At 44.4% G+C, this 56,982-nt stretch carries 60 protein-coding genes (2 of these 60 only partly in view); 31 read left to right on the top strand and 29 right to left on the bottom strand.

All coding sequences use genetic code 11. The features are described 5' to 3' along the window. A protein-coding gene (locus OQJ75_RS10645) for an OmpA family protein (RefSeq protein WP_265972972.1) crosses the window boundary here: on the top strand, positions 1-227 show its final stretch. The gene continues 394 nt to the left of window position 1, outside the view; the window shows 227 of its 621 coding nt (coding positions 395-621); its start codon lies beyond the left edge, outside the window; its stop codon occupies positions 225-227. Between the two features lie 233 nt (positions 228-460). Here OQJ75_RS10645 and OQJ75_RS10640 read toward each other — a convergent pair whose 3' ends face one another. The 3 genes from OQJ75_RS10640 to OQJ75_RS10630 all read right to left on the bottom strand — a co-directional run bounded on the left by OQJ75_RS10640 (position 461) and on the right by OQJ75_RS10630 (position 2,128). Next, on the bottom strand, positions 461-751 hold the full coding sequence (locus OQJ75_RS10640; RefSeq protein WP_029224858.1) for a putative quinol monooxygenase: 291 nt from the start codon (positions 749-751) through the stop codon (positions 461-463). 206 nt (positions 752-957) lie between these two features. Next, positions 958-1,455, bottom strand: coding sequence for a hypothetical protein (locus OQJ75_RS10635; protein WP_265972974.1), 498 nt, complete (start codon positions 1,453-1,455; stop codon positions 958-960). Positions 1,456-1,594: 139 nt separating this feature from the next. Further along, positions 1,595-2,128: a dihydrofolate reductase family protein gene (locus OQJ75_RS10630; RefSeq protein WP_265972975.1), complete on the bottom strand. Its 534-nt coding sequence runs from the start codon at positions 2,126-2,128 to the stop codon at positions 1,595-1,597. Between the two features lie 93 nt (positions 2,129-2,221). On the opposite strand from OQJ75_RS10630, the gene OQJ75_RS10625 reads away from it, so the two are divergent. Both OQJ75_RS10625 and OQJ75_RS10620 read left to right on the top strand, forming a co-directional pair. Then, a complete protein-coding gene (locus tag OQJ75_RS10625) occupies positions 2,222-2,791 on the top strand; it encodes a TetR/AcrR family transcriptional regulator (RefSeq protein ID WP_265972977.1) in 570 nt (189 codons plus the stop codon). 195 nt (positions 2,792-2,986) lie between these two features. Next, the gene (locus OQJ75_RS10620) at positions 2,987-4,519 is read left to right on the top strand and encodes a phospholipase D family protein (protein ID WP_265972979.1); all 1,533 of its coding nucleotides are present in this window, start codon (positions 2,987-2,989) and stop codon (positions 4,517-4,519) included. Positions 4,520-4,636: 117 nt separating this feature from the next. Here OQJ75_RS10620 and nfsA read toward each other — a convergent pair whose 3' ends face one another. From nfsA to OQJ75_RS10605, 3 genes are all read right to left on the bottom strand, one after another. Then, positions 4,637-5,359 carry an oxygen-insensitive NADPH nitroreductase gene (nfsA, locus tag OQJ75_RS10615; protein ID WP_265972981.1) on the bottom strand — a complete coding sequence of 241 codons (723 nt, stop codon included), beginning with the start codon at positions 5,357-5,359 and terminating at the stop codon, positions 4,637-4,639. Positions 5,360-5,686: 327 nt separating this feature from the next. Next, complete coding sequence (locus OQJ75_RS10610) at positions 5,687-6,673, bottom strand: OmpP1/FadL family transporter (RefSeq protein ID WP_265972983.1); 987 nt, start codon at positions 6,671-6,673, stop codon at positions 5,687-5,689. Positions 6,674-6,814: 141 nt separating this feature from the next. After that, positions 6,815-8,215, bottom strand: a complete 1,401-nt coding sequence (locus OQJ75_RS10605) for a DUF1254 domain-containing protein (RefSeq protein WP_265972985.1) — start codon at positions 8,213-8,215, stop codon at positions 6,815-6,817. A gap of 230 nt (positions 8,216-8,445) precedes the next feature. On the opposite strand from OQJ75_RS10605, the gene OQJ75_RS10600 reads away from it, so the two are divergent. From OQJ75_RS10600 to OQJ75_RS10550, 11 genes are all read left to right on the top strand, one after another. After that, entirely contained in the window at positions 8,446-9,609 is a 1,164-nt protein-coding gene (locus tag OQJ75_RS10600; RefSeq protein ID WP_323054606.1) for an anaerobic sulfatase maturase, read from the top strand. 17 nt (positions 9,610-9,626) lie between these two features. Continuing rightward, the gene (locus OQJ75_RS10595; RefSeq protein ID WP_065206649.1) at positions 9,627-10,523 is read left to right on the top strand and encodes a LysR family transcriptional regulator; all 897 of its coding nucleotides are present in this window, start codon (positions 9,627-9,629) and stop codon (positions 10,521-10,523) included. 184 nt (positions 10,524-10,707) lie between these two features. Then, positions 10,708-12,246 carry a sulfatase-like hydrolase/transferase gene (locus OQJ75_RS10590; RefSeq protein ID WP_265972989.1) on the top strand — a complete coding sequence of 513 codons (1,539 nt, stop codon included), beginning with the start codon at positions 10,708-10,710 and terminating at the stop codon, positions 12,244-12,246. A gap of 60 nt (positions 12,247-12,306) precedes the next feature. Then, a complete protein-coding gene (locus OQJ75_RS10585) occupies positions 12,307-12,984 on the top strand; it encodes a hypothetical protein (protein ID WP_265972991.1) in 678 nt (225 codons plus the stop codon). Between the two features lie 14 nt (positions 12,985-12,998). Beyond that, positions 12,999-14,411, top strand: a complete 1,413-nt coding sequence (locus OQJ75_RS10580) for a DUF1254 domain-containing protein (RefSeq protein WP_265972993.1) — start codon at positions 12,999-13,001, stop codon at positions 14,409-14,411. A 176-nt stretch (positions 14,412-14,587) separates the two neighbouring features. Then, positions 14,588-15,832 (top strand): NADH:flavin oxidoreductase/NADH oxidase family protein, encoded by a 1,245-nt coding sequence (locus tag OQJ75_RS10575; protein WP_265972994.1) that lies wholly within the window; start codon positions 14,588-14,590, stop codon positions 15,830-15,832. A 244-nt stretch (positions 15,833-16,076) separates the two neighbouring features. Then, entirely contained in the window at positions 16,077-17,060 is a 984-nt protein-coding gene (locus OQJ75_RS10570; protein WP_265972996.1) for an HAD family hydrolase, read from the top strand. Between the two features lie 157 nt (positions 17,061-17,217). Next, a complete protein-coding gene (locus OQJ75_RS10565; RefSeq protein ID WP_265972997.1) occupies positions 17,218-17,913 on the top strand; it encodes an aspartate/glutamate racemase family protein in 696 nt (231 codons plus the stop codon). A 217-nt stretch (positions 17,914-18,130) separates the two neighbouring features. Beyond that, positions 18,131-18,253, top strand: coding sequence for a hypothetical protein (locus OQJ75_RS10560; protein ID WP_265972999.1), 123 nt, complete (start codon positions 18,131-18,133; stop codon positions 18,251-18,253). Positions 18,254-18,469: 216 nt separating this feature from the next. Then, on the top strand, positions 18,470-18,706 hold the full coding sequence (locus OQJ75_RS10555) for a YdcH family protein (RefSeq protein ID WP_017067743.1): 237 nt from the start codon (positions 18,470-18,472) through the stop codon (positions 18,704-18,706). 192 nt (positions 18,707-18,898) lie between these two features. Next, complete coding sequence (locus OQJ75_RS10550) at positions 18,899-19,789, top strand: LysR family transcriptional regulator (protein ID WP_265973004.1); 891 nt, start codon at positions 18,899-18,901, stop codon at positions 19,787-19,789. A 106-nt stretch (positions 19,790-19,895) separates the two neighbouring features. On the opposite strand, the gene OQJ75_RS10545 is transcribed toward OQJ75_RS10550, so the two are convergent. The 6 genes from OQJ75_RS10545 to OQJ75_RS10520 form a co-directional block, all read right to left on the bottom strand. Continuing rightward, the gene (locus OQJ75_RS10545) at positions 19,896-20,705 is read right to left on the bottom strand and encodes an SDR family NAD(P)-dependent oxidoreductase (protein WP_265973006.1); all 810 of its coding nucleotides are present in this window, start codon (positions 20,703-20,705) and stop codon (positions 19,896-19,898) included. Positions 20,706-20,960: 255 nt separating this feature from the next. Continuing rightward, positions 20,961-22,520: a glycerol-3-phosphate dehydrogenase gene (glpD, locus tag OQJ75_RS10540; protein WP_265973007.1), complete on the bottom strand. Its 1,560-nt coding sequence runs from the start codon at positions 22,518-22,520 to the stop codon at positions 20,961-20,963. Positions 22,521-22,848: 328 nt separating this feature from the next. Then, positions 22,849-23,640: a DeoR/GlpR family transcriptional regulator gene (locus OQJ75_RS10535; RefSeq protein WP_265973009.1), complete on the bottom strand. Its 792-nt coding sequence runs from the start codon at positions 23,638-23,640 to the stop codon at positions 22,849-22,851. A gap of 292 nt (positions 23,641-23,932) precedes the next feature. Beyond that, positions 23,933-25,456 (bottom strand): glycerol kinase GlpK, encoded by a 1,524-nt coding sequence (gene glpK / locus OQJ75_RS10530; RefSeq protein WP_171331211.1) that lies wholly within the window; start codon positions 25,454-25,456, stop codon positions 23,933-23,935. A 59-nt stretch (positions 25,457-25,515) separates the two neighbouring features. Then, a complete protein-coding gene (locus OQJ75_RS10525) occupies positions 25,516-26,370 on the bottom strand; it encodes an MIP/aquaporin family protein (RefSeq protein WP_019827050.1) in 855 nt (284 codons plus the stop codon). A 448-nt stretch (positions 26,371-26,818) separates the two neighbouring features. Continuing rightward, positions 26,819-27,250: a PACE efflux transporter gene (locus tag OQJ75_RS10520; RefSeq protein WP_265973014.1), complete on the bottom strand. Its 432-nt coding sequence runs from the start codon at positions 27,248-27,250 to the stop codon at positions 26,819-26,821. A 130-nt stretch (positions 27,251-27,380) separates the two neighbouring features. On the opposite strand from OQJ75_RS10520, the gene OQJ75_RS10515 reads away from it, so the two are divergent. After that, the gene (locus tag OQJ75_RS10515; protein WP_265973016.1) at positions 27,381-28,271 is read left to right on the top strand and encodes a LysR family transcriptional regulator; all 891 of its coding nucleotides are present in this window, start codon (positions 27,381-27,383) and stop codon (positions 28,269-28,271) included. A 91-nt stretch (positions 28,272-28,362) separates the two neighbouring features. Here OQJ75_RS10515 and arsB read toward each other — a convergent pair whose 3' ends face one another. From arsB to OQJ75_RS10490, 5 genes are all read right to left on the bottom strand, one after another. Further along, positions 28,363-29,418 (bottom strand): ACR3 family arsenite efflux transporter, encoded by a 1,056-nt coding sequence (arsB, locus tag OQJ75_RS10510; RefSeq protein WP_265973018.1) that lies wholly within the window; start codon positions 29,416-29,418, stop codon positions 28,363-28,365. Positions 29,419-29,525: 107 nt separating this feature from the next. Then, entirely contained in the window at positions 29,526-29,867 is a 342-nt protein-coding gene (locus tag OQJ75_RS10505) for an ArsR/SmtB family transcription factor (RefSeq protein WP_265973019.1), read from the bottom strand. Between the two features lie 130 nt (positions 29,868-29,997). Further along, on the bottom strand, positions 29,998-30,405 hold the full coding sequence (locus OQJ75_RS10500; RefSeq protein ID WP_248392074.1) for a glycine zipper family protein: 408 nt from the start codon (positions 30,403-30,405) through the stop codon (positions 29,998-30,000). Between the two features lie 31 nt (positions 30,406-30,436). Then, positions 30,437-31,099: an START domain-containing protein gene (locus tag OQJ75_RS10495; protein ID WP_265973023.1), complete on the bottom strand. Its 663-nt coding sequence runs from the start codon at positions 31,097-31,099 to the stop codon at positions 30,437-30,439. Then, a complete protein-coding gene (locus tag OQJ75_RS10490) occupies positions 31,096-32,259 on the bottom strand; it encodes a glycosyltransferase (protein WP_323054477.1) in 1,164 nt (387 codons plus the stop codon). Before OQJ75_RS10490 ends, OQJ75_RS10495 begins: the two co-directional genes overlap by 4 nt. A 277-nt stretch (positions 32,260-32,536) precedes the next feature. Here OQJ75_RS10490 and OQJ75_RS10485 point away from each other — a divergent pair, with 277 nt between their 5' ends. The 3 genes from OQJ75_RS10485 (at position 32,537) to OQJ75_RS10475 (ending at position 35,391) form a co-directional block, all read left to right on the top strand. Continuing rightward, positions 32,537-33,334, top strand: coding sequence for a Cof-type HAD-IIB family hydrolase (locus tag OQJ75_RS10485; RefSeq protein WP_248392066.1), 798 nt, complete (start codon positions 32,537-32,539; stop codon positions 33,332-33,334). A gap of 181 nt (positions 33,335-33,515) precedes the next feature. Continuing rightward, the gene (locus OQJ75_RS10480) at positions 33,516-34,163 is read left to right on the top strand and encodes a DsbA family oxidoreductase (RefSeq protein WP_265973026.1); all 648 of its coding nucleotides are present in this window, start codon (positions 33,516-33,518) and stop codon (positions 34,161-34,163) included. A gap of 34 nt (positions 34,164-34,197) precedes the next feature. Next, positions 34,198-35,391, top strand: coding sequence for a winged helix-turn-helix domain-containing protein (locus OQJ75_RS10475; protein WP_265973028.1), 1,194 nt, complete (start codon positions 34,198-34,200; stop codon positions 35,389-35,391). Between the two features lie 28 nt (positions 35,392-35,419). On the opposite strand, the gene OQJ75_RS10470 is transcribed toward OQJ75_RS10475, so the two are convergent. Beyond that, positions 35,420-36,277, bottom strand: coding sequence for a LysR substrate-binding domain-containing protein (locus OQJ75_RS10470; RefSeq protein WP_265973029.1), 858 nt, complete (start codon positions 36,275-36,277; stop codon positions 35,420-35,422). Between the two features lie 106 nt (positions 36,278-36,383). Between OQJ75_RS10470 and OQJ75_RS10465 the strand changes: the two genes are divergently transcribed. The 4 genes from OQJ75_RS10465 to OQJ75_RS10450 all read left to right on the top strand — a co-directional run bounded on the left by OQJ75_RS10465 (position 36,384) and on the right by OQJ75_RS10450 (position 40,895). Continuing rightward, on the top strand, positions 36,384-36,707 hold the full coding sequence (locus tag OQJ75_RS10465; protein ID WP_265973031.1) for a putative quinol monooxygenase: 324 nt from the start codon (positions 36,384-36,386) through the stop codon (positions 36,705-36,707). A gap of 3 nt (positions 36,708-36,710) precedes the next feature. Further along, positions 36,711-37,685, top strand: a complete 975-nt coding sequence (locus OQJ75_RS10460) for a Gfo/Idh/MocA family protein (RefSeq protein WP_265973033.1) — start codon at positions 36,711-36,713, stop codon at positions 37,683-37,685. Positions 37,686-37,883: 198 nt separating this feature from the next. Continuing rightward, complete coding sequence (locus OQJ75_RS10455) at positions 37,884-38,222, top strand: Fis family transcriptional regulator (protein ID WP_265973035.1); 339 nt, start codon at positions 37,884-37,886, stop codon at positions 38,220-38,222. A gap of 441 nt (positions 38,223-38,663) precedes the next feature. Then, entirely contained in the window at positions 38,664-40,895 is a 2,232-nt protein-coding gene (locus tag OQJ75_RS10450) for a hypothetical protein (protein ID WP_265973036.1), read from the top strand. 43 nt (positions 40,896-40,938) lie between these two features. On the opposite strand, the gene OQJ75_RS10445 is transcribed toward OQJ75_RS10450, so the two are convergent. The 4 genes from OQJ75_RS10445 to ulaR all read right to left on the bottom strand — a co-directional run bounded on the left by OQJ75_RS10445 (position 40,939) and on the right by ulaR (position 43,859). Continuing rightward, entirely contained in the window at positions 40,939-41,400 is a 462-nt protein-coding gene (locus tag OQJ75_RS10445; RefSeq protein ID WP_265973037.1) for a hypothetical protein, read from the bottom strand. Between the two features lie 204 nt (positions 41,401-41,604). Next, positions 41,605-41,847: a hypothetical protein gene (locus OQJ75_RS10440; protein WP_017064006.1), complete on the bottom strand. Its 243-nt coding sequence runs from the start codon at positions 41,845-41,847 to the stop codon at positions 41,605-41,607. A gap of 68 nt (positions 41,848-41,915) precedes the next feature. Continuing rightward, a complete protein-coding gene (ulaG, locus tag OQJ75_RS10435) occupies positions 41,916-42,983 on the bottom strand; it encodes an L-ascorbate 6-phosphate lactonase (protein WP_048609867.1) in 1,068 nt (355 codons plus the stop codon). A 120-nt stretch (positions 42,984-43,103) separates the two neighbouring features. Further along, positions 43,104-43,859 (bottom strand): HTH-type transcriptional regulator UlaR, encoded by a 756-nt coding sequence (gene ulaR / locus OQJ75_RS10430; protein ID WP_017064005.1) that lies wholly within the window; start codon positions 43,857-43,859, stop codon positions 43,104-43,106. 339 nt (positions 43,860-44,198) lie between these two features. Between ulaR and OQJ75_RS10425 the strand changes: the two genes are divergently transcribed. The 6 genes from OQJ75_RS10425 (at position 44,199) to OQJ75_RS10400 (ending at position 49,755) form a co-directional block, all read left to right on the top strand. Beyond that, on the top strand, positions 44,199-46,037 hold the full coding sequence (locus OQJ75_RS10425) for a PTS ascorbate-specific subunit IIBC (RefSeq protein WP_265973043.1): 1,839 nt from the start codon (positions 44,199-44,201) through the stop codon (positions 46,035-46,037). Positions 46,038-46,103: 66 nt separating this feature from the next. Beyond that, on the top strand, positions 46,104-46,571 hold the full coding sequence (locus tag OQJ75_RS10420) for a PTS sugar transporter subunit IIA (RefSeq protein ID WP_017092749.1): 468 nt from the start codon (positions 46,104-46,106) through the stop codon (positions 46,569-46,571). A 10-nt stretch (positions 46,572-46,581) separates the two neighbouring features. Next, positions 46,582-47,280: an L-ribulose-5-phosphate 4-epimerase gene (locus OQJ75_RS10415; RefSeq protein ID WP_265973047.1), complete on the top strand. Its 699-nt coding sequence runs from the start codon at positions 46,582-46,584 to the stop codon at positions 47,278-47,280. Between the two features lie 111 nt (positions 47,281-47,391). Further along, positions 47,392-48,213: a pyridoxal phosphatase gene (locus OQJ75_RS10410; protein ID WP_265973049.1), complete on the top strand. Its 822-nt coding sequence runs from the start codon at positions 47,392-47,394 to the stop codon at positions 48,211-48,213. A 4-nt stretch (positions 48,214-48,217) separates the two neighbouring features. Continuing rightward, a complete protein-coding gene (locus OQJ75_RS10405; RefSeq protein WP_265973050.1) occupies positions 48,218-48,865 on the top strand; it encodes a 3-keto-L-gulonate-6-phosphate decarboxylase UlaD in 648 nt (215 codons plus the stop codon). A gap of 8 nt (positions 48,866-48,873) precedes the next feature. Then, a complete protein-coding gene (locus tag OQJ75_RS10400; protein WP_265973052.1) occupies positions 48,874-49,755 on the top strand; it encodes an L-ribulose-5-phosphate 3-epimerase in 882 nt (293 codons plus the stop codon). Positions 49,756-49,917: 162 nt separating this feature from the next. On the opposite strand, the gene OQJ75_RS10395 is transcribed toward OQJ75_RS10400, so the two are convergent. Beyond that, entirely contained in the window at positions 49,918-50,127 is a 210-nt protein-coding gene (locus OQJ75_RS10395; protein WP_009845895.1) for a hypothetical protein, read from the bottom strand. A 245-nt stretch (positions 50,128-50,372) separates the two neighbouring features. Here OQJ75_RS10395 and OQJ75_RS10390 point away from each other — a divergent pair, with 245 nt between their 5' ends. The 3 genes from OQJ75_RS10390 (at position 50,373) to OQJ75_RS10380 (ending at position 52,068) form a co-directional block, all read left to right on the top strand. Beyond that, positions 50,373-50,972 (top strand): HAD family hydrolase, encoded by a 600-nt coding sequence (locus OQJ75_RS10390; protein WP_265973058.1) that lies wholly within the window; start codon positions 50,373-50,375, stop codon positions 50,970-50,972. Positions 50,973-51,008: 36 nt separating this feature from the next. After that, positions 51,009-51,680 carry a ribulose-phosphate 3-epimerase gene (gene rpe / locus OQJ75_RS10385; RefSeq protein WP_017630164.1) on the top strand — a complete coding sequence of 224 codons (672 nt, stop codon included), beginning with the start codon at positions 51,009-51,011 and terminating at the stop codon, positions 51,678-51,680. 250 nt (positions 51,681-51,930) lie between these two features. Further along, positions 51,931-52,068: a hypothetical protein gene (locus tag OQJ75_RS10380; protein WP_009845892.1), complete on the top strand. Its 138-nt coding sequence runs from the start codon at positions 51,931-51,933 to the stop codon at positions 52,066-52,068. Positions 52,069-52,264: 196 nt separating this feature from the next. On the opposite strand, the gene OQJ75_RS10375 is transcribed toward OQJ75_RS10380, so the two are convergent. From OQJ75_RS10375 to OQJ75_RS10350, 6 genes are all read right to left on the bottom strand, one after another. Then, positions 52,265-53,464, bottom strand: a complete 1,200-nt coding sequence (locus OQJ75_RS10375; protein WP_265973060.1) for an MFS transporter — start codon at positions 53,462-53,464, stop codon at positions 52,265-52,267. A gap of 89 nt (positions 53,465-53,553) precedes the next feature. After that, the gene (locus tag OQJ75_RS10370) at positions 53,554-53,877 is read right to left on the bottom strand and encodes a hypothetical protein (RefSeq protein ID WP_265973061.1); all 324 of its coding nucleotides are present in this window, start codon (positions 53,875-53,877) and stop codon (positions 53,554-53,556) included. 10 nt (positions 53,878-53,887) lie between these two features. Next, positions 53,888-54,757 (bottom strand): L-ribulose-5-phosphate 3-epimerase, encoded by an 870-nt coding sequence (locus OQJ75_RS10365; protein ID WP_265973063.1) that lies wholly within the window; start codon positions 54,755-54,757, stop codon positions 53,888-53,890. Positions 54,758-54,766: 9 nt separating this feature from the next. After that, entirely contained in the window at positions 54,767-55,525 is a 759-nt protein-coding gene (locus OQJ75_RS10360; RefSeq protein ID WP_017058872.1) for an IclR family transcriptional regulator, read from the bottom strand. 7 nt (positions 55,526-55,532) lie between these two features. Continuing rightward, positions 55,533-56,177 (bottom strand): 3-keto-L-gulonate-6-phosphate decarboxylase UlaD, encoded by a 645-nt coding sequence (locus OQJ75_RS10355; protein WP_017630168.1) that lies wholly within the window; start codon positions 56,175-56,177, stop codon positions 55,533-55,535. Then, a protein-coding gene (locus tag OQJ75_RS10350; RefSeq protein ID WP_265973064.1) for an FGGY-family carbohydrate kinase crosses the window boundary here: on the bottom strand, positions 56,170-56,982 show its 3' portion. 681 nt of this gene lie beyond the right edge of the window; 813 of the gene's 1,494 nt are visible here — the last part of the coding sequence; its start codon lies beyond the right edge, outside the window; its stop codon occupies positions 56,170-56,172. The genes OQJ75_RS10355 and OQJ75_RS10350 overlap by 8 nt, the downstream gene beginning before the upstream one ends.

The raw sequence follows: 56,982 nt of genomic DNA, 5'->3' as shown, positions 1-56,982 counted from the left end.
AGCAGAAGTTGGTAGTTGAAGGCCATACCGATGCTATTGGTACTGAAGAATATAACCAAGGCCTAGGGTTCAGAAGAGCTGACCAAACCGCGAAAGTACTCAAAGAAGAAGGCGTACCAAGCCAGAACCTGACAATAAAAAGCTTGGGAGAAACCCAACCTATCGCTTCAAATCATAACAAACAAGGTCGTGCATTGAATCGCCGAGCAGATGTGGTTATTGAGTGATGTTAGGTGAGCTATACGAACTAGAGTTGTGTTTTTCGGTAACTCCATTCGAACCAATATGACAAAGGCTGCGTTTGCAGCCTTTGTGTATATGGGGTATTTCGTTTATCGATTTCATTCAGACTCGTTTAAAACTGTAATTGAGATAAGTAAGCCTAGGCGGAAAATGTTGAAACGAAAAAGCCCCGCTGACATTCAGCAGGGCTTTCAAATTAATATCTTGGAATAAAGACTTAAGCGATTTTAGTCATCTCATTTAGGGTAAATGACGCAACACTACCTTCCGTTGCAGCCATGTACTCAGCAAGATGAGTATTACCCATGTGTGTTTGCCAAAGTTCGCGAGATGTCCAGTTTTCGTAGAAAGTGAAATGTGCTGGGTTTTCATTGTCTTGGTGAAGGTCGTAGTTGATGCAGCCTTCTTCAGCGCGAGTAATATCAATCAGTTTTAGCAGCTCTGCTTTAACTAATTCAATTTTGTCTTCGTTAGCGACGATGTTTGCGATGATAGTCAGTTGAGTCATGTTCGTACCTATATTATTTTTCACCGAAATGGTGATTTGTCTGTGTTTACAGCGCTACTCTTGTTCATTGAACTGTAGTCTGTGTCGATGGATAAATAATAGTAGGAATATTTGAAACGATAAACAGTGTCATATTAGAATCATTTTCAAAAATTAATTGATAATAACTTAGATATTATGTGCTACTAGGAGTAGGTGAAGAGTGTTTAAAAACCGCCTGCCCACGAATCAAAATCGTCAATGTTGTCGAGCTCTTTTTTAGTTCTAGGGGCTGGGTAATAAGGCAGAGCCAATCTTTGAGTGGAAGGTTGCAGTTCCCAATCGGGCGTAATCTTCAGGCGTTTCAATTCGTCGTTAAGGCGCACAAACATATAGTAACCATCGGTATGGGTATTCGCATAACTCGCGATAGTTGCGATATCACCAGAAGGTAATTTTACGTCTCGACCCAGTGGATAGAGCTGATGCAATGCGAAACTCACTTTGGGATCTTCAAGCTTGCCTTGCTTAAAGCGTCCTAACCCGATGGCGGTTGAAGTGGTGCGCGGTTTCCACCCTGTGAGGAACAATCCACTCAAGTTATCTTGGAACGGCTTACCCTTTCGATTGCCTTCATTGGTAATGAATTGAACCGTCAGTGTGTCTCCCGATTCTTGCAGAATTTCCAAAAATTGTTCACCCGTGCGATCGACTAAAAGCTTCATAATATCCAGATACCTTTAAGAATGAGATACGACAAATGCTACTACTTCAGGGGAGGTTTGTGTAGGGACGATGAAGGTTATCCAGCGTGAACAATGTTTTCGGTGTTGATCGCTACATAACCGTTATATGAACAGTAGCTTAACGCTTACGTAAGTAGTGAGTCTGTACAATTTCATCTAGGTAAGTCGTGACGCCTTTCAGTGTAAAGTCGAGAGGAGAGACTAAATCACCAAACAAAGGAGAACCGCCACCAAGAACGACAGGAATCGTCGAGATGATCAGTTCGTCAATCAGGTCTTCTTTCATGAAGTTTTGAATGGTGACGCCGCCATCAATGTAAAGGTTGTTCATGCCTTTGTCGTTCAGCTCCTCGATGATCTGGGTGAGCTCACCCTTCATCAAGAACACTTTACCTTCGAGTTCTTTAGGCACTTCCGTCAAGGTGTTACTGAGAAGATAAACAGGTTTGGTGTAAGGCCAGTCAATACCAAAGCTCAATATCATATCCATTGTATTACGTCCCATGACCAGCGCATCGATACGATCGGTATGAGCGTTGTAACCCATGTCATCCCCCTCTGGATTAGGGATTGCTTGTAGCCAATCTAGGTCACCTTGTTTGTCTGCAATGTAACCATCAAGACTTGCACCGATAAAGACAATATTTGACATTTTTAACTCCGAAATTGAACAGGAACTTGGCATTCACGCTGTAATAAATTAAAATATTCTACAGTGTAGAAATTAAGTTTAAGAGGTGGTGATATGACTGTCAAGGATCAAAAACGAGGTCGCCCAAAAAGTGGATCAAGCCAACTGAGTGCCGAAAATATCTTAGATACGGCAAAAAGCATGATGCGAGACACTGGAAAAGTACCGAGCATTCGAGGGTTGGCGACAGAGCTCGGTGTCGATGCGATGGCGATTTACCACTATTTCAAGAATAAAAACGCTCTCTTAGAATCGATCACTGTCTCTTTGGTTGGAGAAGTTGCGCAGCCTCAACAAAATCAAGTGTGGCAAGAGAACCTTTATCAACTCAGCGTGAGTTACCTGTCGATGTTGAATGACTATCGTGGGTTGCTCGAAACCTTGCTGACAATGAAATCTCTTGGGCCAGTTGAGGTGTTTAGCGAGCGCTTTGAAGCGGTGATGAACCCACTTAATCTCACATCAGAGCAAACCGAAAATGCCCTTCATTTACTGGTGGACTATCTGCATGGTTATGCGCTTGCCTTGAACTGCAACCCAGATAAAACAGAGATTACGGTCGAGATGGTGAAAAAGCCTTTAGGTCTATACTGCTTGGGTATCGAACAGTTGAAATTTTCATGATTTCTCCGCAAAAATTTTAATGAGAGGGAGGGCGTTGCCAACGATGAATTACTGATGTTTCATTTATAGTGGATAATTACCTATAAATTTCAGTCTTTAGCAGTAATAATCAATGAATAGACCTGAACAGCTTGTGAGTCGCAAAGCTGTCGGGACAGTTTCTAAAGACGTCATCGTGAAAAGGAAGTCAGACACATGCCTGTGCTCCAACGCATCAGTTTAACCTTAATTTTGGTCGCTATTTTGGGCGGCTGTTCTTCTTTACCAGAAGGCATCGATCACCAAGCAGAACCGTATACCTCTTATGGACCAAGCACTTTGTCGGTTTTAGCGGATGAATATCAACCTCAAATATCAGAGCAGGCGACGACCGCCGTTCGTTTACAAGAGTCCGGTTGGGATGCATTAGCACAGCGTTTGGCTTTGGTTGAAAGTGCAGAGCACACCATCGATATTCAATATTACATCTGGAACTCTGACGTATCGGGTAGGTATCTAGCTAGCCGTTTATTAGCAGCCGCTGATCGTGGTGTTAAAGTTCGAGTAATGCTGGATGATATCAACCTCAACGAGCGTGAAGGCCTACTATCGGCACTGGATGCACACCCGAATGTCGAGATACGAATCTTCAACCCAACGCCAACACGTCGTGGTTTCAGTAAGTGGTTGAGCTTCCTTGGTGATTTCTCACGTTTAAACCGCCGTATGCATAATAAATCCTTCACTGTAGATGGCACCTTGTCTGTAGTCGGTGGACGTAATATTGGTGATGAATATTTCGATCTTTCTGATGAAATCAACTTCCGAGATCGTGATGTATTGGTGATGGGTACAGTTGTTACCACTATTCAAACCAGCTTTATTGAATATTGGGACAGCCGTTGGTCTTACCCTGTCGATATGTTGGGTGACGACGAACAACCGGATCTTTCAAATATTGACGATATAACCGTTCCGCAATACAAAAATTACCCAGCGTTACCATTAAATCGTGAAGCGGCAGATAGCTTGCTGAAAGAGGCGCTTGATGAGATGACTTGGGTGAATGCGCGTTTTGCTTACGATCGCCCTGTGCCTGTCGATTCAGACAATACCGATCAACCGAAAGAAACGGCAATCCTACTAGGGCAGTTAGCAAGCGAATCGAAACAAGAGATCTTGCTTGAATCAGCTTACTTGGTATTCGATGACGGCCAGCTAGGTGAGTGGCAAAATTTGAACAATGAGGGCGTTGAGATAAAAGCACTGACCAACTCAATGGCCTCTAATGATCTGGTGACTAATCATTCTGCTTACGCGGGTCGACGCTACGACATGCTAGAACATGGCATCGATTTGTTTGAGCTAAAACCAGATTCCAAGTTGTGTGAAGCATCTACCCAAGACGTATCTAAGTGCGCACCTGAGACTGCTTATGGCTTACATGCTAAATCTGTCGTGTTTGACCGCAGTATCGCGAGTATTGGCTCATTTAACTTTAACCTGCGTTCGACCTACCTAAACACTGAATCAGTGTTAATCATCGAGAACAAAGCGATTGCTGAAACGCTAGCTGAAACTATTGAGCAGGCGATGAGTGAAGATAACAGCTGGCGCTTGGAGCTTGAAGACGGTGACGTGTATTGGTATTCAGGTGAACAAAGCTGGGACAGCGAACCAGAAACCGGCAAGTGGGAACGGATGCAATCAGGTTTCTTACAACTGCTACCGATTGAGAAATACTTGTAAAAGAGTTAGCACCGTAGAAATGAAAAATGTCAGCGCATAATACGCTGACATTTTTTTGTGCTGGCAAAAATGGAGTTCGCTCATCGAATATCTTTTGTCTTCAGAGAGGTTCTAGAACTATCGCTTGGTCAGCTGCTTACTGTTTAAGTAAGGCAGAATGTGTGGACGAGATTCGCCAGACAGCTTTTGCGTGATCTGCTGTGACCAACTGCTTTGCTTTTGATTGCTTGAGCGGTTTGCGTAATAGCTTTGCATTGAATCATCGTAGCGAGCAATTTCATCTAGGCTCAGCGGTTGGTATTGGTTTTCGTGCATCACCACGTGTGCAGGAAGGCGAGGTTTAACCTCTGGTTGTTGTGCCGGGTGACCTAAACACATGCCAAATAGCACAGCTGTGTGTTGTGGTAGTTCTAACAGTTTATCGACTTGCTGCGCGCTGTTACGCAGGCCACCAATGTACACGCCACCTAAGCCTAGTGACTCAGCAGCCAACATGCAATTTTGCGCCATGATGCCAGAATCTACCGCGCCAATCAGGGTAAGCTCGGTAAAGTCGGTTTTCACTTCAGGATTGATCTGGGCGTGGCGTTGATAGTCGATACAGAACACCAAAAACTCGGCCGCATTTTCAACGTAAGCTTGGTTACCTGCGTATTCGGCTAGCAGCTTACGCTTCTCTTTGTCCGTGACTCTGATAATGGAAACAGCTTGCAGTAAGCTCGATGATGACGCGGCAAGGCCTGCCTGAACAATTAAATCGAGGTGCTGTTGCTCTATTGGTTGATCTGTATATTGACGAATGGAGCGGTGCCCCAGAATGGTTTCAATCGTGCTGTTCATAAGTCTCAGGCAGTCCTTGTGATGATGACGTAGAGAATCACAATAACGACAATTGCCATAAGCGTAAAGCGTGTTAGAGCCTTTCTGTTTGGCGGTATGATATTCCTGGAATCAAAAGGATTGCTCTCTTAGCCAATCCTTTTTCGTATCGTTTTTTGCTAGAAACTAGAAACTAGAAGCTAATAACGCTTGAGAGTTCGCTTTAATGGCGAAGAGATAAAGTGATGAAGTGAACTCTGTTGGTCGAGTAGCTGCCAGAAGGCTGAAATAGTCCTGAATCAGCATTAATTTCACCATGGCCTAAATCTTGGTATTGGTAACTCAACCCTAGATGTAAGTCATTGGATATCTTCTTCTCAGCGCCGAAGCCGATACGCCACTGTTTATCGAGCGGGAGTAAACATCCCTGTTTTGACTGCTTACAGGGCTCGTGTCACCGCTCAGTCCGCTGTACAGCAACCAATCCTCATATGCGTATTCCACACCAACCCCAAGAGAATAGGTGGTTGAGTATTTGTCATCATAATCTTGCCAAGTTTCCATGTTGGAGCTGAGTAGAAAGTTTAAGTCTTCATTTAGTGAATGCTTCAACCCTAAGTTTAAGCTTCGAACCCACGTCAGTTCAGAGCTAATTCCAAAAGCGTTGGCGGTATCAAGGGAAAGGTCGTGATCAAACTGACCCTGATAACTGACACCCAATTGTGTGTTGTCACTTATTTGGTGGTTTAGACTCAGGCCGAACCCTAGATCAAGGCTATCCCCTTGGAGTTCACGACCGTTCAAAGCTTGAGTTTCAAGCGCAGCGTGCTGCAATATCAAAGAACCACCAAGAGACAGTTGTTCGCTAACTTGATACGACAATGAGGACGTTAAGTTGAGTGCCGAAATGCTGTTTTCTTTAATCAATAAAGCGGGGTGCGCGCCAACGCCGTGTGAGTATTCAACGCCAGTGCCGCCTGCTGCGTGCAATGCTGCGCCAACGACCCATTGGTCATTTAATCTTGATGCGTAAGACAAGTGAGGGAGAACGTCCGCGCTGCTTCCCGTGGTCGAAGCTGAGTTGTCATCACGAACAAAAGTGGTTTCAACATCGAGGTATTGAAAACCGAGAATCCAAGCGCTTTCTTCAATGGCCGATAACCCTGCAGCGTTGGTGATCACTGCGGATGCATCGTTCGCGGTTACGTTTCCTGTGCCTGCTGTGCCAACGCTTTTAGTTGTCGCAATCTGAGATAGATTTAACCCTCCCGCGTGAGCAAGAGAGCTGACTATCCCTGTTACTAAAAAAGATAGTGTGATGAAAAGTGTTTTCAAGAATAGAACCTTATTTTCAGTGTATGAGTTATGTTGCTAGCAGTTTGAGTCATGTATTTAGGGATCGAACGAATTGTCACGAGTGGACACTAAGAACACCGTGGCTATTGACTTGATTTACCTAATTGACCTAATTGGGGGCTAGAGTTTTTCAACTTGTGGCAGTGGATATTCATTGTCGAGAACGGCTTGAGTTGGCTCATACAGGCGCATGTGAAGATAGAAGTCATCTTGAGGTGCTGGTAGCCAGTTGCACGTTGGGTCGGACGGTTTTACGTATTGAATGCATATTGGCAAGGTGCCGTCTTCTGCGTATTTCAGCTCATCCTTACGATTGGTTGAGATGGAATAGCGTTGAATGAAGTTCTCAACCATGAACAGGTTTTTAGCGTCGTACATGGTTAACGACCAAAAGGCGTCTGCGGGTGCATCGGCAGGCATGGTCATTCGATATTGATTGTCGCCCGACAGCTGCTCGCCATTCGAGTCTGTGTATCTATTTGGGTAGAGTGCTCGCTCTGGCACATTCAAACCAGCCGCACGCATATTGATGCTCGCTCGGCTCAGGTAATCATTCCCGTAACGGCCTCCCTCGTACATCATCGACCAGCCGTTATTGACATCGCCGATGCTTCGACCCGCGTATTGAATGATTTGTTGTGAAGACTCAATGGCTCGTATTAGCCCTTTTTTCTGTGCAGAAGATAGCGCTTCAGGGTTAAAGGGGGTCGGTCCCCCAATACCAATTTGTTGGAATTGATCAACGATGGCGGCATCTTCTGGAATTGGATTTTTACGTAGCTCACTGTCTATCAATGAATACCACTCTAACCTTTCAGGCCTCGCCATGGGTGGGATGCGACCTGTCGAAGCTTTGAGTTCTACGATGTCATGCTCTGCGCCGAGTTGATCGAGTGGGTAGCTGAGGAATTTATCGTGAGTAACCAGTGCGTCATCGAGATCTTGCTCGCCAAACACGCCCGTTCGTTGAATCAACCAAACCATAGGAGTGCGAGACTCTACGACACGATCAATCCCCTCTGGCACTTCGCCAGCCCATCCTTTGTTGACCAACAGCACTTTGGAACCTTGGTCGCCGACATTCTTCACGTGCAGATCTTCAATCGAATCTGAGTAAGCATCCAATAACTGAACAATGTAGTAACGGTTATCGGTGCGAGGAATATCTATCACCATCGGGCCCGACAAATCGAGATCGTAGTGAGCTTGTGAGTAGAGCGTATCGTTGTTGACGGTAGGCACAATTCTATCCTGAGGCCCAGATAAAACGCGTGTCTTACCCATCTCATTCAATGGTGCCATGGCGTTGTCCATCGGCGCGTCTACAGATGTGGTTGTTTGCCTAACCGCCGCCACGGTTAATGGGCCCGTACCGTAGATAAACGCTTGAACACCTAAGTTGTAAGCGAGCTCTTCTTCAGGATTAATAGATTGTTGGGCAAGGGATGGCATCGTGATAATACTGGACAAAGAACACACTAAACTGGTCAGTACACTTTTCTTATAGAGCAGCTTTCTCATGGAACACCTTAGATCGTAGGAACAGAATTAGGCATTTATCATATGAGCAAGTGAGATTAAGGAGTGTAATAGCCGATATTAAGGATGTTAATAGTCTCTTTTAACCCTTCAAGTGGTTGTTTTAATTAACATTTATTTAGGGTGGTGAAGCGACTCTACGGCGTGTGCAGGTAGGGTGCCTGAGACGCTATTGTTTGATTGATTTTCGGTTGATATGTTGGCAAAAAAGTATGGAAATCGATATGAACACATCTACTTATCCTTTTAGCTTATTCATTAAAGCAGAAGGAGCTCAGTGCAACCTGGACTGTAGCTACTGCTATTATCTCAATAGACAAGATGTCGATAAAAGATCTTCAATGTCTCTGGACATGATGGAGCAAATTGTCGGTGCTCATATCGACGCGCAGCCAATTAAAGATCAGCAAGTGGACTTTATCTGGCATGGTGGCGAGCCCATGTTGAGAGGGCTCGACTTCTATGAAGCGGCAATGGAAGCACAGGCAAGCAAAGCGACGAAAAAGCGCGTCGTGAATACGATGCAGACCAATGGAACCATGATTAACGATCGCTGGGCGAGCTTCTTTGCTACACACAATTTTATGATGGGCATCAGTATCGATGGGCCCAATATTCTGAATGACATAGCTCGGATCGACAAAAATGGCGAGTCGTCTTTTGAACGCACAATGCGTGGGATGTCTTATCTAAAGAAGCACAATGTTGATTTTAATACGTTAACGGTCGTGAACAATAAAACCTACAAACACGGTAAAACGATCTATCAGTTTTTGGTTGAAAATGGCAGTGGTTATATGCAGTTTCAGCCTTGTATCGATCATGAGTTGGACAGGCGAACAGGGTATGATTGGTCGTTAACGGGGGAGCAATGGGGGCAATTTCTTTGTGACTTGTTTGATGCATGGAGCGCCAAGGATGTCGGTAAAGTGTATATCCAGTTTTTTGAAAACTGTCTTATGGTGTTGATGGGCTACCAAAGCCAAATGTGTCATCACAGCGCGACTTGTGGGCAGCAATTAATGGTTGAGCATGACGGCAATGTTTATAGTTGTGACCATTATGGGTATCAAGATCATCAATTGGGCACCATGAACAGTGATAAGCTTGCAACCATGGCGAGCTCACCAGAACAAATAGCGTTTGGCACCAACAAATATGATGAGTTAAACAGCACTTGTCGACGTTGTGATTTTGTTGAACTCTGCCAAGGTGGTTGTCCTAAAAACAGAATAGCAACAACCGAAGATGGCAGTCCGATGAATCATTTGTGCCAAGGGTATGAGATGTTTTTTCGTCACGCATTACCCAAATTATTGCCAATGGTAGAAGCGATGAAAAAAGGGTATTCGCCAGCGTACTTTCCACTTTTCTAAATCACTTGGAGTAGGGCATGACCAAAGACCTAAACTTACTGCGGCTCATTTTGGTGCTTAATGAAACTCGTCAAACGGTGAGTGCAGCCAAAGCCTTGAACGTAAGTCAGCCGACGATCAGTGTCATGCTTCGTAAACTCAGAGAACAATTTGATGACGAGTTGTTTGTTAGAGATAAAGCAAGACTTGAGCCTACCCCAAAATGCTTGAAGCTTATCGAAACGTTGCCTCTGCTATTAGAGCAGCTAGATAACCTTTATATACCCAATGATGAGTGGGGGTTGGAAGATTTAAGAGGGGAGGTTCAAATCATGTTGCCTTCCCCATTGTTGATTCCAGTGGGTGTACCGTTAATTAAAAAGCTGACCAAAGAAGCGCCGCAAGTGACGTTTCAATGTTCACCTTGGTTAGATAACGGCGTCCAATCTCTAGAGACCAACCGAATGTGTTGGGGAGTGAGCTATCTTCCAATGGAGGTCAATAAAACCCTGACCGAGCGCCCAGTTGGCTTTGATAAGTTCATGTTGGTGTTAAGAGCTGACCACCCAATTCAAGGTAATTCCCTTGAGGACATTCTGAAATACCCACTCTGTATCAATATGATCCCTGGTTACATTCAGCCGTCCAAGACGGAAATGTTGATCAAAAAATACGACTTAGATAAACACATTGCGCTCAGAAGCAACAATATGAACTTGATGCTGGAGATCGTTAAGGACAGTGACTTTATCTATATTACATCGTCGAAATGCCGCTATTTGCTTGATCACTCTTATCGCTGTATCGATTTACCGCCGGAGCTGTTGAAAGACACCTATCGTCGAGAGTTGGCACTGTTTACTCATCAAGCAAACCGCAATAACCCGTTCACGGATTGGCTTCAAAAAGAAATTACGTCGATTATTCAATCCTAGTGTCACGCTACTATTCCATCTAAATAACGCCTACTTCTCGCAGCCACTATTAATAATCGTAATAGTGGCTATCAAGCCATTTTTGGCGTCATTCTTATATCATTTGCCTCAACAATGGTTCGCTGAGACATGCACAATTTCGTTGTGACTTCAGCGATTTACTCATAGTGAATGAGGGTTATAAATGTATAAGTCTTTTGTTAAATCCGCTCTGGCGCTTTCGGTGCTCGCGAGCGTCAATGTACATGGAGCGAGCCAACCCAATGTGGTTGCCATCATGCTCGATGATGTGAGCCCAACGGATCTGTCTGCCTACCACCGTGGTTTAGGCGCGGTGGATACGCCGAACATTGATCGAATTGCCGAACGCGGCATGATGGTCAGCGATTACTACGCACAAGGTAGCTCTACCGCGGGGCGCTCTGCCTTTATCACGGGTCAATATCCTTTCCGAACAGGCTTAACGTCTGTCGGTCAGCCGGGCTCTTCGCTTGGCCTTCAAAAAGAAGATCCAACCCTAGCCGAAATGCTGAAAGACAAAGGCTATGCGACCGTGCATGTCGGTAAAAGTCACTTAGGCGATAACAATAGTCACCTACCAACGGTGCACGGCTTTGATGAATTCTTCGGTTTCCTTTACCACCTCAATGTTATGGAGATGCCTGAACAGCCGGAATTCCCAACAGACCCTAACTTCAGAGGACGCCCTCGCAATGTTCTTCACACCGTCGCTACCGAGAGTGTGGACATGCAAGAAGACCCAAGGTTTGGTGTGGTTGGAAAGCAAACGATTGAAGATAAAGGTCTTTTAGGTGCTAAACGCATGCAAACCGTTGATGGCGAGTTTTTGGAGTTCGCGACGAATTGGCTTGATAAACATGAAGCAGAGAAAGACGAACAACCTTACTTCATGTGGTACAACCCGACGCGTATGCACCAAAAAACACACGTGCGTCCGGAATATCAAGGCGCGAGCCAAATCAACACCTACTACGATGGCTTGATCGAACTGGATGACCAGATCGGTGTGCTGCTTGACAAGCTTGAAGACTTGGGCGAAATCGACAACACCATCATTCTCTTCACATCTGACAATGGCGTAAACCTAGATCACTGGCCTGATTCCGGCTCTGCCTCATTCAGAGGACAAAAAGGCACGACATGGGATGGCGGTTTCCGTGTGCCTATGTTGGTGAGCTGGCCGGATAAAATCCCTCAAGGTGAATACACCGATGGCTTCATGACCTCAGAAGACTGGGTGCCAACCATTATGGCTGCAGTGGGTGAAGGCGACATTAAGCAAGAGCTGCTTGATGGTAAAGAGTTAAACGGCGAGCGCTATCAAGTCCACTTGGATGGGTATAACCAGCTAGATATGTTGACCAAAGGCGAACCGAGTCAACGTCATGAGTTCTTCTTCTACAACGAGCAAGATTTGAATGCGTTCCGAGTGGATGATTGGAAAGTACACCTAAAAACCAAAACGGAGTGGATTGCGCCTCCTGAAGAGTGGCCACTAGGAATGCTTGTTAACATCAAGGCTGATCCTTATGAGCGTAGCCCTGATACTCGCGGTTGGTTCTTATGGATGAAAGAGAAGTCTTGGGTATTACCAAAGCTGCAAAAATCAGCGGCAGAATATCAGAAGTCACTCAAAGCGTTTCCACCAAGACAGAAAGCCGGTGGTATTGGTATGGCAGACAAATCAGTGGTTGCTGACTAACGCCAAATACGACTAATACAAGGTGTGCTGTAACAGCGCACCTTACTACCGGACAACAATATGAAGAAACCGTTACGTCTGCTCACGGGCACTTTCTCCTCTTTTACACTTTCTATCTTTGCGCTCATCCCATTTGCTTTTTCCGCTTCTGCCCAAGAAAAGCCTGTCAGTGATATTGCTGATCCAATGGCCGTTTATACGGGAGGTGAGCTTACTGCTGGCAATAAAGGGATTGGGGCTACTTTCCAATTTGGTGTGAATCGTGGCGATTGGGGTGTGTTGGGCAAGCTGGAAGGGAAAAATAACTTTGAAAACTATCGCGCTCGCTTTTTCACCCCTAATAAACGAACAGGCACGGGGCTATTTGTAGATGCTGGACACGACTTTTCCAATGACGAATTCACCTCCAATTATGCTTCGGCAGGTGTGATGCAGGTGTTTGAGTTGAGCGACAAAGTGAAACTCTACAGCGCACTCACCTACGGGAAAATGTGGGAAGAGAATCAACAGTTCGAAGACACGCAAATTATTAGCAGTATCAACTATTTGAAATACGAATTTGCCTCGCAATTCTACCTACAACTCGCACCTCAGTACGTTTATGGACTAGACGGTGAGCACACTCGCGAGTTTTCGACTGAAATGCAGCTCGGTTATCGAGTGAATGATGACAATGTCATTATTTTGAGTGGCGATACGGATAACAACACATGGATGACCTTCCGCACTCGCTTCTAACTAGGATCAACAAGATGAACAAAAATAGACTTATTAAAGCGTTAGCGTGTGCTTTTCTTGTCACACTGCCAACTTATGCGTTAGCGAATCAAACAGAGCTACCAAGCGAGAGTGCTTTTGAGATAACGCGCGACACCTTACCTGTTGAGATGGCTAGCCTAGCTTGGCTAGAACAAGATAATCAACAGCTCGCGCAACTGGCCTATGAATACGCTTATTCGATTGATGAGGCGTACAAGTACTTTTATCAGACGGTAATTAAAGAAGAGTATCCACTGAACCGCTTTCAGAACATTCGAATTCTGGCAGATGATATCTACACTGCTCATCCAACAATCAATAACGATACTCTGCATCTAATGGGTTGGATGGATCTTGGCGCTGAGCCTGTGATCATCACCATCCCAGATCACGATGAAGATCGATACTGGCTTTTCCACACTATGAACATGCAACACTTCACCGACTCTACATTTGGTTCACCGCAGCGCGGCACAAAAGGTGGCAGCTTTATGTACGCAGTGGAAGGTTGGCAGGGGGAAGTTCCTGCGAGTGTGGATGAAGTGATCTATGTTGAGCACCCATTGGTGAAAATGATGGGACGCATTATGGATCTCGGTGGTGACGACTCAGCAACAGCCCAAAAGCTGATGGACCAATGGAATATTCGAACGCTGTCGGAATATCTAGGCCAGAAAGGGCCAAAACCGGTTGAGCGTGAGTATCCAGAACCAGAGAATTCGAACTGGGTAGAGCGTACTAACTTTATTCTGTCAGAAGGCACGATGAAGCATCACGACCAAAGACTGCTACAACAGTTCGACCAGCTTGGTTTAGGTAACGAAGACTATATCTTTAATGATGAACAGTTGAAACTGATTGAGTTAGGCGAGAAGAAAGGCGCGGCAAGGATTAAGAATGCAGGGTTCGATGATTCGCGTGATGTGCTCGGCACTCGTGAGGATATGACCAAAGTCGCAAGCTATCAACATGCCTACGGTACCCTGATGGGGCAATGGGGACTGCCTGCTAAACACACGATGTACAGTGGTGACTTTTTTGATAGCGAAGGCGCAGCGCTAGACGGCGGTAAGTATGATTACACCGTGACTTTCGTTGCTCCACCGATTGAAGATGGTGGTTTTTGGTCATACACGGCTTACAGTGGTGAAACCCGATTGATGGAGAAAAACGAGTTAAACCGTCACTCCCGTGGAGACAGAACGTTAACGCCTAATGCTGATGGCAGTTACACCATTTACATGAGTAGCGATGTAAAAGGGCATGAAGATGATCCTAACTTCTTACCTATCCCCGATCACCAATGGTATTCAGTGTTACGAATGTACACGCCCGGTGAAGAGGTGAGAACAGATAAATGGCAATCGACACCATTTACCAAGGTCAAAAAATCCTCGGTAAAGTGATGACTTAAGTCACCTGTTTAAGGTTTTGTTTATAATCGTTTAATGCCAGCTGCTATGCCGCTGGCATTTTTTATTGAGCAAAACTTGCTTCGAAATAGGCACTAAATGCTCAAAACTGTCGGATAAAATAGGGCATACTGGACTGAATATATAAACCAAAGAAAGTAACCACGCGCATGAATCCGATCTGCCTTAACGACCCTTTTTCTCTTCCTAATGGCCAAGTGATTAAAAATCGCCTGTTCAAATCGGCAATGAGTGAACAGCTAGGTGATAAACACCATAATCCTAAGCAAGGTTTAGTCACGCTTTACCAGCGTTGGGCTCGAGGAGGAATTGGTCTATCCATGACGGGTAATGTGATGGTCGATAGAGGTGCACTTGGTGAACCTAAAAACGTTGTGTTGGATGAGCACAGCGACTTAACCATATTTCGTGAGTGGGCGAAGGCTGGAACACAGAATGGTTCGCAGATATGGATGCAATTGAATCATCCCGGTAAGCAAATCCCTATATTCTTATGTGATAGCCCCGTAGCTCCTTCGGCTATCTCTTTAGAGCGTGGATTAGAAAAAGGCTTCAATACGCCACGAGCTCTGACTGAGACGGAAATAATCGCAATCATTGATAAATTCGCGCTGAGTGCGAAGCTATCAAAACAAGCGGGTTTTAATGGTGTGCAGATTCACGGTGCTCATGGTTATCTTGTGAGTCAGTTTTTGTCTTCGAGACACAATCAACGTCAAGACAAATGGGGGGGCTCACTCGAAAACAGACTTCGTTTCGTACTTGAGGTTTATCGCGCGATTCGAAGAGAGGTTGGTGACGATTTCCCTGTCGGAATTAAGCTCAACAGTGCCGACTTTATGAAAGGTGGTTTCACTGAAGAAGAGTCGATGCAGGTTGTACAAACACTGAGTGATAACGGTATCGACCTGATTGAGATCTCCGGTGGCACCTATGAAAGCCCATCAATGATGGGGTCAAAGAACAAAGGCGAACCCATCAAGGCCAGCACGGTAAAACGTGAAGCGTATTTCATGGATTACATGGTTAAGGCGAGAAAACTCGTCAGCACTCCGCTGGTGGTCACGGGTGGTTTTCGAACCGCGCAAGCAATGAACGAAGCATTAAACACCTCGGCGACCGATTTTATTGGTATTGCGCGCACAATGGCGGTTGATCCAGACTTTCCTAATAAGTTAATTGAAAACCCTAGCCACGGCATGCCGTTAACCGTGCCAACCACAGGAAAACCCGCATTAGACAAAGTGGCGATGGTTGGGCTAGTTTGGTATGAACATCAAATGTGGCGCATTGCTTCTGGCAAGAATGCCGACCCTAAACTAAGCGCACTAGGTGTGGTGTTAAAAACAATTCTCAGCGCTGGCTGGCACGCTTTCAAAAAGCGCAGAGCGTAAGCCGTAACGAATTAAAAAAGCAGAACTTTGAGAAATTGAAGTTCTGCTTTTTGTTATTTGTTTTCTTTTCAAATTTAAATTATCGATAAATACATCGTAGGGCACCCAGCCAGTCTTCGTTGTGGCACTAATCTAATACCAACATGAGCATTGGTTATAGTGTCCATAAGTGGAAAATCAGAACAGACCAACTAGGATGAATGGAATTAAACCTTACAAATAATTCAATAACATGGTGGTTGCTATGAAGAAAATAACCCTTTTGTCCGTTGCGATTTTATCCAGTATCTCTTTCTCATCTTTTGCTAAAGATTGTGACCCCAATTTACTGCCTTCTTGGAAGGACAGCGAGAGTAAATCCGCCATCGTCGACTTTGTGGGTCAAGCCACCAAAGCTGAGTCTGATACGTTTGTGGCAATTGAAGATCGTATCGCTGTGTTCGATAACGACGGTACGCTTTGGTCTGAAAAGCCTTACTACTTTCAATTGGCCTTTGCGCTAGATCGTGTAAAAGAGATGGCACCTGAACATCCTGAATGGAAAACGGAAGCACCGTTTAAGTTTGTACTCGAAGATGATATTGAGAGCGTTCTGGGCAGTGGCGAAGAAGGGCTACTAAAAATCATCATGGCGACACATTCTGGTATGACAGTTGAACAATATCAGCAAGATGTTAAGCAATGGTTGGCGGTAGCAAAAGATGAGCGCTTCAATAAAGCGTACACAGAGCTAACTTACCAGCCAATGAAAGAGATGCTGACCTACCTACAAGAGCATGACTTCAAAACTTACATCGTGTCGGGCGGTGGTGTTGATTTCATGCGAGCGTGGGCTCCGCAAGCTTACAATATCCCTACAGAGCAAATCATCGGTAGCGCGCTTACATACAATTATAGCTACAACGATGGTAAGCCGACGGTGACCAAAGATTCGTCCATTTTGACCATCGATGACAAAGCAGGAAAGGTTACTAACATTCAGCATATTATCGGCAAGAAGCCGATTCTAGCGGTCGGTAATTCAGACGGTGACCAAGCGATGATGCAATGGGCAACGAGTCAACCGAACTCAATGGCTATGATTGTTCATCACACTGATGCTGAGCGTGAGTGGCAGTACGATCGTAAGTCTCATGTTGGTAAGTTGGATAAAGCGCTAGATGAGGCGAATTCCAGAGAGGATTGGACACTGATCGACATGAAATCAGATTGGTGTGAGGTGTACTAAAGCCTAGTTTTCTTTTGGTAAAAGCACAAAGGCTCAGATTTTTTGATTCGAGCTTTTTTGTGAGCGGAGGTTTAGTCTCACTTTCAGCAAGAACGTACTATAAATCTTCAACGTATGACGCTTTAATCGGGATAGTCAGAAATTAAAGGAATAGAAAATGAAAACGATCGGTTTGCTTGGTGGCATGAGTTGGGAATCGACAGTGAGCTACTACAAATCCATTAACGAGGGTGTGAAAGCCACACTTGGCGGGCTCAATTCTGCAAAGGTTTGTATGTACAGCGTGAACTTCGATGAGATAGAAAAGCTGCAACACCAAGGTCGTTGGGCTGAGACGGCTGACATCTTATCGGACGCAGCTTTATCGGTAGAGAAGGGCGGAGCCGACTTCATCCTGATCTGTACCAATACCATGCATAAGGTTGTGCCTGAGATCGAAGAGAAAATCACGATCCCTATCTTACACATCGCTGATACCACGGCGCAGAAGCTGCTAGAACAGGGCGTGAAAAAAGTAGGATTACTCGGTACCGCTTTCACAATGGAGCAAGATTTCTACAAAGGGCGCCTGAGCAATGAATTTGGAATCGATGTGGTGATTCCTGATGAGAGTGACCGAAAGCAAGTGCACAACATCATTTATCAAGAGTTGTGTCGAGGTGAAGTAAAAGAAGAATCTCGAGATGTATATCGTCAAATCATTGATAAGCTAAGCCAACAAGGGGCTGAGGCTGTGATTCTAGGATGTACTGAAATCGCGCTACTGATTCAACAGCAACACACCGATGTTCCTTTGTTTGATACCACAGCCATTCATGCTGAAGCGGCGGTACGCTTGGCGACGAGTGACTAGCATCTAGCTCTTAATTTCATAATTGTCCTCTTTTCGCTATTGTACGATTTTTATTCGTTGAGGTGAAAGTTTTTTGTACAAATGCGGGTCGTTAATTAGTGAAGCGATGCTTTGTTCATTAACCAAGGCTTTATCGACTGGTAAGGTTTTAGTTAATGGCTGAGGTATCGGCGCTTTTAAGCACTATGCTTTAGTCATGACAAAAAGAGGATTTATTATGAAATGGCTTATCTTATCTGTAACGCTATTATTCGTGGCAGGATGCCAGTCGACAGGGCCTCAAGAAGCACAAGTCGGTGACGACATGAACCGAGTTCATACTCAAGGGTGTAGTAGTTAACCCAACCTTGCCTGTGAGTATTTAATCGAGCTCTGTAGTTTTACAGAGCTTTTTTATTGTTTAAATGGTGATGTGATGTTCATGTGCTTGTGAATATTAGGTTGGTTGTTTTATGTTCTATGCTGTGTACTGGATCTCATTTGTTATTTGAGTCCCTTGCTAAGGTAAATAATGAATGTGTAATACCAATCACTTTACTCAACTTAAGAGGTTTCTATGCTAGGTGAAAATCACTCTCTTGTTCACGAATTTCCTGAAATGAAAGATAAAATTGCTGAGCTTGTTAAAACTGACGATGGCTTTGCTGCAGACATGAAGACATACGACAACCTTGATAAAGAGATTCGTAAGCTTGAGCTGAAAGATTCACCCATTGATGACGGCTCGATGCACCAACTGAAACACGATCGTTCTGTACTGAAAGATGCACTGCATGCACGTTTAACTGGCTAGTGAGCGGGTAATTTTTCTGATTAGCTAAATGGCGAATTGCAGATTTAGACAAAAAACTCCTTCGGGAGTTTTTTTCGTTTTGGTTCAATAACATCTTCACAATTCAACTGAGTTAACACGTTGTATTGTTATGTGAATGACGCATAATGAGGGTTACTGGTACACAATTTTTAAGATTTTATTGGTAATCATATGAATATTGAACACCTCAAGTTGTTTGTTCGTTTAGCTTCCACACATAACATCAGCATGGCTGGGCAAGAGCTTGGTTTGTCTCCTGCTGTTGCAAGCTCGCACATCAGTAAACTGGAAGACAATTTAGGCGTTCGCTTGGTACACCGCACCACTCGTAAGGTGTCTTTAACCGAAGAGGGAGAAGCATTCTTACCTCACGCTGAAGAGGTGTTATCGAGTGTTGATGCGGCCAAGTCGGCGGTCGGTGTGGGCTGTGATTCACCAACCGGAACGTTGCGAGTTACCGCCTCTGCGTCTTTTGGGCGTTTACATCTTGTGCCTGCTTTACCAGGATTCTTAGAACGCTACCCAGGGTTAAAAGTCGATCTCAGACTATCAGATTCGATGGTGGATGTGGTTGAGGGTGGGTTTGATATCGCGATTCGCATCTCTGAACTGAAAGATTCGACACTGATTGCTCGAAAGCTCGCAACAGACAAGCGTGTTGTGTGTGCATCGCCAGATTACTTAATCAAATACGGCAAGCCAGCCACACCTCAAGATCTTAACGATCATCAGTGTATTAGCTTGATTGGTTTAGAAAACTGGACCTTCAATACCGAAAGCGGGCCTAAAACGATTAAGGCATCGGGATCGTTCAGAGCTGATAACGGAGAAGCGCTGCGTGATGCTACTATTGGTGGGTTGGGTATCACGGTGACGTCGAATTGGTGTGCGTATGAGCAACTGAAAAGTGGTCAACTGATTCAAATATTAGAAGATTACCCATTAAACTCAGAGCCCGCGATTTGGGCGGTGTACCCTAGCACAAGGTTACTTGCACCAAAGGTGAGAGCCTTCATTGACTACTTCTCTGCATATTATGGCAACCCGCCGTACTGGGAATAAAAGTAGAGAAAAACGTTTTACGAAAAAGCTCTGCGTGACTAAGTTATACGTTAGTCACGCAGGGCTTTTTTCTTGGAATCAGAAAATCAATTGAGCGTAGCTGTCATTAAGAAAGCGTTGCTGCGATGATCTCATCAATTTTAGCGATAACTTGCTGCGACTTGTCACCGTAAATTGCATCTGGGTGCGGGTTAGCAAAAGTATTGTTGTCGTTATCAAAGTATTTGCCGCCCGCTTGTGCGAACTCATCAGACAATGATGCGCGAACTAGAATATCAGAACCGATGCTCAGGTCACCGCCGGCAATGCCGTAAGCGTCTTTCACCATCTTACTGCCTAGTAACGAAGCTGGATTTATTGCAACCACCATTGGACCTGTAGAACCTAATTCTTTTGCCATTTCACGAGTCCACATAGTGATCGCCAGTTTGCTTTGTGCGTAAGCGTCGCCATCAGAAAGCGGTTTTTTACCTTCTAGCGCTTCGATGCTGACTGCGGCTTGCGCTGCTGAAGACAGGTTCACCACTCGGCTAGATGCATCGAGCACTGGTAGCAGACGTTTAGTCAGGTGGTAAGGTGAAATGGTATTCACAGCAAAACGAGCATCTAAACCGTCTTTAGTGATTGGGTTCGGAGTGTTGAACACACCTGCGTTGTTAATCAGCACATCAATCTTATCGTGCTCGGCAATTATTTCGTCAGCTAACGCATCCACATCAGCCAGAACAGACAAGTCTGCCACGTAACTTTGGATTTTCGCTTCAGCAGAGATCCCTACAAGTTGCTGCTCTACGTCTTTGAGTTTGCTTGGGTTACGTCCATGCAATAAAACGTGGTGACCTTGTTGAACAAGTACTTTGGCTGTTTCGAAGCCGATACCATCGGTAGAGCCAGTGATCAGGATAACTTTTTGCATGGAATAGATTCCTTATTAAAGCGCTAACATGGTGAGCGTTTTTATATGTGTTGTTTCGTTGAGATAAAGAATAGCAACCTTTTGTGAAGTTGATAATCAAGCGGATTAATAAAACACTATTTAGTTTTTGTTGAAAATAGAGGTGTGAACAAAGTCTCAGGCTGAGCGGAATAGCAGACAATAAAAAAGCTTAGCGCGGGGGACGCTAAGCTTCGTTGTTCATCATGTTCTTGAACCATGTTTAGGCTGGTGGGGTTAGCCTACTTGAGAAAAGCTTACAACCTTGCTTTGTAGCTTCTCTTTCAGGTAATCCGTCACCGCTTGCTGCTCGGATTCGCTCATGTACAGGCCAAGTTTGGTTCTGCGCCACAAGATATCTTCATCTGTCATCGCCATTTCTTCATTGATCAAGTAATCGATCTCAGCTTGATAAACGCCATGAGCTTCGCTTGAGAATTGGCTGCCAAGGTCAGCTTCGCTATTGGCACCTTCTAGAAGCTTCCAAGTGTAAGTACCGAATTGAGTCACGTAGCGAAGTAACAACGCTTCAGATGCCCAAGGGTATTTAGTGTGGATCATCTTCGCAAGTTGCTCTCTGCTACAGCTGAAGTTACCACCTGGAAGCGTGTTGTTGGCTGTCCAAGGCGCACCCATGTTGGTTAGGTGTGGTTCTAACTTCTTAAGAGCTGCTTCGCCGAGCTTACGATAAGTAGTCAACTTGCCACCGAAGATCGAAAGTAGTGGTGCTTGATCAAGCTCTGCGTCTAATTCGAGCGTGTAGTCACGAGTGATCGCTTGTGGTGAGTCAGATTCATCATCACAAAGCGGTCTTACGCCACTGTATGTCCAAACCACGTCTTCACGACCAAGCTGTTTAACAAAGTGCTGATTAACGATATCAATCAGGTAATCCACTTCTACATCGTCGATAGCCACTTCGCGCGGGTCGCCTTTGTATTCAAGGTCGGTAGTACCGATGATTGAGAATTTATCTAGGTAAGGGATCATGAAGACAATGCGATTGTCTTTGTTTTGCAGAATGTACGCTTGTGGTTCGTCATGAATGCGTGGCACAACAATGTGTGAGCCTTTGATCAGACGAATATTACGAGGCGAAGCCTGCTCTAATCCATCATCGAAGAACTGCTTAACCCAAGGGCCAGCTGCGTTTACGAGTGCTTTCGCCTTACGTTCAAAACGTTGGTTCGTCATGACATCAAGGATCGTCACATGCCAAACACCACCTTCACGGTGCGCTTTTTCAACACGGCAGTAGTTACGTACTTCTGCGTTGTTTTCTTTTGCTGCCAACACGTTGAGCAATACCATACGCGCATCATCAACCCAGCAATCTGAGTATTCGAAGCCTGTCTTCATTTCTGGTTTCAGTAGGCCCGATTTTGCTAGGTTGACTGTCTTACTTCCAGGAAGCGTGGTGCGTTTACCTAAGTTATCGTAAAGGAATAGGCCGCAGCGAATCATCCAAGCTGGGCGTAAAAATGGTCGATGAGGTAAACGGAAACGCATTGGTTGAGCAACATGAGGTGCTTTTCTTAGCAATACTTCACGCTCGGCCAGTGCTTCCGAAACCAAACGAAACTCGTAGTGTTCAAGGTAACGTAAACCACCGTGGATAAGCTTTGAACTTGCAGAAGATGTCGCAGAGGCGAAATCATTTGCTTCGTATAAACCAACGTTTAGACCACGACCTGCAGCATCTGCCGCGATGCCTGCACCATTGATGCCGCCGCCGATCACGATTAAGTCTAGAGTTGAAGATGTACTATTTTTTGAATTATTTTGTTGAGCACTCATGGTTTTGACCTCTTTCCGAGCGAACGAGCATTTTGGAACATAATTGAATCCTATATTAACTTTCGTTTGCGGTCATTTATTATTTTCGTTTATGCGCGTTTTATGTGATTCGCGCATAAAAAAACCTCTGCTTATGAAAGCAGAGGTTCAAATAAAACTTATTCGAGCATAGAAGTGACATGAACAGTGATCAAGTATTGATGGTTCAGTTATTAAAAAAAGCCAGCTATCGATAAGTGTTTATCAATAGAACTGGCTTTTGATTACTCATGAATGCGAGAACTTAACTCAATTCAACTCAATTTAATCTAGCTTGGCTTAGTAGGGGCTATTCACTTGGTGTTGAAGGCTGAGCGGTATCGATGACTTCTAACGGAATGTCTGAATCTTTAAGGATGTTGAGAATCTCTTCCGGCGGCTGCTTGTTAGTAAACACCATGTGTGCCTGAGAGATATTACCAAGCTTAACCATCGCATTACGACCAAACTTAGTGTGGTCGACAGCTAAGAAGATACTGCGGCTGTTTTCGATGATGGCTTGTTTCACTCGAACTTCGTGATAGTCAAAATCGAGCAGTGAGCCATCAAAGTCGATGCCACTGATGCCCAAGATACCGAAATCAAGGCGGAACTGCTTCACGAAATCGAGTGTCGCTTCACCAACAATACCGCCATCGCGGTTGCGCACTTCGCCGCCCGCCAAGATAACCTTTATCTCAGGATTCGGCAGAAGGATGCTGGCAACGTTAATGTTGTTGGTGACAACTCTTAACTGTTTGTGATTTTTATTGAGTGCGCGTGCCACCGATTCTGGCGTGGTACCGATATCAACGAATAGGGTAGCACCATCTGGGATGTGCTTAACCAGTTCGTCAGCGATCACGTCTTTTTCGTTGAAGTTAAGCGCTTTACGCGTGTTATACGAGGTGTTTTCCGAGCTTAAAGGAATGGTTGCACCACCATGATAGCGACGAATTTTGTTGCTATCGGCAAGTTCATTGAGGTCTCGTCTGATGGTTTGTGGGCTGACATCGAACTTTTCAACGAGCTCTTCGGTACTCACATATCCTTGTGTTTTTACCAGATCTACAATCTGCTGGTGTCTTGGTATCTGCTTCACTTAACTTACCACTCCCTGCGCGCAAAGGGCTCTAGCGCGTCAAAATCGAAAATATAAACTCACGCTATTGTGCTCGAATTGATGAAAAGAGAGAAGTAATGATGGTAAGGAATCATGTCTAAACCGCAAAAACGCTGCGCAAAACGCGGAATTTGAGCCTGAAACGCAAAAAAGAGCACAAAATAGTGCTCTTTTTAGTTTCGTTTGCTGAGGTTCGAACAATCTAGTCGATTAGATTACTCGAGTTCCTAGATCAGCGGCTAATGATTAACGATTAGCTGAGTACTTAGTATTACTCGTTGTCATCGTCATCGTGTAGCTCAGACCAAACCTGTGCACACTTGATAGCACGTTTCCAACCTTTGTAACGGCGGTTACGCTTCTCTTCGTCGTGGTGCGGCATGAATGTGCGGTCAAGAACGGCTTTGTCTTGAAGCTCATCAATACTGTCCCAGAAACCAACCGCTAGGCCAGCAAGGTAAGCGGCACCCAGAGCGGTTACTTCCGTTACTTCAGGGCGGTGAACTTCAGTATCCAGCACGTCTGATTGGAATTGCATTAAGAAGTTGTTCGCAACTGCGCCGCCATCAACACGTAGGTTTGCTAGCTTGATGCCAGAATCCGCTTGCATCGCGTCTAGTACGTCACGCGTTTGGTAAGCAATGCCTTCCAGTGTTGCACGGATGATGTGGTTAGAGTTAACACCACGAGTTAGGCCAACAATGGTACCGCGAGCGTAAGCATCCCAGTATGGTGCGCCTAGGCCAGTGAATGCAGGAACCACGTAAACGCCGTTTGAAGAATCCACTTTCGTTGCAAAGTACTCAGAGTCTTCTGCGCCAGCCAGCAGTTTCATTTCATCACGTAGCCATTGGATTGATGCGCCGCCCATGAATACTGCACCTTCAAGTGCGTATGCAGGCTCGCCTTTAGGACCACATGCGAGCGTTGTTAGTAGGCCGTTCTTCGAGGTTACTTTCTCTTGGCCTGTGTTCATTAGAAGGAAACAACCTGTGCCGTAAGTGTTCTTAGCTTGGCCTGCTTCTACACACATTTGACCGTAAAGTGCAGCTTGTTGGTCACCCGCAATACCCGCGATTGGGATACGAGTACCGCCTTTACCACCAAGGTTCGTTTGACCGTATACCTCAGAAGAGCGTTTTACTTCAGGCATCATGATTGACGGAATACCCATCTCATCAAGCAGCTTCTGGTCCCAACATAGGTCATTGATGTTGAATAACATAGTACGTGACGCGTTGGTGTAATCCGTAACGTGTACACGTCCTTGAGTCATTTTCCAAACTAACCAAGTATCAACCGTACCGAACAACAGTTTGCCAGCTTCAGCGTCTTCGCGAGCGCCTTCAACGTTGTCTAGAATCCATTTTACTTTTGTACCTGAGAAATACGGGTCAAGGACTAAGCCTGTATTGTCACGTACGTAGTCTTCTAGGCCACGAGCTTTTAGGTCTTCACAGATGTCTGCTGTACGGCGACACTGCCATACGATTGCGTTATAAACAGGCTTGCCGGTCTCTTTGTTCCAAACAATGGTGGTTTCACGTTGGTTAGTGATACCGATACCCGCTAGCTCATCGCTGCGGATGCCTGCTTTAGCAAGAGCTTCAACCAATGTAGAGCTTTGAGTCGCCCAGATTTCCATTGGATCGTGCTCAACCCAACCGGCTTTTGGATAAATCTGAGTAAATTCTCGTTGAGAAGAACTAACGATGTTTGCATCGTGATCGAGGATTACAGCGCGAGAACTTGTGGTGCCTTGGTCTAGGGCAACAATGTATTTTTGCTCGGTCATGGTAAGAATCCTTTTTCTTTCGTTATTTATATTTTAGTAAATGTAAGGTCGCTTAGGGATTAAGCTTGAGCTTGTTCAGCTTCTTGTTCTGTTTCACATTGGTTTGGAATTGTGCAGCCTTGGCCTTCAACGGGTAGGTAAGCACCGATAACTCGTGGGTACAACCAGCCACCAAAACATGCACCAGCAATTGGAGCAAGAATTGGAACGATGAAGTAAGGAATATCACGAGCACCGCTTAGTGCGAAATCCCAACCTGCAAAGTAAGCGAACAGTTTTGGTCCGAAGTCACGAGCAGGGTTCATTGCAAAGCCCGTCAGTGGACCTAAAGAACCACCGATAACCGCGATAAGAATACCGATCAGTAGAGGGTTCATTGCACCGCGAGATGCGCCGTTGTTCTCATCACCTAACGCTAAAATGGCAAACATCAACACTGCAGTAATCACGAATTCCACAGCAAAAGCGCCGAAGAAAGAAAGTGAAGCATGTGGGTAAGTCGAGAAGATACCAGCAGTTGATAGTGCGTCTTGGCTGCTACGAACGAAGTTATGTGCGATTTCGTAGTCAGTAAATAGGTTGCTGTACAGGCTGTAAACCAATGCTGCAGAGCAGAAAGCGCCAAGCAGTTGTGAAATGATGTAAGGCACCACTTTCGCTTTATCGAAGCCATGGAACATGGCCAGTGCAATCGTTACGGCTGGGTTGATGTGTGCGCCTGAAACGCCGGCAGTACAGTAAATTGCAATCGCAACACCAAAGCCCCAGATGATGCTGATTTCCCATTGTCCGAATGTCGCACCGGTTAATACCAGAGCGGCCACACAGCCAACGCCAAAGAATATGAGTAATCCTGTACCGATAAATTCAGCCAAGCATTGCCCAAATAAAGAAGGGTGTTTGTTTGTTGTCATGTTCGAGTCCTTTTTAGTTTTGCTTATCTAGCACGTGTATTGTGCATATATTTGCGAACTCGAAAATAAACGAACATCAAAAGTGAGCGTTTGAGCATAAAATTGTTAATTAAAGTCACTTGAAATGTTAATCCGAACACTTTTGCTCGGAAAAGATGCTCGCATGAACGTCATTGCTCGAATTGATAGGTTGCGAAGCCGCTCAAACTACCTATATGTAAATGAATGCGCAACTGGTACGAGGAGTTTATGTTTGGATTTGTGATGCTACTTCGTGAGTGGCGGATTATTAGACTTAATTAGGGAGGGCTGTGTGATGTTTTTGCTATGTAACAAGGGCGTTAACAGATGAGCTTATATGCATAAGTGAATAAACTGCCAACTATGTTGTAGTTTGGCAGTTTTAATTTGGGTATTTGTTCTTGTGATAAGCTACGAACTTGCAGCTCTAAACCAGAGCTGCCACTTTTCCTTTTGCTACCAATTGATCTCGAACCGAGTCATACGCCAAGTTGAACGCAATCGCGTAAAGCACGAAGAAAATCACTAGGCCGATGTCCATGATCAGTACGGTTAGGAAGTCGAGTTGTAGAACCCACATCAAGACAGGCAGAGTCACTGTCATCAAGCCAAGTTCAAAACCTAATCCGTGCAGGATACGCGTTTTCGTGGTTCTTTTGCTTCTGTCTGTTCCGTAAATTTTGTCGTAGCCATAGTTGTAAACGTAGTTCCAAGCCATCGCTATCAATGATATTGCAAGCGCTAAGCCTGCCATTTCACCTGCGCCATTTCCTGTAACATAGGTTGCAAGCCCTGCCATTAAAACCAAAGCAACCAATTCAAATAGCACCATGTGCAACATGCGTTCTTTATGTGACATTTTTCTAACTCTCTTTACGATTAAATAGCCGCCGATGGGCTAATGACTTGGCTAGATAATATCTAATTAAGTGATAATATAAAGATAGTTAGCATCACATATAGTGATAGTAAGTTTTGGGAGAAACCGAATGTACAACATTGAACAACTGAAAATGTTTGTGTATGCCGTTGAATTAGGGTCATTTTCTGCCAGTGCTCGTCAATTGGGTAAGGTGCAGTCGGCGGTGAGCCAAGGCATCAGTAATCTTGAAATAGATTTTAATGTTGAGCTTTTTGATCGTTCGACTCGAAAGCCTTCACTAACCAAAGCGGGCGAGCAGTTATTTAAACAGGTGAAAGCGATCGTGCTGCAGGTTGAAGATCTGAATGTGACGGTTAGTGCGATGGGCAGCGGTGAAGAGGGGCTCATCAAAATTGCATTAGATGATTCATTATTAGTCCCGAACCTATCTAAGATCCTTAGTCAGTTCAGTAAACAGTTCCCTGCGACGGAAGTCGAACTGGTTGCGTGTACCACGACAGAGGTCAATCCGTTAATTATCGAAGAGAGGGCCGACATTGGATTGATGTTTACCAACTTGGCTTTTGATGTCGGCTCTGAGCCTTGCTTTATTGGTCACTTACCATTTATTGCTGTGTGTCATCCGAGTCATTCCCTCGCAAAAACAGGTGTCGCGAAACTCCCTGATTTACTCCCACATCGTCAGTTAATGTTGAGGGGAGACAAAGGTAAGGTGATGGATCAGTTTCCGATGATTGCCGGTAAAGTGTGGTGGTCAAACAGCTTTATTGTTATCAAAGAGATGGTACTCGGCAGTGATATTGGCTGGGCATACTTACCCAAGCACCTTGTCGAAGAGGAGCTGAATAAGCAGCGTTTAGTGGAGATTAATGTCTCATTCGATCACAAAACATGGTCGCCGCCCGTTGATCTTGTTCTGTCTAAAACACGCTCAAAAGGTCCAGCCTTGCTTTGGCTTGAACAAGCATTGAAAGGCTTACTAGACGAAACTGAGTAAAGAAAAGGCTCACCGCTTAGCGTGTGAGCCTTTCTGTTTGATGTGATGCTGCTTTTTGTTAGCTGTAACTCTAGATGCTAGATGCTAGATGCTAGGCGCTAGGTTTAACCGTCTGACCGTTGTAGTACTTGTCTTTCATCTTAAGCGCCACGTTCACTAGGTAAATCAACACAGGTACTTCAATCAGTGGACCGATAACACCGGCAAACGCTTGGTCTGAATTGATACCGAATACTGAGATAGCAACGGCAATCGCTAGCTCGAAGTTGTTACCTGTCGCTGTGAATGCAATTGATGCGTTCTTCTCGTATTCAATACCCATCTTCTTACCAATGAAGAAGCTGATGAAGAACATCGCTGTGAAGTAGATAGTTAGTGGAACCGCAATCAACAATACGTCCATTGGCAGTTCTACAATCATCTCGCCTTTTAGGCTGAACATCAGAACGATAGTTGCTAATAATGCAATCAGTGTGATTGGAGAGATACGCGGAATAAACACATCGTTGTACCACTGCTCGCCTTTCATCGACACTAGGATCTTGCGGCTTAAGAAGCCCGCTAGGAATGGGATACCTAGGTAGATAAGTACACTGTGTGCAATATCGATCATCGAGATATCAACCATCATGCCTTCGTAACCGAATACCGGTGGTAGAACGCTGATGAATAACCACGCCATAAAGCTGTAGCTCACGACTTGGAATGCGCTATTCAATGCAACCAATGCTGCGCCGTACTCTTTGTTACCGCCGCCAATATCGTTCCAAACCAGAACCATCGCCACGCAGCGAGCAAGACCAATCAGAATGACACCCACCATGTAACCAGGGTGGTCACCTAAGAACGTCAGTGCCAGCACGAACATTAGAATTGGGCCAACTAGCCAGTTCATGATTAAAGATAGCTTGATGGCTTTCTTATCTTTGACCACGGTGCCTAATAGGTTGTAGTTAACCTTCGCCAAAGGTGGATACATCATCAATATCAAACCAATAGCTAAAGGAACATTGGTGGTACCAACAGACATTGATTCGTTCCACTGTTCGATCTGTGGGAATTGGGTGCCAAGCAAAACGCCAAGGCCCATAGCGATAAAGATCCACAGCGTTAAATAGCGATCTAGAAAACCTAATTTTGGTTTCATGATATTTTCTCTTTGGTTGATATCGTCAATCGTCGAAATGCGATATTTAAAAGCAAAAAAAAATACGCTTAGTTCATTCTGTATTCGACAAACTAAGCGCGATAAATCTATTTTAAAATGGTGTCGATCAGCGTCTCAAATTGCTGAATATTATCTCGATTAATGCGGTAGCACATCTTCGGTGGTATCGATTCAGCAGTGATGAAACCTGAGGTTTTCAAGATTCTTAGGTGCTCTGATACTGTTGATTGCGCCAAACCTAATTCGCTAACCAGATCACTGTTCAAACAGCCACCAGACTTTTCTAAAGCGGATAAAATACTAAGTATGCGAATTCTCGCTGGATGCGCGAGTGCTTTTGCTAGAGCCGCCATTTGCGTTTCAGCTTCGGCATCACCATGTCCGATTGGTAGAGCACAGCCACCAGTTGTCGAGCAAGTTTCGTTCATATTGATGTTTCGCTTTCCATAATCGTTAAAAGACGATTAATAGTAAGCCCATTTTATGTAAGGGTCAATGTCCGCTGTCTATTTGAACGAACTTTAAGGTGACGATTCAGCAACTATGGTTGGTTATCCGCTAGTTAAGAACGGTATAGCCTCTGCTGATCATACAGTTACGATTCACTTGAAACTTCTGCTGCTCAGATAGCTCGGCGGATTGTCTTTTTTGAGCGCCGTGCTTTAAAGCGCCGCTGATAATACCGATGCCAGCGCCAATTTTTGCACCATCATGGCCACTCCCGCCAGAGACGGCTCCACCAACCGCGCCCAGCGCTGCGCCCTTAGCGGTTGAACCGACAATATCGCTGCCAAAAGAATCGACCTCTTCAGGCTTAACTTGTTGAGCGTATTGCTCACATTCATACAGATCGGCGTGATACTGTGTTTCATCAACACCTTTAGTATCGACAATGATTTGATTCGCAAATACTGAACTTGATGCTACAAGTAATATTGCTGCGATAGGAGAGAATGGAAATTTCACAATATAGACCTCTAAAATATTCATTGTATTGTTAAAGTGACGTGTAGTTCTCGATGAAATCAAGGCGACGATCGGTGTACTCCTCAGAATCCAACATCTCAGACAGACCAAGAAGCGTCTTGTAAGGTTGAGATACCGCAACCATATTAATTAACCAAGATGGAATCGATCCTCCTGGGTCACTCAACACTTGATAAGAAATATGAGTGGTATTGTTGTCCAGTGGTGTGAGAATCCATCGCGACTCTAAATGAGCCACTCTTACGATGCGTTTGTTGTCATTTGGTAGATAATTGGGTCTGCCGTGTTGGGTAATCATCACGGTTAATGTGTTTGGATCTTGCTCGATAAAGTTTTCGACAATGGCTTCGCGATCCGAGACGGGCCAAGGCGCTTTTGTATAGGTTTTAGTAACCGTGTGTACTTCGCTAAAGTGTTCTATCTCTTCCATTTCATCAATGTTCTCTACCCATTGAGTGCCTACTGAAGTATCAGTAAACAAAGCGATGATTGAAGTAAGATTGGCTTTGATATCAGCTTCTGCACGAAATTCTTTAAAGTCGTTACCTTCAATTTTTCGATTGTAGACTTCGATGCCTTTCTTATCACGTACAAGCTTCCACTCATTTGCGTCCGATGCTAAAGCTGAAAAGGACGTCACTATGATTATGAAAGTTAGAATCTTATTGATCATGACAGTGCTCGCCCTTTCCAAGTGATTTTATTGTTCTTTGATAAGCGGTAACTGTTGAGAATCAACAAGCTTTGCAACGAAATCCCCAAAGGTACGGTTAGCGCATAACGAGCTGGTATAAAGAGCTCTTTAACCAAAATAAGATAAGTGACAACGGAAGCGAGCAACATCAGAGCATTGATCGCTAAGGAATAGGTGTTGAATGATGACGGGTCGCCGATGAAATGCTGAGTTGATACAAGCAACATCACCGGGACTGCCCATGCAATGACATTTGTTTTTATGAATGCGCAAAGTACTCCGAATCTTGATTGGCAATTTACAATAAGATTCATGTTTTTGGAGAAGCCCGCCCAAATCGAACCAAAGTCGGAATACATATGAGTACTCATGAGATCGTCCGCAAAAGCCCAAAACGTTTTTAGTCCGCACATCTTCATTAGTTTTGCAAAAGCGATGTCTTCGGATATCTCGCTGGCTACCGCAGTATGTCCACCTACCGCATCGTATGACTTTCGTGTAAAAAGCATGGCTTGGCCGTTAGCAATAGCGTCTGCTTTTGACTTGTCGTTTGCGTTCTTGAAGTTCATATAAGACGCGATTGAAAGAAATATGCCGGGTAGGGTGATTTTCTCAACGGTTGATGTGAATGCTTGTCTAGGGTTGAACGACAGCAAATCCGTTTTGTGTCTTGAGGCGAAATGGATAACGCTCTGTAGCATCAAGGGTTCAGACTTGGTATCAGCATCGATAAAATACAAATACTCACCGGTTGCTTGCAGTGAGCCCACCATGCAGGCGTTGCTTTTCCCTAGCCAATTGGGCGGTAACTTTCTTCCTGATATACAACGAACGTTAATACTCGACGCGTCGATTAGCCTATCAACAATAGTTCTTGTCGAATCAGTAGAAAAATCATCAACCACGATGATTTCAAACCTGTCTCTTGGGTAGTTTTGCTTCATTAGCGAACTGAGGCTGGTCTCAATATTATCTTCTTCATTTCTCGCAGGGATAATAATGGACACGGTTGGCCATTTGGTTCGGTTCAACGAAATTTTAGGCGTAATGTGAACGCGATGGCGCGCTAAATTGGCAAGTGTGATTAAAAACTTGATGGTAACGATGCAAAACAAGGTCGAAGTGATAGCTAGAATCATGATTACAGTGGTCAAAAACAGAGTGATAGAGATCTAAGGAGCGTATAGCCTTGAGGGGTTTTGTTCATCTCAGGTATGTAGGACTCAATCATTCAAAGCGACATGTCGGTTAGCTCAATTTGCGTTTGAACCACATTTGAAGCGATTTATTAGAGCTCAGAAATAAGCATTGCATTCATTGGCTACTCTAGCGATATAATCGAACGCAGAACCGTTACACAAGATAACGAAAAATCATAATTTACACTTTAATTTTTACTTATAGGTAAGCCCTGAAATGCCACAACAGAACATCAAATTTATCGCTGCTGATATGGACGGCACTCTGCTTAATGAACACGGAAAATTAGACCCGGAATTTTTCAATCTTTATGAGCGCTTAGAAGCTCAAGACATTATTTTTGCTGCGGCATCAGGTCGTCAGTATTACAGCCTGATGGAGACATTTTCTCCGTTAAAAGATCGCATGATGTTTGTTGCTGAAAACGGCACATTAGTGATGCACAAAGGCCAAGAACTTTACAGCTGCTTGCTAGATACAGATGCCATCAAAGAGATCATTAAAGAAGCGCGTGCTATTGAAGGTGCACATGTGGTGCTGTGTGGTAAGAAGTCGGCATACATCGAAACCAAAGATGAGCGTGCTTTAGAAGAGATCTCTAAGTACTACCATCGCCGTGAGCAAGTAGAAGATTTACTGGCGGTAGAAGATGATTTCATCAAAGTTGCTATCTGCCATTTCGACGGCTCACAAGAGAAAGTGAACCCAAGCATTAATGCCAAGTTTGGTGACAATTACCAAGTGGTGGTAAGTGCAAAAATTTGGTTGGATGTGATGAATGCTGAAGCGTCGAAAGGGGCGGCGATTAAGCATCTACAAAACACATTAGGTTTCACTTTCGAGCAGACCATGAGTTTTGGTGACTACCTAAATGACTTGGAAATGCTTAAAGAGAGCTACCACTCTTACGCAATGGAAAATGCACACCCTAAGCTGAAAGAGATCGCACGTTTTGGCGCGCCAAGTAACGTCGATGCAGGTGTGTTCCAAGTGCTTGAGAAACTGCTAGCGTAACGCGGTTAAGCTCTATTAGATTTTGATGAAAGCCAACTCGGTAATATGAGTTGGCTTTTTTGTTAGCTAATGTTGAATTTAGTTAAATTTGAACGATTGTTCAGGTTGTTGTAGTCTGAAGATAAATTGGATGCCTGCTTTTACTGCAGACATGCCTTATCAATGAGCATTTGGAATGACTATGAGCAATAAAATTCAACTCGATATTATTTCTGACGTAATGTGCCCATGGTGCGTGGTCGGTTACAAAAACTTAGAGCAAGCCATTACGGAACTTGGTTTAGTGGAGCAAATTGAACTTGAATGGCAGCCGTTTGAACTGAACCCTGATATGCCACAAGAGGGTGAAAACCTGCGTGACCATATCATGAGAAAATACGGTTCTAGTGCAGAAGAGAGCCAAAGTTCACGCGAACAGCTTGCGGCGCGTGGCAAAGCGGTTGGTTTCGATTTCAATTTCTATGACAGCATGAGAATGGTCAATTCACGTCACCTGCATGTGCTGCTCGATTTCGCGTTGGCGCATGGCAAACAGACTGAGTTAAAGCTACGCTTCTTTACTGTGCATTTTTCAGAGCAGAAAGATTTGTCTGATCTTGAGGTTATCGCGCAAGAACTTGAAGCGGTTGGCTTAGACTCAACCAAGGCACTGAAACGCCTAAAGAACATCGATAACTTGAAGCTAATTGAAGCGCAAGAGTTTGAATGGCAACGTATGGGGATCTCTGCGGTTCCTACCGTGGTATTCAACCGTAAGAGTGCAGTCACTGGTGCGCAGACGGTAGAAACATACAAGCAAATCCTTCAAGAGCTTATTGCTGAATCATAAGCCGATCATTGGTATCAATTAGAGTCTGAATTACATGGAATCATTGTCACTCGCTCAAGCGCAAAAAATTGTACTGCTTTCGCAAAAATTGCCACCTAAAAAGCAACGCAATAGAGTCACTTTGGCAAACACGCTGTCTGCGATTGAAAACCTTGGCTATGTGCAAATTGATACCATCTCTGTGATCCAGCGAGCTCATCATCATACGCTGTGGAATCGAAATCAAGACTACCAACTGAATCATCTGGATAAGCTGTTAGAGCGTCGAGAGGTGTTTGAGTATTGGTCGCACGCCGCCGCGTATTTACCCATGCGAGACTACCGTTTCAGCCTACATCGAAAGAATGGGTTTGCGAGCGGCAAGCTCAAGCATTGGTATAAAAAAGACGATGCCCTCATGGCTCATGTTCTCAAACGTATTGAGAGCGAAGGGCCATTGATGGCGAAAGACTTTGAAGGGGATAGACCAAATCCCGGCGGATGGGGCGGTAAACCGGCCAAACAGGCGCTAGAGACCTTGTTTATGCAAGGTGATTTAATGGTGCCGAGCCGAGTGAACTTTCATAAGGTGTATGAACTAACCGAGCGAGTGTTGCCGAGCGGCATTGATACCTCTGAGCCAACGGAACAAGAGTATATCGAGCATCTGATTATTCGTTATTTAGAAGCGAACGGTGTGGGAGTTGCGTCGGAGATGAGTTATCTCCTCAAGAACACCAAACCATTGATACAGAAGACACTCCAGCAGATGCTTGAAGATAAACGAGTGATGAAAGTGAGTGTTCAAGGCTCGGATTATTATGTGTTGCCAGATGCTTTCGAACTATTGAATCAACCTCTTTCTAGAACCAAGCTTAAGATACTGTCTCCGTTTGATAACCTGCTGATTCAACGTAAGCGAATGCAATCATTGTTCAACTTTGATTACCTTCTTGAGTGTTATGTTCCTGAAGCCAAGCGCCAGTTTGGTTATTTCAGTTTGCCGATTTTGTGGCAAGGAGAGCTGGTGGCACGAATGGATTGTAAGGTCGACAGGAAGAGTCGCTTACTCAATATTCGTAACTTGGTTTTGGAAGAGCGAATCAAAAACCATGAATCATTAGTTCACGCCTTATGCGATGAGCTAAAACACTTCATGGTGTTCAACCAATGTGATGAGATGGTCGTCCATAACACCACGCCGTCTGATCTTGGCAAACGCTTAATGAGCCATTGGCATACAGTCTAGCGGTCTTTGTTGTTTAGAAAGCGCTCAGTTACTCGGAAAGAGAGGCTAATAAAAACTCGACAAAGGTTCGGTTCTTCAATGACAGTTGCTTGGTTTTGTAGAGTAAATGAATCGGCTTAGGCAAAGGTGCCATGCCGGGTAGGATTTCCAATAGCATTCCACGTTTAATCTCTTCTGCGACTAAGATAGTCGGTTGCAACAAAACGCCTACGCCTTGCAGGGCGGCATATCGCAACACATCCCCATTATTCGACATCAAGCGCACGCGTTCTTTATTCGGTGTGGCGTGAGGAACTTGGCTGCTGTAACTGAACCCAAGCGATGGATGCTGCGCGAGATCTTCCAACACGCTGATCTCAGCATGTTGGTTCAGGTACTCAGGAGCCGCGCAATAACACATTTCATAATCCCCCAAATACCTTGCGACCAAGCTTGAATCAGACAAGTCACCTATGCGCACAATCAAATCGATGTCGGATGAGTAAGGATCAACAAGGTCATTATTCAACATCAGTTCGACATTAATCGTTGGGTGATGCGCGAGAAACTTAGCTACGATTGGAGCGAGTACCTTGTTTCCATAGGTGACCGGGCAGTTTATTTTTACCGTGCCTTGAGGTTGGTTTTCTAAGGTTTGAATCAGGTTTTCAGCGTTGCTGATGTCTTCAAGAATTCGTTTACATTCTCGATAATAAAGCTGACCTGAATCGGTTAAAGACTGCTTACGTGTGGTGCGATGAATCAGCTGAGAGTTGAGGCTCGATTCGAGGTGATGGACATGTTTACTGATCATGGTCGCCGACAGGTTGAAGTGGTTGGCTGCACTGCGAAAGCTGCCTTGCTCCACTACGTAAACGAAGACTTTCATGCTGGTTAACTTATCCATTGAACACTCTTGGTTGATAAATAATAAACAAAAGGTGAGTTTATCAATTCTTAGGGGTTAATTATATTAATGACAAACCGATAATTAACTAAAATAAGAGCGTGAAATGCCTCAAACAAACGAAACCATCTTTGTTACTGCCGAACTTAAGATTAAAACCAACATTGAACGTGAGGCTGCGGTTGAAGCCATCGAACAGTTTTGCTTAGACATGCAAAGCGAGCCGGGCTGCCTACAAGCAATAGCAACTTATGATCAAAACCAAAGCGATCGTGTGATCTTGCTTGAGCAATACGCAAACCGCGAGGCGATCAATCAGCACTTTGTGATGCCTCATACCCAAGCGTTTATCGAGCGTGATATTACGGAATTAGTGCAAGCATTCGAAACGCAACGTGAACCTATCAAAACACAAGAGCAGGAGATCTAAGATATGAAATGGGGAATCCTAGGAACCAGCTTTATCTCAGGTGTAATGGCGGATGCGATTAAAGGCGATGCTCAAAGCGAGCTGTATGGCGTTGCTGGTCGTACTGAAAAAACACTTAACGAGTTTGCTGCCCAATACCAACCAACACGAACTTTCAACAGCTATGAAGCCTTGATTGAAGATGAGTCGGTCGACATTATCTACATTGCTCTGCCAAACCATGTCCATCATGAGTATGTGATTAAAGCAGCTCAAAAAGGCAAAGCGATCTTGTGTGAGAAGTCTCTGTCGGTAGATATGGAAAAAACCGAGCAAGCTTTACAAACCGTGAAAGAAGCGGGCGTATTCTTTGCTGAAGGTTTGATGTATTTAAACCACCCACTGATCGCCAAGCTTCATCAAGAGTTAGCAACCGGAGAAATTGGTGAAGTGCGCTCTCTTCAAGGTTCATACGTTGCTGCGATAGATCAGTTCGTGAACCCTGCGAGCAAAGGCGCATTGTATAATCTGGGTTGTTATCCAATGTCTCTGATTCACTCTGTCGCGCAACAACAGTTTGGTGAGAGTATGTTCGATGATGTGCAGATCTCTGCAATCGGCCGACGAGGCCAAGATGGCAACATCTGTGAATCGTCGGCGATGATGCGTTTCAACGACCGTTTTACTGCGCAAATCCACACAGCTGAAGATCACGGCTTAAAGCACGGCTTTACGATCCTAGGTAGTAAAGGCTGCATTACGCTAGATACTAATCCATGGTTACCGACTACAGAAAACACGTTTACGGTAGAGCTCTACGAGATGTCGACACGTGAAGTGAAAGTCGAAGCGCAAGGCGATGGCTTCCATTATCAAGTGCGTAATATCCGCCAAGCGGTTGAGCAAGGTAAGACACAACTTGCTGCACCAATGGCAACCCACCAAGACTCTCGCGTAATCATGAAGTTACTGACTGATTGGGAACAAGCGGCGAGCTAGTGTCTTCGTAAATTCTATATTCGCCTCATGTTTGATTGCCTCGTAAGCTATCAAACATGAGACGTTTCCTCTATATCTTCTAGTCGACTCTCCCCACAAATACTTTGCATTTGAAACCGCCACAGTGTCCAATATCAGGTAGTACAAAACTGACCGAAAAACCTTATTTTTTAAGGTGTTAAATAGGAACTTTACCGCATGCGTAAATCAGATAAGAAAATCGAGAATCAAATCAGAGACGTGTTAACTGACGTTTGTGAAGACACGCTGAAAGGCTTCGATGGTTTTTTGTGGGTGACTCACTCGGTCAACTTCTCCTCTTTTCCGCAAAGTTTGAAAATTGTCTGCGTATTCGACACCAATCAAGATAGAGCTAACTTCTTAGAGGGAGGAGGTCAGCAGGAGGTCTCTGTTACTATCCAAAAGGCGTTCAATCAAGTTGGAATTCAACTGAAGAATATCGATAGGCATGTTAGCTACGATACGCAAGAAAATTGCGACCGCGACCATCAAGGGAAGTGGAACAAGAGGCTTTAAGGCGCGTTACCATCGTTCTTGTTTAGATCACAGACCCTAACCTATCCAAATTGAGTTTCAATATTGTGGTGCTCAAACTGAGATTCGATGCAGCAAATCCAATTCCTATTCTGAGTTCTAGGCTCTGATAACCTTCCGTCTTCCAAACTGCGTTATTCTCATTTTGAGAAAATCTGAGCTGATTTCTCGTTAGCCGGAGATACTTGGTTTCCAAATAAAATTAAAATCACAAAAATTTATCTTTTCCTTAATGCATTGATTTTGAATCGGCATTTGCTCGTTTTACTTGCCACCGATGAAACAAGACAGACGAGTACTTGAACAATGCTGCCATGTAGTCGATACTTTTTTCGTATTTTGATTCCTAAATTGACACGTAAGTTGGCTGACTTTTCGTCTTGTGATTTAAGGCATGACAGTATCGATTAGGAAATTTGAATCATGAAAACCTACATTTCTGGGCTGCTCGCACTGATACCGTCATGTTTAATCGCTGGCTACGCTTTTGCTGTTGGCACAGCGGTTGTGCTGCCAGGGCAACATGAAGCGGGTGTTGATCTTTCGGGCTCCCCACTATCTGCGAATGCTGTCATTGATTGGGAAATTACCAACAGTGATATTGTCTTCGGAGCTTATGCCGACAAAGCCGACAATGAGCGGGCCACGACAATTGGTTATATGTACAACCAAGTCATGGCGATGAACTCGGGTTGGTTGGAGAACGATCTCCGTAACCAAGCTGAGTTAGAAGGCCTCAACTTCGAAGATTATTTCCTGCACTTTTCTGAAGATACTGTCATTGCCGAAGTTGATAAAACTCACGGCGAAAAGACTCTTTTAAACCGAAAACCTATGATCTTGGGCTATACAGCCAGTGAAGACCATGCTGGCTTTTGGCTGTATCAAGAGCCTCCGTGGGATGCCGATGTGTTTGAGAATTTCGAACAGGGTGGGGCTTTGTATGTCTATCATGCTGAGCAGTTCGAACGGCTGACCTTTAAGTTCTCACAGTTTGCTGGCAGCGGTGAATTTTGGATTGAATACCCAACGGCTATTGATTCTCAGGGAAGGGTTTCACAGTGGCAAAGGCTCGATGTAAAGAAAGACAAAACGCTCAGCATGACCAAAAACCAATCGGTGATCTGGAACCTTCCTAATGATTGGGTAAGAGCCACAACTCATGATGGGAGCGGTGCGAGTTACGGTGGCGGCCAGTATTTTGGTTCAACCTTTTTGAGAGATGGTGGGCGCTTATACGTTGTGAGAGTTCGTTGGCAAAGTGAGAACGCCGACGACAGGCCGCGTTTAAAAGAAGTAAAACTGAAAAACAGTTTTCCAACCGTCAAGTTAACCGACGCTCCGATTACAACGCCGGACGGCAATGCTATAAGCCAATGGCGAAAAGTCCGCGGCTTTGATGTGTCTGCAGACTTAGATGGCGATAATTACTTGTCGCCAAGTGAGTATAGAAATCGAACCAATAAGAACGCGACAGCGCGTTTTCGTTGGGAATCAAGAGTGGTGCCATTTGGTCGAATGTGGAGCGCTAACTCATCTTGGTCGCTAACGAACGTCGCAAACGCGGATTATCTATCTGCTATTCATCGCTACTACAAGCAAAGCTGGGCAAGCCAAGGTTTGAATGGTGCGTATAACGACGACACAAATAAACTCATTGGTTCGAACCAGTTCTATGTTCATTCTGGCGGGCATGTTCAAGAGTTAGGAGCAGTTGCGGGTTCGAATCAAGCGGATGATCTCTATAAACAACAATTTTCAGCGTTTCTGAAAAATCTATCTGCTTTAGAAAGTGATGCGTCGATTGGGTTGAATATCGGGACCGCGAACTTACTGGGTCGAAATGGACAGTCTCATCTTCGCGAGGCGGGATCTCTGTATTTACGCGAGCACTACATTTTTCCGTCTACTGGGTTTAGTGGTTACTCGGGGATCTCTAAATTCTGGGATAATTCTGCGCTCGCCTACAACGGACAAAGTGTTATTTTTCAGGCGACAACGCGTTATGGGCGAGTTCAGTCTCTTGGAAATAGTGAAGAGAATTGGAAGCAAGACCAATACTCGACCCTAGCGATCTACCACCTCAATCGACATGCTCAACATAGCTACTTTAATCAGTGGAACAATGGTTACGTCTATGGAAGTGGCAATACGACTGCTGACACTTTCTGGCAAAGTGGTGTCCCTAAAAACATCGCCTACCAACCCAGTTCTTTATTGGCCGTTGATTTGGGAGAGCCGAGTCATCGTATCCCACAAGGCTTTGAACCGATTCCTTTGATGCTATCAACAACGACACCTCAACCCGCGGACTACACCATCGTTGGCGATTCCTCAATGAACGAAATGGTGCATGCTGATCTGCCCAATGGCATGACTCACGTTCTACCGACGTTCACTTACTTTATGTATCAATCTGAAAATCAGGTGGTTGCTGGTGGTCCTGAGGACATGGTGTTAGCGAGAGAGTTCAGCAATGGTCGTGTGTTGTATCGCACGGATTTCCACGGTAAGAATCCGAGCTTTTATGACGCGGCAAAACTCACCATCGCGCTGGATGTTCCAATGAAACCTGTTGATGCTAACGGTAACGTTGGTCAGTATGTGAGTGAAATCGAAATTGGCGGTTATGAAGGGCTGTTCTTACTTTATTAGAACCAATGCGAGTGAGTACTCTCGAAGCAGAGTAGACTAGATCTTAGGTGCGGGATATCAGCTTATTCTTTTTACACTGCTTAAACTCTTTGGCGATCCACGATTGCTCGTTCAAACCATTGTCGATTAGAGCAAAAAGGTAGCCATCAACTTTACTTGAAGCCGCAAGGTACTCCTGAAAAGCGTGCTTAGGGTAGCCGGGGTAATCTGTCTCGTATTGAGCGTCTAACCGCTTACCGAGTTGACGCCATTTTACGAATAACTCCGAAGAAGACGTCTCAACTTTATACTGCCCCAATATTCGATGATGGTGGGTTAATGCCACTTTCGCGCAGTGGTTGGTTTGAACGACTTTTTGTATCAATTTGACCTGGGTTTCTGTCATGGTTTTCGCAAGTACATTTTCTTGTTCGATGCGTTCCATTCGCTCACCAAACGTTTCGGCGTGCGCGGCAAATGCAAAAGTAACGGGTAAAACCAATGCTAAAAGGCGCTTGAAAAACATAACCAAACTCGTTAAAAGGATTCGCGGCTATTATGCCGTCCGCTGCCAATATTATTAATGAATATAAACGCTTAATTGTAAGAATTATTTTTATCGAGTAGATAAATAGATGGTTTTGGAGTTGTGGCATTCAGGTTCTGAATGTTTGGTTATTTTACGAAGCGATACCGATAACCGAATCAACTCAATATCTGACCATCTTGATTATAAATGTTGGATATCAATCGAGTGGTAGGAAAAACCGATCGCTTTAGCGGCGTTCAGCAAAGCTTGCTGAGTCTTGAATACCCTGGGTTGCATTTTTCTGTCGGATTCAAGAAAGCTGTTTACTCCCCACTTATGGCTTTTGACCATTAAGTAATAACCATTAGCTCCAGGGGACACGACACCAATTGCTGCTTTCAGATCGCCACGACTGAAATGTTTTTTGAACTCACGTAATACCATATCAATATCCTTATTCGATGATAAAAAAAGGGAGCGTATTGCTCCCTAGTTAGTGCTTTTCTTAATGTTTACAAGAATGCGCGGTATGGCAGTTCTGGATCATTTGTGAAGATGTCAGCAAAACCACGGAAGTGCTGGTAGTGCATGCGGCCTTTGTCTGTTGGGTATGTGTATTTACCACCAACTTGCCAGAAGAAAGGTGCGAAGCCGTATTGAAGACGTTCTTTCTTCATGTTCCACAGCATTTCGATTTCACGCGGGTCATTTTGGAAGTTAGCCCAAATGTCGTGGTGGAACGGAACCACGACTTCACAATTCAAAGACTCAGCAGCACGAAGAATGTCTGAAGATGTCATTTTGTCTGTTACGCCACGTGGGTTCTCACCGTAAGAAAGCAGTGCAACGTCGATCTTGTGGTCATTACCGTGTTTAGCGTAGTAGTTTGAGTAGTGAGAATCACCCGAGTGGTAAACTGAACCGCCTGTTGTTTCTACTAGGTAGTTCACTGCACGGTCGTCCATTCCGTCTAGAATTTCTTTGTCTAGGGAAGATGTTCCTTCAGGAAGTGTCACTAGAGCAGTACGGTCGAATGCATCAAGAACCTTAATGTTGACGTCTTTGATCTTAATTTCGTCGCCAACTTTCGCGATAACACAACGATCTTCTGGTACACCCCATTTCATCCAAAGATCAACACATGCTTTAGGACCGATGAATTTAACGTGCTCACCACAGTTTTGAAGAACCGCTGCTGCAACGTTGATGTCAATATGGTCGCCGTGATCGTGAGATGCCATAACTGCATCGATTTCTTTAATAGCGAAAGGGTCCAATGGGAAGATTGCAGTACGTAGGTTTGGTTGAAGTGCTTCTACACCGCCCATACGCATCATTTGGTGCTGGTTTTTCATTTTTTGAACAGCTTGTGTTTTTTTACCAGTACCACACCAGAAGTCCATTGATAGGTTTGCACCCTCTTCTGATTTTAGCCAAATACCTGTACAGCCAAGCCACCACATAGAAAACGTACCTGGTTGAACAACAGTTTGTTCTATCTCTTCATTTAACCATGTGCCCCACTCAGGGAATGTATTTAGGATCCAAGACTCGCGAGTGATTTCGTTTACATTGCTCATGATAATACCTTTTATTTCAATAATTTGATTAATTTTGGATGTAGGGAGCCGAGCGCCTTCATTTGGATTAAGGCACTGAGCTAAATTTATTATTATTGGTGGGCTAGTTAGCCCTGCGATTTAAACTAGGATGACTTGCGTCCCTTGAGCTTCAATCAGTTTTACGACTTCGGGATTGGCATCTTTACCGGTGATGACTATGTCTATCTGCTTGGTGCTGCAAAAGAGCATTCCGGTACGTTGTCCAACTTTTGAACTGTCGACCACGACGACAAGCTTATCGACCTGTTCGAGCATTTGTTGTTCGGCTACGGCCGTTAACATGTCGGCCTTGTACAACCCGGCATCCGTTAAGCCTTTACCTGAGGTGAACATCCAGTTTCCCGCATAGCCGCCTAATGAATTAGGGGCAGGGTTTAGAAAGATGTTCTGCGCTTTGTTGTATTGACCACCAATGATGATGACATCGTCATGATCTTCGTTGATCAAGTAGCTTGCGAGTGGAAAGTAGTTCGTTACGATTTGAACGTCATCGCCACATAATTGCTGACCGAGTAGAAAAGCCGTCGAACCACAGTTGATCACGACTGTATCGCCAGCCTGACATAGCCCTGCAGCTGCTTGAGCAATCTCAGATTTCTCTTCATAGAACTCAGTGCTGTTGATATTCAGTGGTGACCACTTTCTTTTCTGAGTTTCTACTCGTTCCGCACCATTTCGAATTTTTCTAAGTCGGCCAACTTCATCTAACTTAGCGATATCGCGTCTAGCAGTAGCAGGAGAAACGCTAAATTTATCAATAATATGAGAGACGTTGATTGTCTGCATATCTTCTAACAGCGACAAGATGCCGTTATGTCTTTGTACTTCATTCATATTTATCACTCTTTTTGTCGTTGTGACAATTTAATGATTACTTTTGATTTGTTTTGATTCTAATAATCACCATCATGATTGTCAAACCACATCGCTATAAAAACCAGACTCTAATCACAATGTTTTATAAGCAATTGATTTTATTGCATTTGTTGTTTTTGCGTGTGATCTGAAGCTCAATTAGGCACATTCTGGGTGTGGTTAATTGATATAAATCAAAGTAATCACAAGTGAGCATTGAATGATTACTTTTGATTGGTAAAGTCTAGTTCGTGAGCAAAACTAGAATCATCACATCCTACAAATCATTAAAATTAAAAATCAATCAGGGGTAAAGATATGGAATTCTTATACGATATTTTCTATATTTTTTACAGTCAGGTAATGACCAAAGCACCGTTGCTACTCGGTCTTGTTACTTGTCTCGGCTACATCCTTCTAAAACGTGACGCAACAACTGTTATCTCCGGCTCTATTAAAACCATCGTTGGTTTCATGATAGTGCAGGTAGGTGCTGGAACATTGGTAGCGGGTTTTAAACCGGTTATTGAAAAAATGAGTGAAATACATGGATTAACGGGATCGGTAATTGACCCGTACACCTCCATGATGTCCACCATGGAAACCATGGGCGACAATTACTCTTGGGTTGGGTATGCAGTATTACTGGCTCTTGGGCTAAATATTCTACTTGTTGCCTTCCGACGTATTACGGGTATCAGAACCATCATGCTGACTGGGCATATTATGTTCCAGCAAGCTGGCCTCATCGCTGTTTTCTACTTCGTGCTTGGTGCAGGTATGTGGGAAACCATTATTTATTCAGCAATATTGATGGCGTTGTACTGGGGTATCTCCTCAAACATCATGTTCAAGCCGACTCAAGAAGTGACTGGCGGTGCGGGTTTCTCAATTGGTCACCAGCAACAGTTTGCGTCATGGGTTGCGACCAAAGTTGCACCGAAACTTGGCGACAAGAATGACAGTGTTGACCACATCAAACTGCCTAAATGGCTACACATTTTCCACGACAGCATTGCAGCGACCACACTTGTAATGACTGCGTTCTTCGGCATCATCCTTCTTTCATTTGGTCTTGATAACCTTCAAGACATGGCAGGTAAAACGCACTGGTTCATCTACATTTTTGAAACTGGTTTGAAATTCGCTGTTGCCATTCAAGTCATCGTTACTGGTGTTCGTATGTTCGTTGCGGAACTGTCCGAGGCATTTAACGGTATTTCTCAACGCCTTATTCCTAACGCTGTTTTAGCAATCGATTGTGCGGCTATTTACGCCTACTCTCCGAACGCAATGGTATTTGGTTTCATGTGGGGCGCAGTGGGTCAATTCACCGCTGTTCTTGCAATGCTAGCGTTTGACGCACCAATCATGATTATTCCTGGCTTTATTCCAATGTTCTTTTCGAACGCAACTATCGGCGTGTTTGCTAACCACTTTGGTGGTTGGAAAGCGGTGATGAAGATCTGTTTCGTGATGGGCATAATCGAAGTGGTTGGTTCGGCTTGGGCAATTCATATCTTTGCTCAATCTGGTACTGAGTTTAACGGCTGGATGGGTATGGCAGACTGGGCTCTGGTATTCCCGCCAATCATGCAAGGTATCTCTAGCTCTAGTATGTTCTTCTTTGTGATTTTGGCTCTGGCTGGTGTCTACATGTTCTTCGCTTCTAAGCAACTACGAGCTGAAGAAGACGCAGAAGCTGCCGCTGAAACAATGACCGCAGTAACACCTGAGGGCATTGAGGTTGAAGTCGCGGTACCACAACAATCGACAGCAACAGCTCAAGCTCCATCTGCTTCTACAACGTCAGCTTCTACAACCTCAGAAACTCACGTCTCACCAGCAGCTGACCAGAAACCGGTTCGTGTCTTAGTGTGCTGTGGTTCAGGGCAAGGTTCTTCAATGATGTGCTCTAAGAAAATCAAAGAGTACTTGGACAAGAAAGGCATCCCAAGCTCGACCTTTAACAGCGCTATCACCGATTACAAATCGCACCTTGGTTCATTCGACATCATCGTTACTTCGGTTGCTCTTGCAGCGAAGATCACGGGGTTGCCAGAAGGTAAGCAACAGTTAGCGGTTAAGAACATGATTATGGTGAAAACTTTCGGCGACGAGCTTGTTTCCATCATCGAGAACAACTTCCACAAATAATGATAAACGGCTCAGTGGTATCGCACTGCTGAGCCAATAAAAATAATTATATAAGTGAGCAATAACATGAACTTAAAAGAATCTCTTATCAAGAATAACTCTATCCTACTGAACGCAAAAGCAACTGACTGGAAAGCGGCGATCAAGCTAGGTACTGACGCATTAGTTAAAGCCGGTGTTGCTGAAGAGCGTTACTACGACGCGATTACCAAAGCGATTGGTGAAGAAGGCCCTTATATCTGTATTCACGATGCGTTTGCACTGCCGCATTGCCGCCCTGAAGACGGTGTGATTCGTACCGGGTTTGCGTTAACCGTGCTGGAAACCCCGATTACTTTTGAAGGTGTTGATGAGCCTGTTGATGTACTGATCACGCTAGCGGGGAAAGATTCAGAAGAACACATCGAAGGTACCATGCAAGTGGCGAACTTAATTGAATTCGATGAAGACTTCTCAAAACTTCGCGCATGCAAAAGCCCAGAAGAAGTGGCGCGTTTAATTGATGCTGCGTTACTGCAAGCGGAAGCAGCTTAAGGAGACAACTATGTCTAAATATAGCCAACTGAAACAACGCGTCTTAGAAGCCAATTTGCAGCTTCCGAAGTATGGTTTGGTGACATTCACTTGGGGCAATGTCTCTGAGTTTGACCGTACTAATGGCGTGATAGCGATTAAGCCATCAGGTGTCGAATACTGCGATATGACAGCTGAAGATATGGTAGTCGTCGATCTAGAAGGCAACATTGTTGAAGGGAAACTTAACCCTTCAAGTGATACCGCAACTCATTTAGAGCTTTACAAAGCTTTCCCTGAGGTCAGTGGCATTGTTCACACGCATTCACGCAGTGCCACAATTTGGGCACAAGCCGGTATTGATATTCCAGCCTTGGGAACCACTCACGCAGACTACTTCTACGGTGATATTCCATGTACGCGTCGTTTATCTCACTCTGAAATCTCTGAAGAGTACGAGAAAAATACCGGCCTAGTGATCATTGAAGAGTTCCAACAACGCCGAATTGATCCTATGGCAGTTCCAAGTGTGATTGTCGCAGGACATGCGCCATTTTCTTGGGGTAAAGATGCTAACGACGCCGTTCATAACGCGGTGGTGCTAGAGGAGGTGTCTGCAATGGCGTTGGCTACGCGCACCTTGAACAGCGGCATCAAAATTCAGCCAGAGCTTTCCGACAAACACTACCTGCGTAAGCATGGTGAAAATGCTTATTACGGCCAACAGTAAATCGGCTTTTCGTTAAAGTAAGCCGTTTAAGTCTGCCGTTTTAAGAGTTTCGATTCTAAGTAGTTTCAATATTGATTAGGCCTGATTTCAGGGAATAAGTGAGAGGACTCTATGTATAAAGTGCTGGCGTTAGATCTCGATGGAACCGTGTTAAAGGATGATCACACGATTCATCCAGAGGTAAAAAAGGCAATTCAAGAAGCCAAAAAAAGTTGTCATGTCGTGATTGTTACAGGTCGACACCACACAGCTGCGCGACCTTACTACTACGAATTGGGGTTAGATACGCCAATCATCTGCTGTAACGGCACTTATGTTTATGACTATCAGACTGAAACGGTACTGGCTCAAAACGCCATAGAGAAAGATAAGGCGCTTACCTTCATCGATATGGCTGACGAGTTTCAACTCAAAATGGTCATGTACATCACACATGCGATGACGTACTCACAGTACAACCCATTTGCTTACATGCTGGCATTGGAAAGCTGGGCGGAAACCGCACCGGAGCAACACAGACCTCAAATATACCAAGTGGAATCATTCACTGAAGCGGCTCAGCAAGCTGAACACGTTTGGAAGTTTGTGGTGGAAGGCAGCCAAGACTCAGTCGACCGTTTGATGCAACACCCATGGATAGAAGAGAACTTCAACGGTGAACGTTCTTGGTCAAACCGAATTGATTTTGCTGCGAAAGGTAACAGTAAGGGCCTACGCCTTGCTGAATACATCGCAGACCTAGGTTATCAAGCCGCCGACGTCATAGCTGTCGGTGATAACCACAACGACATATCCATGCTCAAGTACGCCGGATTAGGCGTAGCGATGCTCAATGCTGATGACATCGTCAAATCACACGTTCAATGCGTGTGCTCAACAGATAACAACCATGATGGCTTAGCCCGTCTAATACGTGAAGAAATTAAAGGATAACAACATGACTAAACCAATGATTCAGATCGCCCTAGACCAAACAAACCTTCCTGCTGCCATTGAAGTGGCAAACAACGTTGAAAGCTTCGTTGATGTGATCGAAGTGGGCACTATTTTGGCGTTTGCAGAAGGGATGACGGCGGTTTCTACGCTTCGTAAAAATCACCCAGACCATATTCTTGTGTGCGACATGAAAACAACAGATGGTGGCGCGATTTTGGCTCGCATGGCATTCGAAGCCGGTGCTGATTGGATAACGGTGTCTGCGGCTGCACACATCGCAACCATTGGTGCATGTAAGAAAGTCGCTGACGAATTTAACGGTGAAATCCAAATCGAAATTTACGGAAATTGGACAATGGATGACGCTCAATCTTGGGTCGACTTAGGTGTTTCACAAGCGATTTACCACCGTTCTCGTGACGCTGAATTGGCCGGTGTGGGTTGGACAGAAGAAGATCTTGTGAAGATGCGTGCATTGTCTGAAATGGGCATCGAGCTTTCTATCACAGGTGGCATCGTGCCTGAAGACCTATACCTATTTGAAGGCATTAAAGCGAAAACCTTTATCGCAGGTCGCGCACTTGCGGGTGACAAAGGTAAAGAAACAGCAGAAGCACTAAAAGCTCAGATCAATCGCTACTGGAACTAGGAGGCGTTATGTATCAAAACTTGTTACGCCACCGTGTAGGGCTTTATGAAAAGGCCCTACCTAACGAACTCAGCTGGGAAGATAAGCTGGCAACAACCAAAGAACTCGGCTTTGATTTTCTTGAGATATCGGTAGATGAATCAGACGAGCGCCGCAGCCGCTTGGATTGGAATGACGAGGAAGTGTATGCCCTACGTTGTCTGTGTGAAAAGCATGGTGTACCACTGCAATCCATGTGTTTAAGCGCGCATCGTAAGTTCCCATTTGGTTCCGCAGATCCGGCGATTCGTGAACAAGCGGTTATCCATATGGAGAAGGCGATCTCTTTGGCTTACAAATTGGGTATTCGCACCATCCAACTGGCTGGCTATGACGTCTACTATGAGCCTGCTGATAAAGTCACTCACCAGAGGTTCATTGAAGGAATGAAGCTTTCGGCGCAGTTGGCTGAAAGAGCGGGTGTAATGCTTGCTGTGGAAATCATGGACACCGATTACCTGAACTCTTTGAGTAAGTTCGAAGTGCTGAGTCGCGAAGTTAATTCACCGTATTTCACGGCGTATCCGGATGTGGGCAATATATCTGGTTGGAATTACGACATAGTGACTGAGCTCAAACTGAGTAAGCCTCATATCACTCAGATCCACCTCAAAGACACTTATAAAGTGACTGACGAGTACAAAGGGCAATTCCGAGACTTAGTGATTGGTGATGGTGAAGTTGACTTCAATGCCATTTTTGAAACGTTGAAAGAGACTGAGTGCGTTGTGCCACTCGTGATCGAGATGTGGGCTCAAGATGAACGCTGGAAAGAGAATATTCTCACGGCACAAAAACGCTTGAATGAAGTGTGTGTTCAAACGGGTGTTCCGATGTTGTTTGACCACTAGCTCTACTTAGAATGCTTAACGAGTTTCTCTTTGCGTTCTCCATGCTCCTAACGAAAAGAGAAAATGCAGCATATTCCCCCCAATATGCTGCATTTTTATATCAATATGTCGCTCTGAACTTTTTAAGCAGAGGTTATGTCAATGTCGAAATAGTGGCTGCGTTTAAACAGCGATCGTCACATGATCACGACCCACTTCAGCCATCTGAATTAGGTAGTCCGTATGGTACTTCTTCTTGATGACGATTTGGCTACCGATTTCAGCAACAATCTTTACCACTTCTAACGCATCAGAAGGATGCAATGAAGAGTCTTTTGAAATTTCGATATTAACGCCTAAATTTGCCAATTTGATGATGTCGCTAGAGTGCATGGTCGTGTCCAAGGTTTTTGATTTTGGTGGACTATATCATCTTCAATTTATGCATCTCTAGTTCGTTTAAGCAAAAATGGGTGAGATGTGCTCAAAATATGATTTCAATAGTAAAACAACGGCTTTTATTGCATCACTTCGGTTAATTGTCGGATTGTTGAATAAGATCATATTAAGAAGATCATGAATAGGTTTTATCTAGTGCGATTAGTACTATGAGTCTCAAAACAGATGAGAGATTGACGATGCCAAAGTTAGATAAATATAAAGGAATTATTTTTGATCTCGATGGGACTCTGGTCAATTCTATGGTGGCACATGCTCATGCATGGCAACAAACTTGTGAGAAGTTCGGCATTCCCTACGACAAAGAATGGTTAGATCAACTTGGTGGAATGCCATCGAGAAAAGTCACACAAGAGATCTTAAAGCGTTACGACCTAACGCTGGATGCTCAGGAAATTACCTCGGATAAAATCGCCAACTTTGAAGCCATTGAGCACAAAGGTGATGTTATCCCAGAAACCTATGCGCTCTTGCAGCAACAGTATCAATTGAAAAAAATTGGAATTGGCACTGGTGCGCAGGCAAAGCATGCGAGGGCGATTCTCAAGACGACGGACATCCCGTCAATGATACGTGCAATAGTGACTTCGGATGACGTAGAAAATCATAAACCTAACCCAGATACTTTTCTGAAAGTCGCTAGGCAGTTAGAGCTTGATCCAACGGATTGTGTGGTATTTGAAGGTACGATCATTGGGCAATATGCTGCAACGGCTGCAGGTATGGATTGTTACATGGTCGAGGATGGGCGCATAACCCAGTTTGTTCCAGCGAGCTAAACAGAATTTAACGATACAAAAATAACTAGGAAAACAATGAAACAATATCTTATCGCACCTTCGATTCTTTCTGCTGATTTGGCTCGCCTTGGTGAGGACGTAGAACGTGTTCTCGCGGCTGGGGCTGATGTTATTCATTTTGATGTTATGGATAACCACTATGTACCCAACCTGACTTTTGGTGCGCCAGTATTAAAAGCACTACGAGATTATGGAATTACAGCGCCGATTGACGTGCATTTAATGGCGAAGCCTGTTGATCAACTGGTGCCTCAATTTGCAGAGGCGGGTGCGACGATGATTACGTTTCATGTAGAAGCCTCTGAGCATGTTGATCGTACTTTACAGTTAATCAAAGAGCACGGTTGCCAAGCCGGAGTGGTATTAAACCCTGCAACGCCATTGAGTCATCTTGATTACATCATGGATAAAGTCGACCTGATATTAGTGATGTCGGTGAACCCTGGCTTCGGCGGCCAATCTTTCATTCCAGCTACGCTTGATAAGCTACGTTCAATCCGATCACGCATTAATGAATCTGGGCGTGATATTCGCTTAGAAGTTGATGGCGGTGTGAAAGTTAACAACATAAAAGAGATTGCTGAAGCGGGTGCTGATATGTTTGTTGCTGGCTCGGCTATTTTTGATAGTGAAGATTACGGACAAGTTATCGATTCAATGCGATCGGAGTTGGCTCAATTGAATTAAGTTGTGTATCTATTGCTATACAAAGGCTCGAAGTGTTCTGTGTATCAGGCTTCGGGCTTTTTTTTGTATCTAATGGATGCTGATTAAATGAAAAATCACGTGGAGTAAACAGAGGTTTTGAGGCGTTGTTTGATTGGTGCGCCCTTCAGTTGGAGTTTAGATTTTGTGTAATAAAACTACAGTTATTATTGACTTTGGTCACATAACGGCGCAAAATTGACCTCAAATCACACAACGATGAGAACACAGTATGAACGCTACAGTAATCACAAATGAAAACAACGCATCACTAGCAAAACCTTCAGTAATGAATGAAGTTCTATTTTTTGCTAAGTCTACCGTTATCATGGGTGCAATTATCCTACTTGTTGCTTCTGCTTGGGTTTAATCTCTTAAATAAACCCGCGTTAAGTGTGATCAGTGGTGGTGATTAGCCACTCACTGACACAAATTAACACCAGAAGCATTACATCCATTCTCTATATTTTTTCACTTCTAGGCCAATCAGGCCGAATTTCTTCGCTATCGATTGCCCCTAAACTTCTTTACTTCTTCAAGCCAAGCGACGTATCTAAACCGATGGTTCAAATACGATGTTTTAAGCTCGACCAATACAAAACCACCATCAATAGATACGCAAGTGTTGGCGCAATATAACTCGTGCTCAGCGATATCCCATCAATCAAGCTCGCCTGTGCGAATGGCAAAATAACCCCTCCAATTGAACACATGATTAGAATCGCTGCCCCTTGTGAGCTTTGCTTGCCGGACGCATGTAGCGCTTGTGCGTAAATGATAGGGTAGAGGGCTGAATTACATAGCCCGATGAAAAGCATTAAATAGCCTATCCAAACATGATTTTGATACATCGCAATGGCACTAATCAAAGCTGCTATTACGCAAGACAGTGAGAATAGATAATGTTTGTTTACTGTGTTGCCGAACTTTGCGAATAGCACTCTGCCAACAAACATGAATACCCAATAAAGAGCGATGATCTGTGTTGCGGATACTAAACCAAGGCCGCCATATTGCTGCTCGGCAAGGTACGTAATAGTAAAGGTTCCAAAACTGACCTCGACACCTATGTACAGCAAGAGTACCAACGCTAACTTCATAAACTGCTGATTTTTAATTAGATGCGTTAATCCTCGCCAAAAGCCAGTCATCTGTTTTGGTTTGATATCTGGAAGCGTCATTTTGCTAAAAAATACCAGCAAGCCGAAAAAGAACAGAGCGATGAGCAAGAACAAATACGAAACTTGATGGGCGGTGTTGTCGACGTTAAAACTTGTCGCCACGAGGATCACTGCGGTAAGTACCAACGGGCCAAGCACAGTGCCAACCGAGTTTGATGCTGTCGCCACACTTTGACGTATAACGCTCTTATCAGGTGTCGAGAGTAGTGATACGTAAGGTGAACTCACAACTTGAATGGCCGATACTCCTGAGGCCATCAACAAGATACCAAGTAGGGTTGAAACCAGTTGTTCTCCTTGGACCAAATATGCCATGGCTAGGCAGCCGAAAAGGCACCACATCAAGCAGAACTTCAATGTACTTCTATATCCCACTTTCGCCATCACAAATGACGTTGGAAGCGACACCGTTATTCGCGTAATAAAAAAGGCCATGGGAAAGAGCATTGCCATTTTATAGTCGAGAGAGAAAGCTTCTTTGTAATAGGGAATTAGGGAGTTACTTGAAACGGTAATGAGCCCCCAGATAAAAAAGATCAAAGACAGTAAAACCAGTGGGGCATCTTTTAACGGGAATACTTTCATCGTGATTCCTTATCAATAGCGATAAAAAAAGCAGAAGATGATCTTCTGCTTTTCGATTGAGACTTTACGGTGTATTGCCTATTCAGCCGTTAATCACGTACAAAATTGATGTGATGAACATGAATGCTGTATTTCTCAATAATCACTTTGGTCGCATGCATACTTTTGATTCGTTGCTCAGAATCTAAAGCAGCAGCCATTGCTGACTCGTTTTCGTAACTGTGTTGCATCATAAGCAGCAGGTTTTTATGGCTGTCAGCTTCAATTGCTTCCGGCTTATTCAGCGTTACCCCTTGGTTATTCGGAAATGTGCGAATAATAGGAGCGATTTCGTTTTCCATGTATTGGTAGAAGTCTTGTTTTTGATCTTCAGTTAAATCAGCTTCGAAAAAAGCGGTGCGAAAAATTGTCATGGTCGTTTCCTTACAGTTCAAAGCCAGATTGGTTAGCGATAGATTTCAACGTTGCTTTTGCTTGTTTGATATCGTCTAACCAGTTGTCATTTTGAGCCCACATTTCAATCACTAATGGTGCGCTGTAATCAATTTCAGCGAGTGTTTTGAAAATAGCAGGGAAGTCGACTTGGCCTTCACCAATAACCAGATCTCGGAACTGACCTTTACAGGTTTCTGAAACTCGTAACGTGTCTTTAAGGTGAACTTGTACTAGGTGATCGCGGCTCAATTTTAGCTCGGTACACACGTCGTAGTTCCAACCAGAAATATTACCTACGTCTGGGTAAGCCATGAAGTAAGGTGATGGGATTTCACGCTTAAGTACTTCAAACTTGCTCAGAGAGTTAAGGTACGGTGTGTCCATGATCTCCACACCTAACATGATGCCTGCACGCTCCGCCATTTTGGTGGCTTGTTGCATGCCTTCAATAAAGCGAGCGTGAGTTTCAGCCGATTGCGGCTCGTAATACACGTCGTAGCCCGCCATTTGAATACAACGAATACCCAGTTTGTATGCTAATGAAATCGCCTTCTCCATGATGATCAGCGATTCCGTGCGAATAGCTTCGTCCATAGAGCCAAACGGGAATTTACGATGCGCGCTTAAACACATCGATTGGAAAGGCATTTGGTGCTTTTCACAAAGGCGACGAAGTTCGTAGATTTCTTCATCAGACCAATCCAAACGAGCGCGTCGCTCATCGGTTTCATCGACAGAAACTTCCACAAAGTCGAAGCCCGCTTCTTTCGCGTGAATCAGGCGCTCTTCCCAAGTAAGGGAAGTTGGCATCGCTTTTTCGTAAATACCTAATCTGAATTTGTTTTTAGAATCAAACATTCTTTTTCCTTAAAAGAGTTGTTGTTCTATACGCGTTGTAATGTCTTGAATTCTGCTAGCAATTTCTTCGTAGCCGAGTGCTTTCATTTTGGGCGTAAGCGACGAGACACTTACCGCGTATACAGGAGATTTGTTCTTGTCAAAAATAGGAACAGCAACACAAGATATACCCGCTTCGTTCTCTTCATCATCGAGCGCATAACCACGTGCTTTGATTTTATCGAGAACATCAAAAAACTGAGACTTATCGAGAATCGTATTCTCAGTTAACGGTTTCATAGTGCTGACATTGCGTTGCCAGTAGGTCTCTCGAACGCTCTCTGAGCTGAATGCGAGGTAACATTTACCTGCAGCAGAGCAGTACATTGGTGAATGTAGCCCTACGTAGGTTCGAGTTCTAAAGGCAGAGTTAACAGGTTCGAACTTGTCTTTAAAAATGATGTTGTCAGCATCAAAAGAGAGAAAGTTTACAGTTTCATTCACATCGTCGAGCAGTTCAGATAGATATGGCTTAACCGTGCCAGTGACATCAGAGTTGATAGCAGCATGTCCTAGCTGAACCAACTTCATTGTTAAGCGATATTCTTTACCTGAACACATTTGAGCAACATAACCAGAGGCTTCAAACGTCGCTAAAATACGGTGAACAGAAGACTTGTTGAAGCCTGTCCCTTCAGACACTTTTTGTAGAGAAACTCCATTCGGGTAGTTCCCAAGGAATTCCAATACGGTCAGTGCTTTAGACAACGATTTAATTTGCTCACTCATATATGTGCTACCAGTGTTTACCTATTTCAGTATGGAAGTTTTCTGCGATGTCACGGCCATTGCTACCGGCTAATGCACGACCAGCAATAAATGACTTTGCAGACAGATTCTTAAACAAATGCAGATCGTCTGGCACAATACCACCAGTTATGGATAGTTCAATTCCAATATCCGATAATTTCTGCATTTTTATCAAATCTTCTTCGGTCCAGCTCACACCTGCGAGCTCGGCATCACGTGAGCGGTGATAAATTGCTTGTTTAATACCCATGTCGACCCATGCTCTTGCGTCGTCTAGAGTCCAGTGTCCATAGAGCTCAATTTGTACTTCGCCACCAAATTCGTCAGTCACTTTTTTGGCTGAACGTATTGTTTCGATATGAGCCGCTGCACTCACGGTTACCCAGTTGGCCCCCGCTTCCATTGCTAGACGCGTTAAAATAGCGCTGGCATCGGTGATTTTCATATCACACACAATGATGTGGCTTGGGTATTTTTCTCGTAGGATTCTTACGCTATCTACGCCGTGGGCGAAGGCTAAAATCGTCCCGATTTCAATCACATCTAACTTATCTGCAACATGCTCTATTGAGGCTAATGCAGTGTCGATATCAGTGGCATCAAGTGCCATTTGTAATAAGGGCTTAGACATTCATTTCATCCTCAAATTGTTTGAACAACTGCACCAGTCTTTGATAGTGCTTATATTTTGTTTGGTATAGGTCGTAATGTTCAGGGTTTGGTTCAACACGTGATGCAGAATTGGTAATGGCTTGCGTGCATTCTTCTAGTGATGTGAATTCGCTTGCTCCCACCATCGCCATCATGGCTGCGCCTAATGAGCCAGTTTCATCAACGTCTGATATTTCAACCGTCATACCGGTTAGGTCAGCCAGCATTTGCATCCATACAGGACTAGACGCAGGGCCGCCGGTCACTTTCAATACGTTTGCTTTCGGAAAACGCTGGCGCATACGTTCAAGATGTATGTTGTGACAGAACAAAATACCTTCCCAAATCGCTTGAATCAGGTGACCTTTTGTATGGTGCGATTGCAGCCCGTAGAAGCCTGACTTCAAGCCGAGACCTTGGTTAGAACCGTAAAGAAATGGCACGAAATAGAGGCTGCTTGATGCCTTGTCTAATGCTTCAACTAATACTTGGTTTTGCTGGTGGTCGAGTTGACCATTGTCACCAAGGTAATCGGCGAACCATTCGTAATTGCCCGCAGAGGTAGGGCTCGCTTCATGAATGATGTATTCACCATCGACAGCGTAATGGCCATAGACAAAGTTGTGCGATTCTTGAGTTACTTGTTTTGAGATACCAGACGTGACCGCCCAAGTACCCATTACGTAATTCAGAGTGTCTTCAGAGGAGTTGATTCCAGAGCAGATCGCGGTTGATACCACATCAAACAACCCGCCAAATACAGGTGTTCCAAGTGCAAGACCTGT

Origin of the sequence: Vibrio sp. 14G-20, from assembly GCF_026241515.1 — a bacterium.
Lineage (GTDB): Bacteria > Pseudomonadota > Gammaproteobacteria > Enterobacterales > Vibrionaceae > Vibrio.
This window is presented reverse-complemented; position numbering and strand designations above follow the sequence as displayed.

Bases quoted from the DNA above. Each gene is read 5' to 3' on its own strand.
- OQJ75_RS10640 (WP_029224858.1), bottom strand. From the start codon at position 751: ATGACTCAACTGACTATCATCGCAAACATCGTCGCTAACGAAGACAAA.
- OQJ75_RS10635 (WP_265972974.1), bottom strand. From the start codon at position 1,455: ATGAAGCTTTTAGTCGATCGCACGGGTGAACAATTTTTGGAAATTCTG.
- OQJ75_RS10630 (WP_265972975.1), bottom strand. From the start codon at position 2,128: ATGTCAAATATTGTCTTTATCGGTGCAAGTCTTGATGGTTACATTGCA.
- OQJ75_RS10625 (WP_265972977.1), top strand. From the start codon at position 2,222: ATGACTGTCAAGGATCAAAAACGAGGTCGCCCAAAAAGTGGATCAAGC.
- OQJ75_RS10620 (WP_265972979.1), top strand. From the start codon at position 2,987: ATGCCTGTGCTCCAACGCATCAGTTTAACCTTAATTTTGGTCGCTATT.
- nfsA (WP_265972981.1), bottom strand. From the start codon at position 5,359: ATGAACAGCACGATTGAAACCATTCTGGGGCACCGCTCCATTCGTCAA.
- OQJ75_RS10605 (WP_265972985.1), bottom strand. From the start codon at position 8,215: ATGAGAAAGCTGCTCTATAAGAAAAGTGTACTGACCAGTTTAGTGTGT.
- OQJ75_RS10600 (WP_323054606.1), top strand. From the start codon at position 8,446: ATGGAAATCGATATGAACACATCTACTTATCCTTTTAGCTTATTCATT.
- OQJ75_RS10595 (WP_065206649.1), top strand. From the start codon at position 9,627: ATGACCAAAGACCTAAACTTACTGCGGCTCATTTTGGTGCTTAATGAA.
- OQJ75_RS10590 (WP_265972989.1), top strand. From the start codon at position 10,708: ATGTATAAGTCTTTTGTTAAATCCGCTCTGGCGCTTTCGGTGCTCGCG.
- OQJ75_RS10585 (WP_265972991.1), top strand. From the start codon at position 12,307: ATGAAGAAACCGTTACGTCTGCTCACGGGCACTTTCTCCTCTTTTACA.
- OQJ75_RS10580 (WP_265972993.1), top strand. From the start codon at position 12,999: ATGAACAAAAATAGACTTATTAAAGCGTTAGCGTGTGCTTTTCTTGTC.
- OQJ75_RS10575 (WP_265972994.1), top strand. From the start codon at position 14,588: ATGAATCCGATCTGCCTTAACGACCCTTTTTCTCTTCCTAATGGCCAA.
- OQJ75_RS10570 (WP_265972996.1), top strand. From the start codon at position 16,077: ATGAAGAAAATAACCCTTTTGTCCGTTGCGATTTTATCCAGTATCTCT.
- OQJ75_RS10565 (WP_265972997.1), top strand. From the start codon at position 17,218: ATGAAAACGATCGGTTTGCTTGGTGGCATGAGTTGGGAATCGACAGTG.
- OQJ75_RS10560 (WP_265972999.1), top strand. From the start codon at position 18,131: ATGAAATGGCTTATCTTATCTGTAACGCTATTATTCGTGGCAGGATGC.
- OQJ75_RS10555 (WP_017067743.1), top strand. From the start codon at position 18,470: ATGCTAGGTGAAAATCACTCTCTTGTTCACGAATTTCCTGAAATGAAA.
- OQJ75_RS10550 (WP_265973004.1), top strand. From the start codon at position 18,899: ATGAATATTGAACACCTCAAGTTGTTTGTTCGTTTAGCTTCCACACAT.
- OQJ75_RS10545 (WP_265973006.1), bottom strand. From the start codon at position 20,705: ATGCAAAAAGTTATCCTGATCACTGGCTCTACCGATGGTATCGGCTTC.
- glpD (WP_265973007.1), bottom strand. From the start codon at position 22,520: ATGAGTGCTCAACAAAATAATTCAAAAAATAGTACATCTTCAACTCTA.
- glpK (WP_171331211.1), bottom strand. From the start codon at position 25,456: ATGACCGAGCAAAAATACATTGTTGCCCTAGACCAAGGCACCACAAGT.
- OQJ75_RS10525 (WP_019827050.1), bottom strand. From the start codon at position 26,370: ATGACAACAAACAAACACCCTTCTTTATTTGGGCAATGCTTGGCTGAA.
- OQJ75_RS10520 (WP_265973014.1), bottom strand. From the start codon at position 27,250: ATGTCACATAAAGAACGCATGTTGCACATGGTGCTATTTGAATTGGTT.
- OQJ75_RS10515 (WP_265973016.1), top strand. From the start codon at position 27,381: ATGTACAACATTGAACAACTGAAAATGTTTGTGTATGCCGTTGAATTA.
- arsB (WP_265973018.1), bottom strand. From the start codon at position 29,418: ATGAAACCAAAATTAGGTTTTCTAGATCGCTATTTAACGCTGTGGATC.
- OQJ75_RS10505 (WP_265973019.1), bottom strand. From the start codon at position 29,867: ATGAACGAAACTTGCTCGACAACTGGTGGCTGTGCTCTACCAATCGGA.
- OQJ75_RS10495 (WP_265973023.1), bottom strand. From the start codon at position 31,099: ATGATCAATAAGATTCTAACTTTCATAATCATAGTGACGTCCTTTTCA.
- OQJ75_RS10490 (WP_323054477.1), bottom strand. From the start codon at position 32,259: ATGATTCTAGCTATCACTTCGACCTTGTTTTGCATCGTTACCATCAAG.
- OQJ75_RS10485 (WP_248392066.1), top strand. From the start codon at position 32,537: ATGCCACAACAGAACATCAAATTTATCGCTGCTGATATGGACGGCACT.
- OQJ75_RS10480 (WP_265973026.1), top strand. From the start codon at position 33,516: ATGAGCAATAAAATTCAACTCGATATTATTTCTGACGTAATGTGCCCA.
- OQJ75_RS10475 (WP_265973028.1), top strand. From the start codon at position 34,198: ATGGAATCATTGTCACTCGCTCAAGCGCAAAAAATTGTACTGCTTTCG.
- OQJ75_RS10470 (WP_265973029.1), bottom strand. From the start codon at position 36,277: ATGGATAAGTTAACCAGCATGAAAGTCTTCGTTTACGTAGTGGAGCAA.
- OQJ75_RS10465 (WP_265973031.1), top strand. From the start codon at position 36,384: ATGCCTCAAACAAACGAAACCATCTTTGTTACTGCCGAACTTAAGATT.
- OQJ75_RS10460 (WP_265973033.1), top strand. From the start codon at position 36,711: ATGAAATGGGGAATCCTAGGAACCAGCTTTATCTCAGGTGTAATGGCG.
- OQJ75_RS10455 (WP_265973035.1), top strand. From the start codon at position 37,884: ATGCGTAAATCAGATAAGAAAATCGAGAATCAAATCAGAGACGTGTTA.
- OQJ75_RS10450 (WP_265973036.1), top strand. From the start codon at position 38,664: ATGAAAACCTACATTTCTGGGCTGCTCGCACTGATACCGTCATGTTTA.
- OQJ75_RS10445 (WP_265973037.1), bottom strand. From the start codon at position 41,400: ATGTTTTTCAAGCGCCTTTTAGCATTGGTTTTACCCGTTACTTTTGCA.
- OQJ75_RS10440 (WP_017064006.1), bottom strand. From the start codon at position 41,847: ATGGTATTACGTGAGTTCAAAAAACATTTCAGTCGTGGCGATCTGAAA.
- ulaG (WP_048609867.1), bottom strand. From the start codon at position 42,983: ATGAGCAATGTAAACGAAATCACTCGCGAGTCTTGGATCCTAAATACA.
- ulaR (WP_017064005.1), bottom strand. From the start codon at position 43,859: ATGAATGAAGTACAAAGACATAACGGCATCTTGTCGCTGTTAGAAGAT.
- OQJ75_RS10425 (WP_265973043.1), top strand. From the start codon at position 44,199: ATGGAATTCTTATACGATATTTTCTATATTTTTTACAGTCAGGTAATG.
- OQJ75_RS10420 (WP_017092749.1), top strand. From the start codon at position 46,104: ATGAACTTAAAAGAATCTCTTATCAAGAATAACTCTATCCTACTGAAC.
- OQJ75_RS10415 (WP_265973047.1), top strand. From the start codon at position 46,582: ATGTCTAAATATAGCCAACTGAAACAACGCGTCTTAGAAGCCAATTTG.
- OQJ75_RS10410 (WP_265973049.1), top strand. From the start codon at position 47,392: ATGTATAAAGTGCTGGCGTTAGATCTCGATGGAACCGTGTTAAAGGAT.
- OQJ75_RS10405 (WP_265973050.1), top strand. From the start codon at position 48,218: ATGACTAAACCAATGATTCAGATCGCCCTAGACCAAACAAACCTTCCT.
- OQJ75_RS10400 (WP_265973052.1), top strand. From the start codon at position 48,874: ATGTATCAAAACTTGTTACGCCACCGTGTAGGGCTTTATGAAAAGGCC.
- OQJ75_RS10395 (WP_009845895.1), bottom strand. From the start codon at position 50,127: ATGCACTCTAGCGACATCATCAAATTGGCAAATTTAGGCGTTAATATC.
- OQJ75_RS10390 (WP_265973058.1), top strand. From the start codon at position 50,373: ATGCCAAAGTTAGATAAATATAAAGGAATTATTTTTGATCTCGATGGG.
- rpe (WP_017630164.1), top strand. From the start codon at position 51,009: ATGAAACAATATCTTATCGCACCTTCGATTCTTTCTGCTGATTTGGCT.
- OQJ75_RS10380 (WP_009845892.1), top strand. From the start codon at position 51,931: ATGAACGCTACAGTAATCACAAATGAAAACAACGCATCACTAGCAAAA.
- OQJ75_RS10375 (WP_265973060.1), bottom strand. From the start codon at position 53,464: ATGAAAGTATTCCCGTTAAAAGATGCCCCACTGGTTTTACTGTCTTTG.
- OQJ75_RS10370 (WP_265973061.1), bottom strand. From the start codon at position 53,877: ATGACAATTTTTCGCACCGCTTTTTTCGAAGCTGATTTAACTGAAGAT.
- OQJ75_RS10365 (WP_265973063.1), bottom strand. From the start codon at position 54,757: ATGTTTGATTCTAAAAACAAATTCAGATTAGGTATTTACGAAAAAGCG.
- OQJ75_RS10360 (WP_017058872.1), bottom strand. From the start codon at position 55,525: ATGAGTGAGCAAATTAAATCGTTGTCTAAAGCACTGACCGTATTGGAA.
- OQJ75_RS10355 (WP_017630168.1), bottom strand. From the start codon at position 56,177: ATGTCTAAGCCCTTATTACAAATGGCACTTGATGCCACTGATATCGAC.